Origin of the sequence: Streptomyces sp. A1277, assembly GCF_004795015.1 — a bacterium.
Lineage (GTDB): Bacteria > Actinomycetota > Actinomycetes > Streptomycetales > Streptomycetaceae > Streptomyces.
This window is the reverse complement of record NZ_SSBI01000034.1, coordinates 1-57,671: the sequence shown is the minus strand read 5'-3', so window position 1 is coordinate 57,671 and position 57,671 is coordinate 1. Positions and strand designations below refer to the sequence as shown.

Annotated in this window: 42 protein-coding genes and 6 pseudogenes (1 of these 48 running past the window's edge); 20 read left to right on the top strand and 28 right to left on the bottom strand. The window is 71.2% G+C overall.

Translation table 11 applies throughout. The features are described from left to right. From pheA to E6R18_RS22040, 3 genes are all read left to right on the top strand, one after another. Positions 1-580, top strand: partial view of a prephenate dehydratase gene (gene pheA, locus E6R18_RS22050; protein ID WP_136318627.1) — the 3' portion only. It extends 356 nt beyond the left edge of the window; only the last 580 of its 936 coding nucleotides appear in the window; its start codon lies off the left edge, out of view; the stop codon is at positions 578-580. 592 nt (positions 581-1,172) lie between these two features. After that, positions 1,173-2,462 (top strand): serine--tRNA ligase, encoded by a 1,290-nt coding sequence (gene serS, locus E6R18_RS22045; protein ID WP_136318626.1) that lies wholly within the window; start codon positions 1,173-1,175, stop codon positions 2,460-2,462. Next, positions 2,459-3,265, top strand: a complete 807-nt coding sequence (locus tag E6R18_RS22040) for an HAD family hydrolase (RefSeq protein ID WP_136318625.1) — start codon at positions 2,459-2,461, stop codon at positions 3,263-3,265. Before serS ends, E6R18_RS22040 begins: the two co-directional genes overlap by 4 nt. A 94-nt stretch (positions 3,266-3,359) precedes the next feature. Here E6R18_RS22040 and E6R18_RS22035 read toward each other — a convergent pair whose 3' ends face one another. The 5 genes from E6R18_RS22035 to E6R18_RS22015 form a co-directional block, all read right to left on the bottom strand. Continuing rightward, a complete protein-coding gene (locus tag E6R18_RS22035; protein ID WP_136318624.1) occupies positions 3,360-4,052 on the bottom strand; it encodes a hypothetical protein in 693 nt (230 codons plus the stop codon). Positions 4,053-4,343: 291 nt separating this feature from the next. After that, entirely contained in the window at positions 4,344-5,063 is a 720-nt protein-coding gene (locus E6R18_RS22030) for an ABC transporter permease (protein ID WP_136318623.1), read from the bottom strand. Positions 5,064-5,086: 23 nt separating this feature from the next. After that, positions 5,087-5,998, bottom strand: coding sequence for an ABC transporter ATP-binding protein (locus E6R18_RS22025; RefSeq protein WP_136318622.1), 912 nt, complete (start codon positions 5,996-5,998; stop codon positions 5,087-5,089). Next, on the bottom strand, positions 5,995-6,903 hold the full coding sequence (locus E6R18_RS22020) for an ABC transporter permease subunit (RefSeq protein WP_136318621.1): 909 nt from the start codon (positions 6,901-6,903) through the stop codon (positions 5,995-5,997). Before E6R18_RS22020 ends, E6R18_RS22025 begins: the two co-directional genes overlap by 4 nt. Beyond that, complete coding sequence (locus E6R18_RS22015; RefSeq protein ID WP_240799818.1) at positions 6,893-7,951, bottom strand: ABC transporter ATP-binding protein; 1,059 nt, start codon at positions 7,949-7,951, stop codon at positions 6,893-6,895. Before E6R18_RS22015 ends, E6R18_RS22020 begins: the two co-directional genes overlap by 11 nt. A 329-nt stretch (positions 7,952-8,280) precedes the next feature. Here E6R18_RS22015 and E6R18_RS22010 point away from each other — a divergent pair, with 329 nt between their 5' ends. The 3 genes from E6R18_RS22010 (at position 8,281) to E6R18_RS22000 (ending at position 11,685) form a co-directional block, all read left to right on the top strand. Then, the gene (locus tag E6R18_RS22010) at positions 8,281-10,053 is read left to right on the top strand and encodes an SDR family oxidoreductase (RefSeq protein WP_136318649.1); all 1,773 of its coding nucleotides are present in this window, start codon (positions 8,281-8,283) and stop codon (positions 10,051-10,053) included. Next, positions 10,050-10,994 (top strand): MerR family transcriptional regulator, encoded by a 945-nt coding sequence (locus E6R18_RS22005; RefSeq protein WP_136318620.1) that lies wholly within the window; start codon positions 10,050-10,052, stop codon positions 10,992-10,994. Before E6R18_RS22010 ends, E6R18_RS22005 begins: the two co-directional genes overlap by 4 nt. Positions 10,995-11,142: 148 nt before the next feature. Beyond that, positions 11,143-11,685 (top strand): RNA 2'-phosphotransferase, encoded by a 543-nt coding sequence (locus tag E6R18_RS22000; protein ID WP_136318619.1) that lies wholly within the window; start codon positions 11,143-11,145, stop codon positions 11,683-11,685. A gap of 39 nt (positions 11,686-11,724) precedes the next feature. On the opposite strand, the pseudogene E6R18_RS21995 reads toward E6R18_RS22000, so the two are convergent. Further along, positions 11,725-12,464: pseudogene (locus E6R18_RS21995) on the bottom strand (LLM class flavin-dependent oxidoreductase); the annotation flags it as partial. Between the two features lie 114 nt (positions 12,465-12,578). Between E6R18_RS21995 and E6R18_RS21990 the strand changes: the two are divergent. Continuing rightward, positions 12,579-12,968: a recombinase family protein gene (locus E6R18_RS21990; RefSeq protein ID WP_240799816.1), complete on the top strand. Its 390-nt coding sequence runs from the start codon at positions 12,579-12,581 to the stop codon at positions 12,966-12,968. Between the two features lie 3 nt (positions 12,969-12,971). Here the strand turns inward: E6R18_RS21990 and E6R18_RS21985 are convergent. Further along, a pseudogene (locus E6R18_RS21985) lies at positions 12,972-13,328 on the bottom strand (transposase); the annotation flags it as partial. A 72-nt stretch (positions 13,329-13,400) separates the two neighbouring features. On the opposite strand from E6R18_RS21985, the gene E6R18_RS21980 reads away from it, so the two are divergent. After that, positions 13,401-14,303, top strand: a complete 903-nt coding sequence (locus tag E6R18_RS21980) for an LLM class flavin-dependent oxidoreductase (protein WP_136318617.1) — start codon at positions 13,401-13,403, stop codon at positions 14,301-14,303. A gap of 366 nt (positions 14,304-14,669) precedes the next feature. Here the strand turns inward: E6R18_RS21980 and E6R18_RS21970 are convergent, their stop codons facing one another. The 8 genes from E6R18_RS21970 to E6R18_RS21935 form a co-directional block, all read right to left on the bottom strand. Next, positions 14,670-15,029 carry a nuclear transport factor 2 family protein gene (locus E6R18_RS21970; RefSeq protein WP_136318615.1) on the bottom strand — a complete coding sequence of 120 codons (360 nt, stop codon included), beginning with the start codon at positions 15,027-15,029 and terminating at the stop codon, positions 14,670-14,672. Further along, positions 15,026-16,471 carry an ATP-grasp domain-containing protein gene (locus E6R18_RS21965; RefSeq protein ID WP_136318614.1) on the bottom strand — a complete coding sequence of 482 codons (1,446 nt, stop codon included), beginning with the start codon at positions 16,469-16,471 and terminating at the stop codon, positions 15,026-15,028. The genes E6R18_RS21970 and E6R18_RS21965 overlap by 4 nt, the downstream gene beginning before the upstream one ends. Continuing rightward, positions 16,468-17,958, bottom strand: a complete 1,491-nt coding sequence (locus E6R18_RS21960) for a condensation domain-containing protein (RefSeq protein WP_136318613.1) — start codon at positions 17,956-17,958, stop codon at positions 16,468-16,470. The genes E6R18_RS21965 and E6R18_RS21960 overlap by 4 nt, the downstream gene beginning before the upstream one ends. Before the next feature lie 111 nt (positions 17,959-18,069). Then, positions 18,070-19,311, bottom strand: coding sequence for a cytochrome P450 (locus E6R18_RS21955; protein WP_136318612.1), 1,242 nt, complete (start codon positions 19,309-19,311; stop codon positions 18,070-18,072). Then, positions 19,308-21,209 carry a non-ribosomal peptide synthetase gene (locus E6R18_RS21950; RefSeq protein WP_136318611.1) on the bottom strand — a complete coding sequence of 634 codons (1,902 nt, stop codon included), beginning with the start codon at positions 21,207-21,209 and terminating at the stop codon, positions 19,308-19,310. The genes E6R18_RS21955 and E6R18_RS21950 overlap by 4 nt, the downstream gene beginning before the upstream one ends. A 4-nt stretch (positions 21,210-21,213) precedes the next feature. Beyond that, positions 21,214-21,933, bottom strand: coding sequence for a thioesterase domain-containing protein (locus E6R18_RS21945; protein ID WP_136318610.1), 720 nt, complete (start codon positions 21,931-21,933; stop codon positions 21,214-21,216). Then, entirely contained in the window at positions 21,930-23,168 is a 1,239-nt protein-coding gene (locus E6R18_RS21940; RefSeq protein WP_136318609.1) for an MFS transporter, read from the bottom strand. The genes E6R18_RS21945 and E6R18_RS21940 overlap by 4 nt, the downstream gene beginning before the upstream one ends. Continuing rightward, positions 23,165-28,891, bottom strand: a complete 5,727-nt coding sequence (locus tag E6R18_RS21935) for a non-ribosomal peptide synthetase (protein WP_136318608.1) — start codon at positions 28,889-28,891, stop codon at positions 23,165-23,167. Before E6R18_RS21935 ends, E6R18_RS21940 begins: the two co-directional genes overlap by 4 nt. Before the next feature lie 309 nt (positions 28,892-29,200). Here E6R18_RS21935 and leuC point away from each other — a divergent pair, with 309 nt between their 5' ends. The 5 genes from leuC (at position 29,201) to E6R18_RS21910 (ending at position 34,703) form a co-directional block, all read left to right on the top strand. After that, positions 29,201-30,580 (top strand): 3-isopropylmalate dehydratase large subunit, encoded by a 1,380-nt coding sequence (gene leuC / locus E6R18_RS21930; protein WP_136318607.1) that lies wholly within the window; start codon positions 29,201-29,203, stop codon positions 30,578-30,580. A gap of 16 nt (positions 30,581-30,596) precedes the next feature. Next, a complete protein-coding gene (gene leuD / locus E6R18_RS21925) occupies positions 30,597-31,190 on the top strand; it encodes a 3-isopropylmalate dehydratase small subunit (RefSeq protein WP_136318606.1) in 594 nt (197 codons plus the stop codon). Further along, complete coding sequence (locus E6R18_RS21920) at positions 31,187-32,377, top strand: pyridoxal phosphate-dependent aminotransferase (protein WP_136318605.1); 1,191 nt, start codon at positions 31,187-31,189, stop codon at positions 32,375-32,377. Before leuD ends, E6R18_RS21920 begins: the two co-directional genes overlap by 4 nt. 31 nt (positions 32,378-32,408) lie before the next feature. Then, positions 32,409-33,413, top strand: coding sequence for a TauD/TfdA family dioxygenase (locus E6R18_RS21915; protein WP_136318604.1), 1,005 nt, complete (start codon positions 32,409-32,411; stop codon positions 33,411-33,413). A 90-nt stretch (positions 33,414-33,503) separates the two neighbouring features. After that, positions 33,504-34,703: a LeuA family protein gene (locus E6R18_RS21910; protein WP_136318603.1), complete on the top strand. Its 1,200-nt coding sequence runs from the start codon at positions 33,504-33,506 to the stop codon at positions 34,701-34,703. Between the two features lie 52 nt (positions 34,704-34,755). Here the strand turns inward: E6R18_RS21910 and E6R18_RS21905 are convergent, their stop codons facing one another. Together E6R18_RS21905 and E6R18_RS21900 are read right to left on the bottom strand one after the other, a co-directional pair. After that, a complete protein-coding gene (locus E6R18_RS21905) occupies positions 34,756-35,400 on the bottom strand; it encodes a response regulator transcription factor (RefSeq protein WP_136318602.1) in 645 nt (214 codons plus the stop codon). Further along, positions 35,397-35,603, bottom strand: coding sequence for an MbtH family protein (locus tag E6R18_RS21900; RefSeq protein WP_136318601.1), 207 nt, complete (start codon positions 35,601-35,603; stop codon positions 35,397-35,399). The genes E6R18_RS21905 and E6R18_RS21900 overlap by 4 nt, the downstream gene beginning before the upstream one ends. A gap of 451 nt (positions 35,604-36,054) precedes the next feature. Between E6R18_RS21900 and E6R18_RS21895 the strand changes: the two genes are divergently transcribed. Further along, positions 36,055-36,738 (top strand): alpha/beta hydrolase, encoded by a 684-nt coding sequence (locus E6R18_RS21895; protein ID WP_136318600.1) that lies wholly within the window; start codon positions 36,055-36,057, stop codon positions 36,736-36,738. Between the two features lie 106 nt (positions 36,739-36,844). Beyond that, positions 36,845-37,183, top strand: a pseudogene (locus E6R18_RS21890) (DNA-binding protein); the annotation flags it as partial. On the opposite strand, the pseudogene E6R18_RS21885 reads toward E6R18_RS21890, so the two are convergent. The 4 genes and pseudogenes from E6R18_RS21885 to E6R18_RS21870 all read right to left on the bottom strand — a co-directional run. Continuing rightward, positions 37,184-37,324: pseudogene (locus tag E6R18_RS21885) on the bottom strand (LLM class flavin-dependent oxidoreductase); the annotation flags it as partial. It lies immediately after the preceding pseudogene. Between the two features lie 70 nt (positions 37,325-37,394). Beyond that, positions 37,395-38,627, bottom strand: coding sequence for an SWIM zinc finger family protein (locus tag E6R18_RS21880; protein ID WP_136318599.1), 1,233 nt, complete (start codon positions 38,625-38,627; stop codon positions 37,395-37,397). Then, entirely contained in the window at positions 38,624-41,443 is a 2,820-nt protein-coding gene (locus tag E6R18_RS21875; RefSeq protein ID WP_240799819.1) for a DEAD/DEAH box helicase, read from the bottom strand. Before E6R18_RS21875 ends, E6R18_RS21880 begins: the two co-directional genes overlap by 4 nt. A 332-nt stretch (positions 41,444-41,775) precedes the next feature. Further along, positions 41,776-41,991, bottom strand: a pseudogene (locus tag E6R18_RS21870) (LLM class flavin-dependent oxidoreductase); the annotation flags it as partial. A 110-nt stretch (positions 41,992-42,101) separates the two neighbouring features. Here E6R18_RS21870 and E6R18_RS21865 point away from each other — a divergent pair. Then, a complete protein-coding gene (locus E6R18_RS21865) occupies positions 42,102-42,416 on the top strand; it encodes a hypothetical protein (RefSeq protein WP_240799815.1) in 315 nt (104 codons plus the stop codon). 123 nt (positions 42,417-42,539) lie between these two features. Here the strand turns inward: E6R18_RS21865 and E6R18_RS34970 are convergent. Next, positions 42,540-42,662 (bottom strand): annotated as a pseudogene (locus tag E6R18_RS34970) (LLM class flavin-dependent oxidoreductase); the annotation flags it as partial. A gap of 9 nt (positions 42,663-42,671) precedes the next feature. After that, on the bottom strand, positions 42,672-43,544 hold the full coding sequence (locus E6R18_RS21855) for a DUF72 domain-containing protein (RefSeq protein ID WP_136318597.1): 873 nt from the start codon (positions 43,542-43,544) through the stop codon (positions 42,672-42,674). Between the two features lie 196 nt (positions 43,545-43,740). Between E6R18_RS21855 and E6R18_RS21850 the strand changes: the two genes are divergently transcribed. Beyond that, the gene (locus E6R18_RS21850; protein ID WP_136318596.1) at positions 43,741-44,607 is read left to right on the top strand and encodes a Cof-type HAD-IIB family hydrolase; all 867 of its coding nucleotides are present in this window, start codon (positions 43,741-43,743) and stop codon (positions 44,605-44,607) included. Between the two features lie 62 nt (positions 44,608-44,669). On the opposite strand, the gene E6R18_RS21845 is transcribed toward E6R18_RS21850, so the two are convergent. From E6R18_RS21845 to hisC, 5 genes are all read right to left on the bottom strand, one after another. Next, positions 44,670-46,427: a GAF domain-containing protein gene (locus E6R18_RS21845; RefSeq protein ID WP_136318595.1), complete on the bottom strand. Its 1,758-nt coding sequence runs from the start codon at positions 46,425-46,427 to the stop codon at positions 44,670-44,672. Between the two features lie 60 nt (positions 46,428-46,487). After that, positions 46,488-50,012 (bottom strand): thiol reductant ABC exporter subunit CydD, encoded by a 3,525-nt coding sequence (gene cydD, locus E6R18_RS21840; protein WP_136318594.1) that lies wholly within the window; start codon positions 50,010-50,012, stop codon positions 46,488-46,490. Positions 50,013-50,057: 45 nt separating this feature from the next. Next, complete coding sequence (gene cydB, locus E6R18_RS21835; RefSeq protein WP_136318593.1) at positions 50,058-51,059, bottom strand: cytochrome d ubiquinol oxidase subunit II; 1,002 nt, start codon at positions 51,057-51,059, stop codon at positions 50,058-50,060. 18 nt (positions 51,060-51,077) lie between these two features. Continuing rightward, the gene (locus E6R18_RS21830) at positions 51,078-52,586 is read right to left on the bottom strand and encodes a cytochrome ubiquinol oxidase subunit I (RefSeq protein ID WP_136318592.1); all 1,509 of its coding nucleotides are present in this window, start codon (positions 52,584-52,586) and stop codon (positions 51,078-51,080) included. A 240-nt stretch (positions 52,587-52,826) separates the two neighbouring features. Then, a complete protein-coding gene (gene hisC / locus E6R18_RS21825) occupies positions 52,827-53,906 on the bottom strand; it encodes a histidinol-phosphate transaminase (RefSeq protein ID WP_136318591.1) in 1,080 nt (359 codons plus the stop codon). A 371-nt stretch (positions 53,907-54,277) separates the two neighbouring features. Between hisC and E6R18_RS21820 the strand changes: the two genes are divergently transcribed. The 3 genes from E6R18_RS21820 to E6R18_RS21810 all read left to right on the top strand — a co-directional run bounded on the left by E6R18_RS21820 (position 54,278) and on the right by E6R18_RS21810 (position 57,612). Continuing rightward, positions 54,278-55,390, top strand: a complete 1,113-nt coding sequence (locus tag E6R18_RS21820) for a LacI family DNA-binding transcriptional regulator (RefSeq protein ID WP_136318590.1) — start codon at positions 54,278-54,280, stop codon at positions 55,388-55,390. Between the two features lie 173 nt (positions 55,391-55,563). After that, positions 55,564-56,622 carry a metallophosphoesterase gene (locus E6R18_RS21815; protein WP_136318589.1) on the top strand — a complete coding sequence of 353 codons (1,059 nt, stop codon included), beginning with the start codon at positions 55,564-55,566 and terminating at the stop codon, positions 56,620-56,622. Positions 56,623-56,802: 180 nt separating this feature from the next. After that, positions 56,803-57,612 (top strand): hypothetical protein, encoded by an 810-nt coding sequence (locus tag E6R18_RS21810; RefSeq protein ID WP_136318588.1) that lies wholly within the window; start codon positions 56,803-56,805, stop codon positions 57,610-57,612. Positions 57,613-57,671 lie beyond the last annotated feature (59 nt).

Below are 57,671 nucleotides of genomic sequence, written 5' to 3'. Positions count from 1 at the left end.
GGCCGCCCATCTCCCGCAGGCCGTATGGGAGTCGGCGGCGTCCAACGCGGACGGGGCGCGGCTCGTGCAGGAGGGCCGGTACGATGCCGCGTTCGCGGGGGAGTTCGCGGCGGCGACGTACGGGCTCGAACCGCTGGTCACCGAGATCCATGACGCGGAGAACGCACAGACCCGCTTCGTGCTGGTGGGCCGGCCGGCCCGGCCCGCGGCGCCGACCGGCGCGGACAAGACCTCCGTCGTCATCTGGCTGGGGGACGACCACCCCGGCGCCCTGCTCGAACTGCTCCAGGAGTTCGCGGTGCGCGGGGTGAACCTGATGCTCATCCAGTCCCGCCCGACCGGGGCGGGCATCGGCAACTACTGCTTCGCGGTGGACGCCGAGGGCCACATCTCCGACCGCCGGGTCGGCGAGGCGCTGATGGGGCTGAAGCGGATCTGCCCGAACGTGCGGTTCCTCGGTTCGTACCCGCGGGCCGGTGTGACGCCGGCGGAGGTACGTCCGCTACGCCCGGGGACATCCGACGCCGAGTTCACCGAGGCTTCGGACTGGCTGGCCCGCAATCAGGACGGACGCGCCTGAGGGAGCCCGGCGGGGCGGGCAGCGGCTCGTCGCGCGCCCGCGCGGCCGGTTGGATCAGCTGATTGCCTTACAGCGAAAAGTTATCCACAGGGGCGCACCTCGGCCTGGGGACAAGTCGACACCGCAATGCGACATGGTCGACAAATCCACGCAGTCCGCCCACACCCGCCCATGGAGCTCCAGGACCACTGGTGTCAGCTCAATTCCGTTGATCAACCCTTTAGGGCGAGCAATTCCCACCCGAACGAGCGTGTGAAGCGGGTTTGAACTGTGAATCCATGCGCTTTCACAGGACTGCCGGAATGACCCCCTCCACGTCCACAGACTTCCCCCACAGCCTGTGGATAACTTTGACGGGCCACCCATTCCTGTGGACAAGCCGCAACCAACTGCCGCGCCCGACAAGGCTGATGCGTCAAGAAACCCCGCCCCTTCTGCCCCATTTAGGGGAATAGGGAATCTTTCTCGACGCACGGACCGAATCCCTGCTCTTGATCCATTCCAGAATGCCAAATACCGGCAATTCGGGCAAAGCGCCACGCTCATCCCTATCGGCGCCAGCGAGGGAGGCCGACACCGGTAGCCTGGAGGAGTGATTGACCTTCGCCTGATTCGTGAGGACCCCGACCGTGTTCGCGCCTCCCAGCGCAACCGGGGAGAGGACGTCGCGCTCGTCGACGCCCTGCTCTCCGCCGACGAACGGCGCAGGTCGTCCGGGGTCGCCTTCGACGAGCTCCGCTCCGAGCAGAAAGCGCTCGGCAAACTCATCCCCAAGGCGTCCCCCGAAGAGCGCGCCGCGCTGCTGAAGCGGGCCGAGCAGCTCAAGGCCGACGTCAAGGCGGCCGACGCGGCACAGGACGAGGCCGACGCGGAGACCAGGAACCTGCTGCTCCGGCTCGGCAACATCGTCCACCCGGACGTGCCGGTCGGCGGCGAGGAGGACTTCGTCGTCCTGGAGACGCACGGAACGATCCGCGACTTCGGCGCAGAGGGATTCGAGCCCAAGGACCACCTGGAGCTCGGCGAGGCACTGGGCGCGATCGACATGGAGCGCGGCGCCAAGGTCTCCGGCTCCCGCTTCTACTACCTGACCGGCGTGGGCGCGCTGCTGGAGCTCGCCCTCGTCAACGCGGCGATCGCCCAGGCCACCGAGGCCGGGTTCACCCCGATGCTCACCCCGGCGCTGGTCCGCCCGCGCGCCATGGAGGGCACCGGATTCCTCGGCCAGGCCGCCGAGGACGTCTACCACCTGGAGAAGGACGACCAGTACCTGGTCGGCACCTCCGAGGTGCCGCTCGCCGCCTACCACATGGACGAGATCATCGACGCGGACAAGCTGCCGCTGCGCTACGCCGGCTTCTCGCCCTGCTTCCGTCGCGAGGCGGGTACGTACGGCAAGGACACCCGCGGGATCTTCCGGGTCCACCAGTTCGACAAGGTCGAGATGTTCACGTACGTCGACCCGGCCGACGCGGAGGCCGAGCACCTGCGCCTGCTGGAGTGGGAGAAGCAGTGGCTCACCGGTCTTGAGCTGCCCTTCCAGGTGATCGACGTCGCCAGCGGCGACCTGGGGGCCTCGGCCACCAGGAAGTACGACTGCGAGGCGTGGATTCCGACCCAGGGCAAGTACCGCGAGCTCACGTCCGCCTCCAACTGCGGCGAGTTCCAGGCGCGCAGGCTCTCCGTCCGGATGCGCGACAACCGCGACGGCAAGAAGGTCGTGCAGCCGCCGGCCACGCTGAACGGCACGCTCTGCGCCGTGCCGCGCACCATCGTGGCGATCCTGGAGAACCACCAGCTGGCCGATGGTTCGGTCCGGGTGCCCGAGGTGCTGCGCCCCTATCTGGGCGGGCGCGAGCTGCTGGAACCGGTCGCCAAGTGACCTTTCCCTACAAGCTCGTCGCGACCGACCTCGACGGCACCCTGCTGCGTGACGACGAGACCGTCTCCGCACGGACGCGCGAGGCGCTGGCCGCCGCCGCAGCGGCCGGTGCCGCGCACATCGTCGTCACCGGCCGCGCCGCCCCGTGGACCCGGCACATCCTGGACGACCTCGGCTACGACGGCCTGGCCGTCTGCGCACAGGGCGCGCAGGTCTACCACGCCGGCGAGCACAAGCTGCTGACCTCGCTCACGCTGGACCGGCAGCTCGCCGGGCTCGCCCTGTCCAAGGTCGAGGCCGAGATCGGGCCCCTGGCGCTGGCCGCGAGCCGCGACGGGCTCGACGGCGAGGTGCTGGTCGGGCCCGGCTACCGCGTACAGGAGGGTCCGCGTCCGGCCGTCTTCATCCAGGACCCGGCCGAGCTGTGGGCCGCCCCGCTGAACAAGGTCTACATACAGCACCCCGATCTGGACGACGACGCGCTGGCCAAGGCCGCGCGGGCGGCGGTCGGCAATCTGGTGGACGTGGTCATGGCGGGCCCCGGGGTCGTGGAGATCCTTCCGCTGGGCCTCAGCAAGGCCACCGGGCTCTCGCTGGCCGCGCGCCGGCTGGGCGTGAAGGCCGCGGACACGATCGCCTTCGGCGACATGCCCAACGACATCCCCATGTTCGCCTGGGCCGGCCACGGTGTGGCCATGGCCAACGCGCACGGGGACCTGAAGACCGTCGCCCAGGAGATCACCGCGTCGAACGAGGACGACGGCATCGCGGTCGTGCTGGAGCGGCTGCTCCAGGAGTCCTAGGAGACAATCACCTTGCCGTGCGGCTCGGGGACCAGAGCACCGCCCGGTCCCCGAGCCTTTTCCTACGCCTGCTGCTGGACCTGCGGCGGCCGGATCAGCGCTTGTTGCGGCGGTTCAGCTCCTTCAGATTGCGGGCGAGCGCGTCCATGCGGCCGTCGAGCCGGACGACGTCCTCGGAGACCCCGCCCAGCCGCACACTCATGGCGCCGACGACCTGATGGGTGGCCTCCAGCCTCCGGTCGAGGCTGTCGAGCCGGTGCGACATCCGGCTGAGGACCGGCCCCAATTCCTGGAGCGCGGTGCCCACACCCGCCAGGTGATTCTCGACCCGGGTGACGCGGTGTTCGAGCGACGCGTACCCCGCGCGCAGGTCCTGCTCGGCGTCGAGCAGATACGTACGCACGCACCGGGCTACGTCACTGTCGCGAAGAAGCATCGCGACGTTGAGGACGGTCCGGCGGGTGTAGAGCGTCAGCTGGGCATGGGCCTGTGGATAACTTTTCCCTTGTCCAGCATCCAATAGGGACAACATGTCCCTATTGAAAGCGACCAGTTCAGAGCCTCGGATCAGCCGGAGGCCGTTCTCTCCCAGCTCGGCCCGATGGCGCTGGGTCACCTTTTTGACGGCCTCTGTGGATACTTCGAAGTAACGAGCCACGTCCTCTGTGCGAACGTGAATTCCATCCGGGAGCATGACAAGGCACTTCACCTTGTCCAGGACGTCGACGCGCCCCATCTGTTCGACGCGCAGCGCGCGGGATTCGAGTAGGGCTACTTCCGTTGACATGAACATGCCTTCCGTTCGTGAAAGCTACGGGGGAATGGACAGCCCTCTCCCCGGGCTTCAGGGGCGGAGGACGCTCACGGTTGCCACTCACTCAAAGAACCGACCGGCGGATGATTCCTCGCCGCATCGGCCATCCCATATTTCACGAACGCTACGACGCCACGGATTCCAGTTGCCTCCACGCACCGTGAACAACGCACCGATAACCGTACAGTTACGCGTAAGACTGTCCGACATGCGGCAGCCCCCGGCCGAGGGCCGGGGGCTGCCGCATGTCGGAAGGGTTCGGGCTCACTCCTCGCCGGCGAGCTTCAGGGTGCGCAGCTTCTGCCCGGCGTACCAGGTCGCCACCACGGTGACCACCACGAGCAGGATGGTGGCGAGCGGCAGTCCCACGTCCGAAGTGATCGTGCCGTTGCCGCCGATCTTCTCGGCCAGCGCGAGCGACCACTGCTGCACGCTGAGCGTGCGCGCGCCGGGCACCAGGCTGCCGAAGAATGCCTCCCACACCAGCGCGTAGACGAGACCCAGGACCACCGCGTGCCGGCTCACCGTGCCCAGCAGCAGGAACAGCGCGCTGTAGGCGATGGAGGCGACCAGGGCGGCGACGGTGAACGCCACCGCGATCTGCTGGCCGTTGCCGTTGAGGATCAGGCCGGCGAGCAGGGTGGGCACCGCCGAGAAGACCATGGTCACCGCGATGGCCACGATCAGCTTGGTGAAGATGATCGTCGGGCGGCTCACCGGCTTGGCCAGCAGGTACACGATCGAGCCGTCGTCGATCTCCGGCCCGATGGCGCCCGTACCGGCGATGACGCCGATCAGCGGCACCATGGTGGCGATGGCGAATCCGCTCAGCACGTCCGAGGTCATCTGGTCGTCGGCCCCGGCGAACCCCCGTACCGCCACCGCGATGACGATCAGGAGTGCGGGCAGGACGAAGAGGATGGCGGCCCGGCGCCGGCCGAGCAGCGCCCGGTAGGTGAGCCGGGCGACTGTGGGGTCGTACATGACGTCACAGCTCCTTGTCGGCCTCAGGCCGCTACGAGATAGGAAAAGACCGATTCGAGGGACTCGTCGGAGGGTGAAACGGTCAGCAGGCGGATGCCCTGCTCGCGCGCGACCCTGGGCAACAGTGTGGTGAAGCGGCCAAAATCGATCGCCTGGATACGCAAAGCGTTCTCGCTCAGGTCCACTTCGATCCCGGCCGTCGACGGGTCGGCGATGAGCGCGGCGGCCAGGGCCCGGTCGTCGCTGGACCGTACGAGGTAGCGGTGCGGACGGTCCGTCATCAGCCGGCGGATCCTGCGGAAGTCACCCGACGCCGCGTGCCGTCCGGCGACGATCACCTCGATGTGCGAGGCGAGCTGTTCGACCTCTTCGAGGATGTGCGAGGAGAAGAGGACCGTCCGGCCCTCCGCGCCCATCCGCCGCAGCAGTTCCATCAGCTGCATCCGCTGACGCGGATCCATCCCGTTGAACGGCTCGTCGAGCAGCAGCACGGACGGGTTGTGGACCAGCGCGGACGCCATCTTCACGCGCTGGCGCATGCCCTTGCTGTACGTCGAGATCTTGCGGTCCTGCGCGTACTCCATCTGGACCGTGGCCAGGGCGGCGGCCGCCTCGGCGTCGCCCAGCCCGTGCAGTTCGGCGTTGGCCACCACGAACTCGCGGCCGGTGAGGAAGTCGTACATGCCTTCCCGCTCCGGCACGATGCCGATCTGCCGGTACACCGCCTCGTTGCGCCAGATCGCCTTGCCGTCCAGCGTGACCGCACCCGTCGAGGGGGCGAGGAATCCCGCCATCATGTTGATCAGCGTCGACTTGCCTGCGCCGTTGGGACCGAGCAGACCGGTGACGCCCGGGCCCACGGTCATGCTCACGTCGTTGACGGCGACCACGTTGCCGAACCAGCGGGAGGTGTGGTCGATCTCGATGGTGGTCACAGGCCGACCTTCCGGTAGCGGCGCATCAGTACGGCGTACGAGCCGGCGACGAGCGCGAGGACAACGAGCAGATAGACGACGCCGGCACCGGCACTCGGGCCGTTCCCGCCCGGGAAGGCCGAGGATGCCCCGAGGAACGCGGTCTGCACCCCGTCGATCAGCGTGATCGGGGAGAACAGCCCCAGCCACTTCACCGCGCCTTCGGAGCCGGTCGACCAGGCGATGCCCTGGACGGTGGAGACCGCGCCGTACGTGATGGTCAGCAGCGCGATGACGGCGGCGACGCCGAAGCCGCGGCGCGGGGTGAGCGCGGCCATCACCAGGCCGAGACCGGCGAAGAGCACGGACAGCAGCGCCACCGAGACCATCCCCTGGGCGAACCACTCGGTCTGGTCCGCGAAGTCGAACTTCCCCAGCAGCGCGCCGATGTAGAGGATCACGACCGGCACCCCGGTCAGTACGAAGAGCGCGGAGGCCATGGCGGCGAACTTGGCGAGGACGTAGTCGCCGTGCTCGATCGGCCGCGAGAAGTACAGCGGCACGGTCTTGAACCGGAGGTCCCGGGAGACCGCCTGCGGCGCCTGCGCGGCGATGAAGAGGCCGATGACGGCCTGCAGGTAGATCGCGAACGACGTGTACTTGATGGGCAGCTTCGTCGTGTCGGGGGTGGCGAGGGCGACCGCCACGATGATCGCCGCCACCAGACACATCACGCCGAACAGCAGCGTGGGCAGCACCTTGGACTTGGCCGAGCGGCCGAGTCCGAAGGAGCCGCGCAGGGTCTGCGAGTACAGCGAGCGGCGGGCGTAGGCACGGCCCAGGCGCGCGCCGTCGTAAGTGCGGTAGCCGATGTTGTGGATCCGGGAGGCGTCGCTCCCGGTCGCGGCGCCGGTCTCAGTGCTCATCGCGACCGCTCCCCTTCTGCTGGACGGTTCCGCTGTGCTGTAGGGGGCCGCTCTGCGGCACGACCGAGGCCGGCACCGCCGCGGTCCGCGCCGCGGCTGCCTCGTCGTCGTGGAACACCTCGGCGATGTGGTGGCGGCGCTGTTCCATCCGCACGAGGCCGAGTCCGAGCCCGGCGACGCTGTCGCGGACCAGGTCGTAGGTCTCCTCGCCGGTGGCCTCGATCAGCAGGATGTGGCCGGCGCCGGGCAGCCCCTGCGTGTCCAGCCCGTCCAGGCCGACGAGTTTGACGCCTGCCTCGGTGAGGGTACGGCGCAGGGCGTCGGTGCCGTGGGGATGGGCGTCGCTGTCGGTGACCTCGACCGCGAGGGTCGTGGTGGTCTGCGTGAAGTCGCTGGTGGAGCTGGAGCGCAGCAGCGTTCCGCCGTCGATGACGACGACGTGGTCGCAGGTGCGTTCCAGCTCGCCGAGCAGGTGCGAGGTGACCAGTACCGAGATGCCGAAGTCGGTGTGGATCCGGCGGATCAGGCCGAGCATCTCGTCGCGCCCGACCGGGTCGAGGCCGTTGGTCGGCTCGTCCAGGAGGACCAGCTGAGGGTCGTGCACCAGGGCCTGGGCCAGCTTCACGCGCTGCTTCATGCCGGTCGAGTAGCCGCCGATGGGGCGGTAGCGCTCCTCGTACAGGCCGACGTGGCGCAGTGTGTCGGCGGTGCGCTCGCGGGCGGCGGTCGGCGGCAGCCCGGACATGCGCGCCATGTGGACGACGAACTCGGTGGCCGAGACGTCGGGTGGCAGGCAGTCGTGCTCCGGCATGTAGCCGACCCGTTCCCGGATGGCGGCCCCGCTGGTCGACACGTCGAGCCCGAGCACCGCGGCCCGGCCCTCGGTCGCGGGGGACAGACCCAGCAGGATCTTGATCAACGTGGACTTGCCGGCTCCGTTGGCACCCACCAGACCGGTCACACCCGGTCCGATGTCCAAGGAGAGCCGGTCAAGCGCGGTCACCCGGGGGAACCGCTTACTCAGACCTTCGGCAGCGATGACATTCACAGGATCGACGTTAGTGGCGCGGACCACAGCGGTCGTCAGACCTGACGGTTGGTTCGACGTCAGACTCGAGTTGTAGGGAACCCGTAAGGGGACCTCACGAAGGACTACAGCACGGCCCCGGGCAGTGGCCGGGACTCACGCCCACAGAGGGTTGTCCACAGGGTGTGCACACCCCTTGACGCAGTCGCCGTTCATTGTCACATTCATCAGTGTCACGTTACGGGCACGTACCGCACACGGCAGGGAACGGACGGTGGCATGGCCTCGCGAGTGAAGTACGAACGGCCTGCGGGCACGGGGGAGTCCGGAAAGAGGGTGGCGTCGTGAATCTGCGCGATGTGCCGGGGGCGCGCGAGCGCCGGGTGGCCACGGGCGGTATCGAGCTGTGCGTGGTCGAGCTGGGGGACGCGGCGCGACCGACGGTCCTGCTCGTGCACGGATATCCGGACAGCAAGGAGGTTTGGACGGAGGTCGCCGTCCGGCTCGCCGAGGACTGGCACGTCGTGCTGTACGACGTACGCGGCCACGGCGGATCGACGGCGCCCAAACCGCTGCGCGGCGGTTTCACGCTGGAGAAGCTGACCGACGACTTCCTGGCCGTGGCCGATGCGGTGAGCCCCGACCGGCCGGTGCACCTCGTCGGGCACGACTGGGGTTCGGTGCAGTCCTGGGAGTTCGCGACGGTCAGCCGTACGGAGGGCCGGATCGCCTCCTTCACCTCGGTGTCCGGCCCCTCCCTGGACCACTTCGGCCACTGGATCAAGCAGCGGATGGCCCGGCCCACCCCGCGCCGGGCCGGTCAGCTCCTCGGGCAGGGCGCCAAGTCCTGGTACGTGTATCTGCTGCACACCCCGGTCCTGCCGGAGCTGGCCTGGCGCGGGCCGCTCGGCAAGCGGTGGCCCGGCATTCTGGAGCGGCTGGAGAAGGTGCCGCCGGGCGACTACCCGACGCCCTCGCTGCCCCATGACGCGGCGCACGGGGCCTGGCTCTACCGCGACAACGTCCGCGCCCGGCTGCGCCGGCCGCGCACCGACGCGTACGCGCATGTGCCGGTCCAGCTGATCACGCCGACCGGGGACGCGTTCCTCTCCGAGCAGCTCTACGACGATCTCGACGCCTGGGTGCCGCAGTTGATCCGCCGCTCGCTCCCGGCCAAGCACTGGGTCCCGCGCACCAGGCCGGACCGGATCGCCTCTTGGGTCGGGGAGTTCGTCACGGCGACCGAGTCGGCCCGGGAGGCCGGGGTCCCGGTGGAAGCCGGTGCGAAGGGACCGCACGCGGAGCGGTTCGGCGGCCGGCTCGTGCTGGTGACAGGGGCAGCGGGCGGGATCGGTCGGGCCACAGCACTGGCCTTCGCCGAGGCGGGCGCCCGGGTGGTGGCCGTCGACCGGGACGCGGAGGGCGCCGAGCGGACCGCCGAGTCGGCGCGGCAGGCCGGTGCCCCGGCCGCCTGGGCCGAAGCGGTCGACGTGAGCGACGAGCAGGCCATGGAGAAGCTCGCCGCGCGGGTCGCCGCCGAGTACGGCGTGGTGGACGTCCTGGTCAACAACGCGGGCATAGGGCTCTCCGGGCCGTTCCTGGACACGACCACCGAGGACTGGAAGAACGTCCTCGACGTGAACCTGTGGGGCGTCATCCACGGCTGCCGGCTCTTCGGCCGGCAGATGGCCGAGCGCGGCCAGGGCGGGCACATCGTCAACACCTCGTCTGCGGCGGCGTTCCAGCCGTCCCGCGCACTGCCCGCGTACAACACGTCGAAGGCCGCGGTCCTGATGCTCAGCGAGTGTCTGCGCGCCGAGCTCGCCGAGAAGTCGATCGGCGTCAGCGCGATCTGCCCCGGGATCGTCAACACCGGCATCACGTCCACGGCACGCTTCGTGGGCACGGACGCGGAGGAGGAGCAGCGGCTCCGCCAGAGGGCAGGCAAGCTGTACGGCCGACGGAACTACCCGCCGGAGAAGGTCGCCGCCGCGGTGCTCCGGGCGGTCGTGCGCAACCAGGCCGTGGTTCCGGTGACGCCGGAGTCCCATGCGGCGCGTTTCCTGTCCCGGGTCGGCCCGGGCGCGCTGCGCGGCCTCGCCCGGCTGAAGCCGCCGCTGTGAGCGGGGCCGGCGAGTACCGGATCGAGGACCTGGCGCATGCCAGCGGCGCCACGGTACGCACGATCCGCGCCTACCAGGACCGGGGGCTGCTGCCGACGCCGGAGCGGCGGGGCCGGGCCAATGTGTACCGGGGCACCCATCTCGCCCGGCTCCGGCAGATCGCCGATCTGCTGGACCGTGGCTACACCCTGGCCAGCATCAAGGAGTTGCTCGACGCGTGGGACACGGGTCGGGGCCTCGGAGGGGTGCTCGGGCTCGTCGCCGAGGTGCACGGCCCGTGGACCGACGAGCGGGCCGACCGCATCACCCTTGCCGGACTCGCCGATAAATTCGGCGGTAACGCCGACGAGCAGGCCGTCGCCGAAGCGGTGGAGCTGGGCATCCTCGAACCGGTCCCGGGGCGCGACGACGAATTCCTCGTGCCGAGTCCACAAGAGCTGGCGGTCGCAGTCGAGTTGTACGCGGCCGGCGTGCCGCTCCCGGCAATCTCCGGGCAGCTGAGGGAGCTTCGCGGACAGGTCGAGCAGATAGCCGGCCGGTTCCTGGAGTTCACCACCGAGCACGTCTTCGCCCGGTACCTCGGCCACCGTCCGCCGACCGACGCGGATGCGGCCGATGCGGCTTCGATGGTGCGTCGGCTGCGTCCGCTCGCCCAGCAGACCGTGGACGCCGAACTGGCGCGGGCGATGAGGTTGTTCGCCACCCGGCATCTGGAGTACCACCTCGCGCCGGACGGGCCCGGCGCCGCAGCGCCTGTCGGCGGCGGGCGGGGTCCGGTCTCCCTGCCGGCGGCCACAATCGCTGCGGTGCAGCATCTGGTTGGTCAGGAGCACGTCGATGAGTTCGTTGCGGCGGCCACCGAACGGGAGGTGAACAAGAGAACGTTGGACTCCCTTGCCTCATCCACCGCAACATCAGGACAAATTACCCAAATCCCCTAATACGCAGGTCGCTTGTCCACAGCATCGACAACCATCCTGTGGATAACTCTAGTTAGCTGTGGATCAAACCTCTGCGCGAAGATCGCTTCGCTGAAGCGCCGACGAAATGCGGATGCGCTGCGGAGAGTGTCGGGAGCACGCTGAAGGGATGGATGAAAGACGCACCGTCAAGGTGTCCAAGTACCTCTCCAGACACCTGCGGCACCAGCCCGAGCGGATCGGGCTCACACTCGACGCCCATGGCTGGGTGCCGATCGACGAGCTGCTGCGCGCAGCGGCCCGCCATCGCTTCCCGATCACCCGGCCGGAACTCGACCATGTCGTCGCCTCCAACGACAAGCAGCGCTTCGCGGTCGAGGGCAGCCTCATCCGGGCGAGCCAGGGGCACACCGTTCCCGTGGACCTGGGCCTGCCGCCGGCGGAGCCGCCCGCGTACCTCTACCACGGCACGGTCGGCCGGGCGCTGGACGCGATCCGCTCCGAGGGGCTGCGCCCCATGAACCGCACCCATGTCCATCTCTCGCCCGACCGCGAGACCGCCACCCGCGTCGGGGCCCGGCGCGGCCGCCCCGTCGTCCTGTCGGTGGACGCGGGGGCGATGCACCGAGCAGGCCACACCTTCTACGTCAGCGCCAACGGGGTGTGGCTCACCTCCGCCGTACCCGCCGCATTCCTGCGCCTGCCCGGCTGAGACGGGATGCTCGGCGGCGCATCCCGCTCCGGACGCCTGTCAGTCCGCCAGCTGGGCCGCGCCCCGCGCAGCGCTCTCCTCGAACAGCTTCTCGTCCGCCACCGCCGCGTCGAACCCCACCCCGGCCCGTCGACGGGCACCGGGGCGTGGATGACGAGTTCGGTGAAGCCGAGCTCCGCATGCCGGCCCGCGAAGTCCACGAACGCGCCGACCGAGTCGAACGGCCGTCCTCCGGCCCCGGCGAGGGCCGGATTGAACTCCGGCGTGAACCCCGTGAGCAGGATCTTGTCGAGCTCCGCCACCTCCCGCCCGGCTTCCGCACAGGCCCGGCCCAGGCCGTCCGCCTGCCGCCGGAGGGCGTCGAGCGACCCGGCGGCGCTGCCCGCCTCGTACAGCTTCGGGTCCCCCGTGGTCACCCACGCCTGCCCGTAGCGCGCGGCGAGCGCGAGCCCGCGTGGTCCCGTGGCGGCGTCGGCGAACGGCAGGCGCGGGCGCTGCACGCAGCCGGGTACGTTCCGCGCCTCGGTGGCCGCGTAGAACTGGCCCTCGTACGAGGTGCCGGCCGGCCCGCGCAGCAGGGCGTCCAGCAGCGAAACGAACTCGCCGAAGCGGTCGGCGCGCCGCCGCGGAGTCCACGGCACCTCATCGCTCCGCAGCAGGGTCGTCGCGTCGAAGCCGGTCCCGCCGGCGCCGATCCCCAGCGTGATGCGGCCGTTCGAGATGTCGTCGAGCGCGATCAGTTCCTTGGCCAGGGTGACCGGGTGGCGGAAGTCCGGTGAGCCCAACCCTTGCTCATACCATCGGTGCCATGCCCCGCCCCAAGCACCGAGAGCCGACCATCACCCCAGGTGAACCGGCCGCCCTGTACTGGGTTCGGGTACGAGCCCGACGGCGTGAGCGTCAGGGAGGACGAGGCCGAGATCGTCCGCGAGGTCTTCGACCGCTGCCTCAAGGGCAAGAGCCCGGTCGCCATCGCCCTTGTCCTCCACAAGCGCGGCATCAGGACCGTGTACGGCAAGGAGTGGACCCAGGGCACCGTCCGGGCGCTGCTCGACTCCCGCCACGTCGCCGGAATCCACATGCACCAGGGCGAGGAGGTCGGCCCTGGGAAGTGGCCTGCCGTCATCGACGCCGGCACCTGGGCCGAGGTACGTACCCGTCGCGAGTACCGGTCCGCTATCCACCGGCGGATGGTCATACGTCCGGTGAAGCTGCTGACCGGGCCGACTGGGCCAGGGGCCCGAGCGGGTCTGCCAAACGAGCGGTGCAACCCGGGTTGTTGAGGGTTACTGGCGTGCTGCGGAGGGTCGGCCGTCGAAGGTGGTGTCGAAGGCGTTCAGGGCGGTTTTCCAGCGCATGGTCCAGCGAGCCTGGCCCTTGCCGGTCGGGTCCAGCGACATGATCGCCATGTAGACGCACTTCAGGGCGGCCTGCTCGTTCGGGAAGTGGCCGCGGGCTTTCACCGCCCGTCGGATCCGTGCGTTGACCGACTCGATCGCGTTGGTCGTGCAGGCGATGCGGCGGATCTCGGTGTCGAAGCGGAGGAAGGGAGTGAACTCCTCCCAGGCGTTCTCCCAGAGTCGGACGACGGCCGGATACTTTTTTCCCCACACGTCGGCGAACTCCGCGAACCGATCGAGGGCCGCGCCAGCGTGCGGACGTCACACTCCGGAGTCGCGGGGAAACACCCCTGTGTCCGACGTAGGCTCGGTGGCATGAGCCTGCGCCTGAGCACCGTGATCCTTCCCGTCGACCGCTGGCACGAGGGAGGCCGCGAGAAGTGGCAGCGCGCCGAGGAGCTCGGCTTCCACGCCGCGTACACGTACGACCACCTCTCCTGGCGCAGTTTCCGCGACGGCCCGTGGTTCGGCGCCCTGCCCACCCTCACTGCCGCCGCCACGGCCACGGACCGCCTGCGCCTGGGCACCCTCGTCACGTCGCCTAATTTCAGGCATCCAGTGACGCTGGCCAAGGAGCTGATCTCGCTCGACGACATCTCCGGCGGGCGGATCACGCTCGGCATCGGGGCCGGCGGCAACGGCTTCGACGCCACCGCGCTGGGGCAAGAGGCGTGGACGCCGAAGGAGCGGGCGGACCGGTTCGGCGAGTTCGTGCCACTGCTCGATCGGCTTCTCACCGAGGGTGCGGTCTCGCAGAAGGGCGACTTTTACACGGCGGAGGAGGCGCGGAACATCCCAGGCTGTGTCCAGCGCCCGCGGCTGCCGTTCGCGGTCGCGGCGACCGGGCCACGCGGGCTGAAGCTCGCCGCGCGCCACGGGCGGGCGTGGGTGACGACCGGCGACCCGAAGCTGTACGAGGAGGGAACCCCGGAGCAGTCGGTGGCGGCCCTGCGTGCCCAGGTCGAGAAGCTCGGCAAGGCGTGCGCCGAGTCCGGGCGGGATGTGGCCGAGCTGGACAAGATCCTGCTGCACGGCTTCACCCCCGACCGGAACGCGCCCCTGGCGTCTGTGGACGCCTTCGTCGACTTCGCCGGCCGCCACCGCGAGCTCGGCTTCACCGAGATCGTGGTCCACTGGCCGATCCCCGACTCGGACTTCGCCGCCGACCAGACCGTCTTCGAGGCCATCGCCACCGAAGCGATCGCTCAGCTCCGCTGACCACTGGTCGATTACGCGAGGTTTGCACTCACCATCGATCGGGGTCGGTCTCCGATGAACCACTCACCACGGCGGAGTACCGGGCGACTCCGGAACCTGCCGGACTTGGCCGATGACCGCGCTCTGGAACATGCAAGCCCCGAGCACGGCAAGGCTAACCGTCGGACCCTCTCCGGCCCCGACGACCGCTTCATCCTGCGGATCGAGGTCGGGCACGACTTCGCCGAGGCCATGCACGCGTCTCTGCGTGGAGGGCTCGAGAGCATCATGCAGTTACGGCACACGGTTCACCCATTCCGGACGTAACCGTACGAGCGGCGGTGGCCCTGCCCGGGGCCACCGCCTGCTGGTGTGCCCGAAGGCTTGTCAGTGGCGCGGTGCGTGGACGTAGGTGGTGCGGCGCTGGATGAGGCCGTCCGCCAGGACGAAGGTATCGGCGAAGCGGGCCTCGATCACGGAGCCGTCGGGGGTCTCCCCGCGGAACGTGCCCCAGCAAGCCGCCGCCTCCTTGTCGGCGACCACCCGGTCCACCACGTGCTTCCCGTGCCGTACCTGGCGTTCGTTGCGGTAGAAGTGCTCGATCCGGTCGAGACCCGCCATGGGCTGCGAGCCGGGGCGCTCGATCACGCAGTCCCGGGCGAGGACGGACTTCAGGTCGTCCCAGCGCTGCCCGTCGATGATGTCGATCAGGGCCGTGACGGGAGAGGCGACGGCGGGGGTGCTCATGAGGCTCCTTCGGAAGCGGGTTCGGGAGTGGGTCCGCGAGCGGGCTCGGGAGTGAGTCGGCGCGCGGCCCCACAGGTGGGCTCACAGGTGGGTTCCGGAGCGGGTACGTCCTGCCAGGCGCCGCAGGAGGACGCGGCCACGGTGCGCAGGCCCGTCGATGCTCCGGTGGGATGCGTGCCGCCCTGCGGGTCGGTGAAGTCGAAGGTGTAGTGGAGGGTTTCGAGGGCGTCCCGGACGACCCGCACCATCTCCTCGTGGGTGTCGGCGACGCCCCACAGCACGTCCAGTTCGCGTGTCATGACGCCGCCCGGCAGCCGCTCGTCCGGTCGTACGAAGCTGCGGTAGCCGCTGATTCCCGCCATGGCGCGCACCGCGGCCGCCCCGTCCACGGAAACCAGTCGGCAGGGCCGGACCGGGGCGAGGCCGTTGTGCTGGAAGTGAACGCGGTCGGGGCGCAGGGGTCCCAGGCCGGTGGGGCGGCCCAGCGCTTGGAGTACGGCCGCGTGCACGAGGTCCACGCCGCACGCGGTGCGGGCCAGGCCGTTGACGTGGCCGCCGATACGGCCGTTGACCTCGACCAGCCGGGGGCCTTCGGGGGTCAGTTTCACCTCCGTGTGAGTGAGGCCGTGCCGTACGCCCAATGCTTCCAGCGCACGGGTCACCAGGTCCAGGACCGCCCGCCGTTCGTCGTCGGGGAGCTGAGTCGGCCAGTAGCGGCCGGGTTCTCGGAAGGGGGCGACCAGCGGAAGCTTGCCGGAGACGGCGAGGTGCGTGACGCCTTCGGGCCCGCACAGGCTCTCCACCGACGCGTAGTCCCCCAGCGGCAGCCGGTCGCGTCCGACCAGCATCTCCTCCATGGTCAGCCGCGGTTCGCCGGACGGCGCGGGCGGCAGGTCGGCGAAGACCTCCGTCAGGACGCGCAGAGCCTCTTCCTCGTCGTGCACGGGGTGGGTGTGGCGGCTTCCCGCGCCGCGTACCGGTTTGACGACCGCGGGCAGTCCGACGAGGGCGAGGGCCGCGGGCCAGTCGGCCAGGGAGTCCAGCGGAGCCGTGCGCACGTCGTCCACCCCGGCGGCCCGCAGGGCGGCCCGCTGCCGAGTCTTGTCGGTGAGCAGCAGTGCGGTGTCTGGGCTGTGGTAGGGCAGTTCCGCCGCCCGGGCCAGCTTCGCGGTGGTCCGGATCAGGCGTTCGCTGAACGTCACGAGCGCGTCCGGCGCGAGTTCCCGCACGACTTCGGCGTCGCTTCGCGCGTCGCCCGACAGGTCCCGTACGGCGCCGAGCTGGGCGAGCACCGGGCGCATCGCGGCCACGTGCGCCGTGTCGGGCACCAGGAACACGACGTCGCCCAGCTCGGCGAGAGCGACCCCCACCTCGCCCGGGGACACGGCCCCGTCGTCATAGGCGATCGCCAGGAGGGGGCGGTCGCGGGCGGGCCTCCTCATGCGGCGGCCGCCTCGCCGAGCGCCTGCTCGAAAAGGTCCGCGTAGCGCTTCGCTTGCGCCTCGGGCAGCCGCTCCGGGTCGTACGCGACGACGACGCGGCTGCCCGCCTCCAGACCCTCCAGCTCGAAGTCCACCCGGAACGGGAAGCTCGGCTTCCCTCGTACTCGCCAGCCCCGAACGTCGAGGCCGTCCAGCCCGTCGAGGTCGCGGTAGAGGTGGAAGTGTGTGAAGTTGAAGGTCACCTCGAAGGCCGGGCGGCCCAGTTCGCTCTCGATATGGGCCAGCGGGTACGCGGCGTGCCGTCGCGCGTTGCGTTCCGCGACCAGCGCGGCGACCGCCCGGTCCGGCCAGGAGCCGCGGGCCCGGACGCGGACCGGCACGGTGTTCAGGTAGAGCCCGGCGACGAGGTCGGCGCCCTCGGTCTGCGGCCGGGTGTTGACCACCAGGCCCGTCACGGTCTCGCTCTGGCCGGTGAGCACGGCGAGGGCCTGCGCGTGGGCGGCGAACGCAAGGGACTTGAGCGGGACGCGCAGCTCCTTCGCCGTGTCCTTGAGGGAGGCGACCAGGGGGTCGGACAGGGGGAACCCCATGCTCTCCCGAGCGTCGGCGGCCCCGGTGAAGCGGGCGGACTCGGGAAAGAGCACGGGCTCGCCGGCCTGTCCCCGCCAGTACTCGGCGGCCGCCGGGTCGGCGAGTTGTGCGTGCTCGGCGTCGAGGAACGCCTGCTCGACGCCCTGCGGCAGGCCAGGCAGGGGCGACTCCTGGTAGAGGGCGAGGAGGTCCACGATCAGCCGCCCGTAGCCCCAGCCGTCGACGAGGGCGTGATGGACGCGCAGGGTCACGCGGAACGACCCCGCCGCGGGCTCGACCCCGCACCGAAACAGCGGTGCGCTGCCCCAGTCGAGCGCCGTGTTGCGGTCCGGGGCCGCGCCCACCGTCAGCGGTGCTTCGACGCTCCGGTGGAACAACTGCGCCGGTACGGAGTACGTGCCGAGGTCGAAGAAGGAGCGCAGCGCCGCGTGCCGCTCGCACAGAGCCGCCAGCGCCCTTCGGAAGCGGGGCTCGTCGAAGGGCTCGCCCACCTCCCAGCTGAACTCCGAGTGGTAGAGCCCGGGATCCGTGCTGCTGTCGCACAGGTAGATCATCGCGACCTGGAGGGCGGACGCGGGCAGTGCGTCGGCCAGCCCGGGCGACACCAGTGCCCGGTCCGTGGCGGTGAGGCCGACGGTGGCGGGGCGGTCGTCCGCTGCCTCGTCGTCCCTGGTGGCCAGGTGGGCGGCGAGCGTGCGCGGGGTGGAGTGGTGCAGGACGTCCCGCAGGGTGACGTCGATGCCCTGCTCGTTCGCGTCGGCGACCACTCTGAGGGCGGTCAGGGAGTCGCCTCCCATCGCGTAGAAGTCGTCGTCCGGGCCGATCTCCTGGCCATCGAGGTGCCGGCTCAGGATCGCACGGAACGCTGCCGCGATCTCGTCGGTGTCGGCGCTCATGTTCTGCTCCTTAGGGGCGTGCGCGGCCGGGGGGTTCCGGGGGTCGCAGGGTGACGCGGGCCGGTGAGCGGGAGATCCCGTACGGGTGGGCGCGGCCGGAGGGCTTGGTGCTCAGGACGTACGCGGCCGGGTGTGGACGGGCAGCCGGGCCAGGCCCGCGACGAAGTTCGACACCAGGCGCCGCGACTCCCCGGCGGGCCGGAACTCGGCGACCCGCTCGAAGACCTCCTCGAAGAAGATCCGCAGGGTCTGCCGGGCTACTGCCGCGCCCAGGCAGTAGTGCGGTCCGAAGCCGAAGGCGATGTGCCGGTTGCCGGTGCGGCTCGGGTCGAAGCGGAACGGGTCGGTGAACACCCGCTCGTCCCGGTTGGCCGAGCCCACCCAGACCGCGACGGCGTCCCCTGCGGGCACCACACCGCCGCTCAGCTCGGTGTCCTTGACCGCATGACGCAGGAAGCTGCTGGCGGGCGAGGTCCAGCGCAGTCCCTCCTCCACCAGTCCGGGCACCAGGGAGGGGTCCCGTGCGACCGCACGGAACACCTCCGGATGGTCCATGAGGGCCTGCACCGTGCCCGAGACGGTGTGCGGCGTCGTCGCGTTGGCGCCCAGCACCACGCTGTAACAGTTGACGACGACTTCCTCGTCCGTGAGAGGCCGGTCGCCCACCCGCATGCTCATCAGGAGCCGGATCACGTCCTCGCCCGCGGTTCCCCTGCGCTGGGCCACCTGGTCAGTGAAGTAGGCGAACAGCTGATGGTGCGCGACGGCCAGGGTCGCGGCGGAGCTGCCGCCAACCCGCAGGTCCGGGTCGTCGGGGGCGGCTGCGGACGCCGTCCAGCGGAACAGTTCGGGCCAGTCCTCCTCAGGCAGGTCCAGCACCGCGCCCGCGACCGCCGTCGGCAGCGCCTGCGCCCGCTCGGCCAGGTCCCACTCCCCCGGTGCGGCGGCGGGGGCGAGCACCCACCGGGCGGCGGTGCGCAGCCGCTGCTCCAAGCCCGCCCGCGCGCCGGGGGCGAACAGCCGGTTCAGCGGGCGGCGCAGTTCGGTGTGACGCGGCGGGTCGGTCGCCACGAGCATGCGGCCGCCCGCCGCGTCGCGGCGGCCCAACTGGTGCAGGAGGCTGCCACGTTCGGAGGTGAACTCGCGGTGGTCGGACAGGACACGGCAGGCGTCGTGGTACCGGGTCACCGACCAGAAGGCACGCCCGTCGGGCAGGGTCTGGCGGTGCAGGGGGGCGTGTGCGCGCAGGTGGGTCCAGACGGCGTGCGGGTCGCCCTCGGCGTGCACGTGCGGGTCGAACAGGTCGATGCCGGCCGGGTCGGGGGGGCCGGGCGGGGCCGAGGGAATCCTCACGAGGAGACCTCCGGCGCGGGATGGCGCACGGGGGTCCGCGTGGCCTCCGGGGTCGTTTTGTTCGAGGCTTCCCGCGGCTCGTTCTGCGTGTCTTCTCGCGTTGCTCTCCGGACGGTGCGGGCGAGTCCGGCGGGGGTCGGGTCGAGGTAGAAGTCGAGCGGCGACACTTCAACTCCGTACATCCGCAGGAGTTCGCCGGTGATGGTCAGGGCGAGCAGCGAGTGGCCGCCCAGTTCGAAGAAGTCGTCGTCGGCGCCGATGCCCGCGGTGCCCAGCCGGTCCGACCACAGCTGGACGACGGCCTCCTCCAGGCCCGTCTCCGGCTGCCGGTGCGCGGCGTTGACCGCGGGGCGTTCCAGCGGGCCGAGTTCTTCCAGGGCGGTCCGGTCCACCTTGCCGTTGTCCCGCAGCGGCAGGGCGTCCAGAGTGCGGATCAGGGAGGGCACGGCGTGCAGCGGCAGCAGCCGGGCCAGGTGCGCGCGGACGTCCAGGACGGACGCGCCGGGTGCGGTCACGACGTGGGCGGTCAGGACGCGTTCCCGGGGCTGGGCGTCGCGCCACGGAGCGGTCACGGCCGTCTGCCGGACGTCGGGGTGGGTCAGGAGCGCGGCGGCCACTTCGTCCGTCTCGACGCGGAAGCCCCGTATCTTCACCTGGTCGTCGGCACGGCCCAGGAAGCGCAGGGTCCCATCGACCCGGCGGGCGAGGTCGCCCGTGCGGTACATGCGGGAGCCCGGGGGTCCGTAGGGGTCGGCAACGAAGCGGGACGCGGTCGCGGCCGGGTCGTTGACGTAGCCGTGTGCGAGGCCCAGGCCCGTGGCGTAGATCTCGCCGACCTCCCCGTCGGCTACCGGGCGAAGCCGGGCGTCGAGGAGGTGGACGCCGGTGCCGCGTACGGGGCGGCCGATGGGCACGCTGTCCTCGACCGGCGTCGTCACCGGGTGACAGCAGGTGAACGTCGTGTTCTCGGTGGGCCCGTACCCATTGACGACGGTGGTGTGCGGCAGGTCGCGCACGGCGCGTGCGACGTGACCGGGCGAGAGCACGTCGCCTCCGGCGATGAGCCGTCGCAGGTGCGGCAGCCCGGTGAGTCCCGTGTCCACGGCCCGGTGGAAGAGTCCCGCGGTCAGCCACGCCACGCTGACCTGCTCGTCCCTTACGAAGTCGAGCAGCCTGGTCAGGGACGGCGCGCCGGGCGGCATGACGGCGAGGCGGGCCCCGTTGAGCAGCGCACCCCAGATCTCCAGCGTCGAGGCGTCGAACGCGACCGGCGCGAAGTGTAGAAACACGTCCTGCGGACCGGCGTCGACGACGTCCCCGTCCACCACCAGCCGCAGCACGGCCCGATGCGGTACGGCCACGCCCTTGGGGCGGCCCGTGGAGCCCGAGGTGTACGCGACGTAGGCGAGGTCCGCGGGCCCGACGCCCGCGTCCACCGGCGTGTCCGGCGCCTCGGTGTCGACTTCCGCGAGCACCCGGCAGTCGGGGAAATCGTGGGGTTCCCGCACACCCGGAGCCGGTGCCCCGGCGTCCCGCGCCTGGCCCGTGAGGTCGTACGGCGCAGAGCCTCGCGCCTCGCCCGTGAGGTCGAACAGCACAGTCGCCGACGCGTCGGCCAGCATCTGCCGCTGGCGGTCGAGGGGCTGCCCGGGGTCCAGGGCGAGGTAGGCCGCACCCGCCTTCAGGATGCCGAGGAGCAGCACCACGGTCTCCTCGCCGCGGGGTGCGCGGACGCCGACGACGTCGCCGGTGCGCACACCCACCGCACGGAGTTGGTGGGCGACGCGGTTGGTGCGGGCGTCGAGCCCGGCGTAACTGAGGTCCCCGAGGGCGGGGCGCTCGGGATGGGCGCGGGCGCACTCGGTGAAGACCGAGACGAGGGAGGTAGCGGTATCCACTCTGTCAGCCCTTCCGCAGGAGGGTGAGGAGTTCCGGTGGGGCGGTGAGGAAGGTGTAGTGCTCCCCGGGCAGTTCGTGGAACTGCACGTCGTCGGAGTAGCCGCGCCAGTCGTCGAGCAGTGCGAGGTCGACTTCGGGGTCAGCCGACCAGTTCACGACGCTGACGGGGCCCGGTAGCGGCGTGCGCGGCCGGGTGTAGACGCGGTTGGCCTCCAGGTCCTGGTGCAGGACGGCGAGGGTCAGTTCGATCAGCAGGGGGTGCGCCTCGCCGCCGCGTGCCACCGCGATCGCGCCGAGCTCCGCGCCCAGTTGCACGTCGTCGAGGTCCAGGAACCGGTCGTGCGGGCAGTGGTGCGGCGGGGCCTGCGCGGAGACGACGAGCCGGGCGGGTTCCGGGTGCCCTGACTCGGCCAGGCGCAGCGCCGTCTCATAGGCCGGCAGCGCGCCCGCGCAGTGGCCGAAGAAGGTGTACGGCCGGTCGAGGTGGGGCGCCAGCGCCTCGGCGATGTCCTCCGACAGCGCCTGGTAAGTGCCGAAGTGCGGCTCCCGGATGCGGTTCTCGCGGGCCGGGAACTGGATGGGGCACACCTCCACGTCGCCATCGAGCCAGCGCGGCCACCGGTTGAACATGGACGCGCCGACCCCCGAGTAGGGGAAGCAGAACACGCGAGCCTTCGTCTCGTTGGCGGGGCGGCGCAGCAGCCAGCGGGTGAAACCGGTCATCGCGCTTCCTCCAGTTGCTCGGGCTTGACCGGCGGCACGGCGCGGATGGAGGGCAGCAGGAAGGTTACGACGCCCGCCGCGACGATGAGGGCTCCGGCCCAGGCCAGGGTGGGGCCGACGCCCAGTCCGTGGGAGACAGGGCCGGCGATGGCGCTGCCGAGGGGCACCAGGGCGAAGGTACCCAGGGCTTCATAGGACATGACGCGGGACAGCGCCTCGGGGGGGATGTTCTTCTGGAGTGTCGTGTCGAGCATGACCTCGTAAACGTCGATGAAGATCGCGGAGGCGAAGGCGGCCACGCAGACCGCGGCCAGCGGGGCCTGAGCGGCCAGCAGGAACAGGGAGAGCGGGAAGCCCGCCGTGGCCAGGGCGGCCACCCGGATGGGCCGGGCGGGCCGGATGCGCATAGCGACCAGGGTGCCCGCCACGAAGCCGATCGCCTGGACGGTGAGGACGGTGCTCCAGCCGGTGGCGCCGCCGTACGTCTGCTTGGCTACGACCGGCCCCAGGACGTAGAAGGATCCGGCCAGCAGGACGTTGACGACCGCCATCTGGGTGACCATCACCCACACCCACTGCCGGGCGGTGAACTCCTGCCAGCCTTCGCGCAGCGCCGCCAGCATCGTCTTGGTGGGCCCCTTGGCGACCGGTGCGACGACGCGCACCAGGGTCAGAAGCAGGGCCGACACGAAGAACGTCCCGGCGTCCACGAGGAGCGTGTGTCCGGCGCCCATGATGGCGACGAGGACGCCGCCGAAAGCCGCGCCGAGGATGCTGCCACCGCGCATGGACAGCTTCAGCAGGGCGTTCGCGGACTGGAGGGAGTCGCCGTCGACCAGCGCCGGCATCACGGACCGGGACGCGGGTTCGAACAGGGCGGCCGCCGCGCCGCTCAGCGCGGCGAGACCGGCGAGCGCCACGGGAGACGCCGACCCCCCGGTGATCAGCAGGGCAGCCACCACCTGGACGGCCCCCGCCGCGACGTCCGCGCCGATCATCAGGCGCTGCTTGGGCAGCCGGTCGGCGAAGACCCCGCCGAGCAGGATGAACAGCAGCTGGGTCACCATGCGGGTCGCGAGCACCAGACCGAGTACGGTCGCGGAGCCACCGGGCATCTCCAGGATCGCGAAGGCCAGCGCGATCGGCATGATCGCGTTGCCCAGCAGGGAGACGGACCGGGCGGTGAGCAGGGCCAGGACGGATCGGTCCTTCAGGACCAGCAGATCGGACTTCATCGTTCCTCCAGGTCGCGCGCCACGATGCGGCCGATCTCGGCGAGCGGCTCGGGGTTGGCCATGGTGATGTGCGCCGCCTCGATCGGGTGGGACACGACGACGCCGCCGACGTGTTCCCACCAGACCTCGGCGGTCGGGGCGTCCTCGACGCGGTTTTGCGTGGCGAGGAAGAACAGCACGTCGCCGTCGAACCAGGTCGGCTCGTACGCGCGGACGATCTGCCGGTTGTGCGCCATGGTCTTCAGCAGGGCCACGATCTGCGGCTCGGTCAGGCTGGTGAGCGCGCCGGTGTCCTTCTTGACGATCTCCAGGGCCTTGCCGAGTTCGGCGGAGCCCTCCTCTGGGACGGCGTCGGGGTTCTCGGGGTCCAGGAGGGAGCGGAGCATGGTCGCGTCGTCCACCCGGAAGTGGTCGGGCATTCCCGGGTAGCAGTCGAGGAGGGCGAGCATCCCGATCCGGGCCCCGCGGGCCCGCCACTGGACGGCCATCTCGTAGGCAACCATGCCACCGAGGGACCAACCCAGCAGGTGGTAGGGGCCTTCGGGCTGGACCTCCTCGATCCGCTCGATGTAGTCGGTCGCCATCTCCTCGATCGTCGCGGGCATCTCGTCGGGGCGGCGCAGTCCGTGCGCCTGGACACCGTAAAGAGGGAACTGCGGCGGGAGATGGCGCAGCAGGCCGACGTAGCTCCAACTCAGTCCGCCGCCGGGGTGGATGCAGAACACCGCCTCGCGGTCGCCCTCGGGGCGCAGCGGCAGCATGACCTCCAGTGAGTCGCCGCTGCTCCCGGCGTCGAGGCTACGGGCGAGCGCGGCGGCGGTGGGGGCCGCGAACAGAGCGCTCATAGAGGGCTCGACGCCGAGCGCCGTACGGATGCGGCTGATGAGCCTGGCGGCGAGCAGGGAGTGGCCGCCCAGGTGGAAGAAGTCGTCGTCGACGCCGACTTCGGGCAGGCCCAACACCTCGGCGAAGAGCTGGCACAGGATGTCCTCGCGCGGGTTGCGCGGTGCGCTGGATCCGGTGTCCGGGGCGGCGGGGACGGGCAGCAGATCGCGGTTGACCTTACCGTTGAGTCGCAGCGGGAGCGTGTCCAGGACGGTGAACGTCGGCGGGATCATGTGCGACGGCAGCCGCTGTGCGAGGTGGTCGCGCAGGGCGGCCGGCGCGGGGGCCTCCGCCCCGGCGGGGACCAGGTAGGCGGCGAGGCGTTTGTCGCCGGGCCGGTCCTCCCTGGCGAGGACAGTGGTGGCCGCGACCTGAGGGTGCGCGGCGAGCACGGCCTCGATCTCGCCGAGTTCGATCCGGAATCCGCGGATCTTGACCTGGTCGTCGACGCGGCCAACGAACTCCAGGTTGCCGTCGGCCCGCCACCGGGCAGTGTCGCCGCTGCGGTACATGCGTTCGCCGGGCGCTCCGAAGGGGTTGGCAACGAACCGGGAGGCAGTGAGGTCCGGTTGGTTGAGGTAGCCGCGCCCCAGCCCGAAGCCCGCCAGGTAGACCTCGCCGGGGGTGCCCACAGGCACCGGGCTCAGGGCGTCGTCGAGCACGTACACCCGGGTGTCGGCGAGGGGGCGGCCGACCGGGATGCGCCCGGTGAGGTCCTTGGGCCGCACGGTGTGCAGGCAGGCCATCATCGTCGTCTCGGTGGGGCCGTACTGGTTGACGACCCGGCAGCCCCAGACGTTCATGAGGGTGTCGGCCTCGGCGGGGCGCAGGATCTCGCCGCCGGTGCCCACCAGGCGTAGCGTGGCGAGGTCCGCGGGGTTCGGGTCGTAGGCGAGGAGCGCCTCCAGGAGCGAGTGGACGACGCAGATGGCGACGGTCGCCCCCGTCTCTCGGATGGTCCTGACGACAGCGGCCGGGTCGCGCTCGCCGTCCGGCGGCAGCAGGGCGACGGCGGCTCCGACGGAAAGCGGGCCGAAGAACTCCCGGACGGGGACCTCGAAGCCGAGGGAGATCACCTGGAGGTTGATGTCGTCGGGGGTCAGCTCGAAGCGTTCGGCCACGTCCCGCAGCCGTCCGACGACGCCGCGGTGCTCCAGCAGGACGCACTTGGGCGCGCCGGTGGAGCCGGAGGTGTAGACGGCGTACGCGAGGTGGCGGCCGGTGGTGGTCAGGGGCAGCCGGGTGACGGGAGCGCGCGATAGCCGTGCGTCGGCGTCCAACGCCACCCGGTGGACGCCGGGTGGCAGTTCCATGTCCGCCGCGAGGTCCCCGGAGGTGAGCAGCACCCTGGCCGCGCTGTCGGTCAGCATGTACACGCGGCGTTCGGCGGGGTGGCCGGGCTCCAGGGGGGTGTAGGCGGCCCCCGCCTTCCAGACGCCGAGGACCGCGGCGACGAACTCGGGTCCGCGCGGCAGGCACAGGCCGACCATGTCCTCCACGCCGACGCCCAGGGAGCGCAGCACGTGCGCGATCCGGTTGGCATGCTCGTCGAGTTCCCGGTACGTCCAGCGGGTCGCGCCCTGGACCAGGGCGAGCCGGTCGGGGCCTCGGTCGGCCTGCTTCTCGAAGAGGGCAGCGACGGTGGGGCTCTCGACGGGCGGCGCCGCGGTGTCGTTCCACTCGACGAGGAGGCGGTGTCGTTCCTCGTCGCCCAGGACGTCGATACGGCTGAGCGGGGCGGCGGGGTCGTCGGCGACGGCCTGGAGGAAGTGCGCGAGGCGCTCCACCAGGTTTTCCACTGTGGCGTGGTCGAAGAGGTCGGTGCTGTACACGACGGTGCCGTCGAGGCCGGCGGCCGCGCCGTCCGCGTCCCGGTGCTCCTCGAAGCTCAGCGACAGGTCGAATTTGGCGGTGGGGTCGCCGACCGGCCGCGCGGCCACGTCGAGGCCGGGCATGGTCAGGTCCGCGGCGATGGCGGGCTGCACGCCGACGACGACCTGGGTGAGGGGGTGGCGGGCCGAGGAGCGTTCCGGGTTGAGGATCTCCACCAGGCGCTCGAAGGGCAGGTCCTGGTGGTCGTACGCGGCCAGTCCGGCCTCCCGGACCCGGGCCAGCAGGCGGACGAAGCTGGGGTCCCCCGAGGTGTCGGTGCGGGTGACGAGGGTGTTGACGAAGAAGCCGACGAGGGGGTGCAGCGCTTCGTCGTTGCGGCCCGCGATGGGCACGCCGAGCGGCAGGTCGGTGCCCGCCCCCATGCGGGTGAGCAGTCCGGCCACCGCCGCCTGGAGGACCATCGCGGCCGTGGCGCCCTGTTCGCGGGCGAGTGTGGCGAGACGGGCGTGCAGGGCCGCGTCGACGCGCAGAGTCACCCGGCCGCCCCGGAAGCGGGTGGTGGCGGGGCGGCTGCGGTCAGTGGGCAGGGCGAGTTCGGCGGGCGCACCGTGCAGGGCCTCGGCCCAGAACGCGCTCTGGCCGGCGACGAGTCCGTCCGGGTCCTCGGGGTCGCCGAGCAGCTCCAACTGCCACAGGGTGTAGTCGGCGTACTGCACCGGCAGTGGCTCCCAGGCAGGCGGGCTGCCCGCCGTGCGCGCGGTGTAGGCCGCGGCGAGGTCCTGGAAGAGGGGGGTCATGGACCAGCCGTCGGCGGCGATGTGGTGGACCACCACGAGCAGGACGCTCTCGTTGTCGTCGACGCGCAGGAGGGTGGCGCGCAGAGGGAGATCGGCGGCGAGGTCGAAGGGATGGGCGACCGCCTCGCGCAGGCGTTCCTCCAGGTCCTCGCGGGCCACGCCGACGACGGCGGGTTCGGGCCGGGCGTCCGGCAGGATCCGCTGGAAGGGCACGCCGTCGCGCTCGGGGTAGACGGTGCGCAGGATTTCGTGCCGGGCGACCAGGTCGTCGAGCGCCGCGCGCAGTGCGGCGATGTCGAGGATTCCGGTGAGGTGCAGGGCGTAGGGCACGTGGTAGGCGGCGGAGCCGCCGTGGATGCGATGCAGGAACCACAGGCGGCGCTGGGCGTGCGAGAGGGGGGTCTCCTCGGGCCGCTCGCGCGGGGTGAGCGCGGGCCTGGTGGCGGACTCGGAGAGTCGCCCGGCGAACGCGGCCGGCGTGGCGGCGTCGAACAGGTCCTGGAGTCTGGCCTCCGCGCCGAGCACGGAGCGGACCCGGTTGACGAGCCTGATCGCGGCCAGGGAGTGGCCGCCCAGGGCGAAGAAGTCCTCGTCCGCGCCGACCCGTGGCCTGCCCAGCACCTGCGCGAAAAGTTCGCATAGCAGTTCCTCGCGCAGGGTCGCCGGGCCGCGCCCGCGCGCGGGGGCGGCCTGCGGCTGCGGGAGCGCGGCCCGGTCGAGTTTGCCGTTGGCGGTGCGCGGCAGCGCGTCCAGGGTGACGAACGCGGCGGGCACCATGTAGTCGGGCAGCGCGGCGGCGGCGTGCGCGCGCAGTGCGTCCGCGTCGGCGTCGCCCACGACGTAGCCGACCAGGCCGGGTTCGCCGGTGGGCAGCGGGCGTAGCACGACGGTGGCGGCCCGAACGCCGGGGTGGCGCAGCAGCGCCGCCTCGATGTCGCCGGGTTCGATGCGGAAGCCGCGCAGCTTCACCTGATCGTCGGCGCGTCCGAGATATTCGAGGTCGCCGCTGGGGCGGCGGCGGGCGAGGTCGCCGGAGCGGTAGCCGCGTTCCCCCGAGGGCAGCAGGACGAAGCGTTCGGCGGTGAGTTCGGGCAGCCCCTGGTAACCGAGTGCGACGCCGGGGCCGGTGACGACCATTTCGCCCGCGCTGCCGTCGGCGACCGGGACGAGGTCCTCGCCGACCAGAACAATGTCGGTGCCGGGCAGCGGCGTGCCTATCAGGCTCGCCCGTTCGTCCAGGTCGGCGCGGGTGAGCCGCCGGTGGGTCGCGTGCACGGTGATCTCCGTGATCCCGTACATGTTGACCAACCCGGGCGCGTCGTCACCGTACTTGTTCATCCAGGACGCCAGGTCGGCGAAGCGCAGCGCCTCCCCGCCGAACACCACCCACTTCAGCGGCAGCCGGTCCGGGTGGCGCGTCTCCTCCTCCGCGAGTGCGCCGAACGCGCTGGGCGTCTGGCTCAGCACCGTGACGCCCTCGTCGCGCAGCAGCGTGCGCAGCGCGGCCGGGTCCTTCGTCGCCGCGTCGGGCACGACGACGACACTGCCGCCGGTGAGCAGCGGCCCCCACATCTCCCACACGGAGAAGTCGAAGGCAAAGGAGTGGAACAGCGACCACACGTCGTCGCTGCCGTAGTCGAAGAGCGGCCGGGTAGACTCGATCAGGTCGATCACGTTGCGGTGCGAGACCTCGACTCCCTTGGGGCAGCCGGTGGTTCCCGAGGTGAAGATGGTGTACGCGCAGGGAGAGGGGTCCTCCGGCAGCGCAGGGGCGGCGTCGCCCTCGTAGGCGGCGGCCTCGTCCGCCGGTCCTGCGCCGGAGTCGGTGAGCAGCACCGGCAGCACGCCCCCGAGGTCGCCGGCCAGCTCCCGCGAGGTGACGGCCAGTCGGGCCCCCGCCTCCTTCAGGATCAGCTCGACCCGGGTCCGGGGCGTCGCCGGGTCCACGGGAACGTACGACGCACCCGCCCTCAGCGCGGCGACGGCCGCGACGATCATCTCCGCACCGCGCCCCAGGTACACGACGACAGGGCCCTCACCGCCCGCCATCCGGGCAGCGAGAGCGTGCGCCGCCCGGTCGAGCTCGCGATAGCTGAGGGACCGCCCGGCGGACCGTACAGCGATGTGCTCGGGGAAGCGCCGTACGGAGGCCAGGAAGCCTTCGAGCAGGGAAGTCGGGGCAACGCAATCGGATTCTGTCGGCTCCACCGGTGGCCTTTCGGATCACTTGCGGGGGACGTGACCGCTCTCTCGCGGGGACTGTGACCGCGCCCCAGCGGGGGACGTGACCGCGAGCATGGCAAGGCCGCCGGGCATCGTCTTCGCTCGTTGGAGGGGGGTCGGCTCCGCCAAAGGTGGAAGCACCGGAAAAGGCGGAGGAGTACACCCACCGCGGTCGACTGTGCGTCGCGTGCCGTGCGTGCTCCCATGGGCGCGGCGAAGAAGGGCCCGCCGCTTCCCGGGGCGCGGCGGCTCCCGTACGCCTCACTCTCCCCCTGCGGCGAAGGGCCAATAGGTATGGCGGGAACGACCCTCGCGTCGAAGATCTGGCAGTCCCACCTCGTGCGGCGCGGCACGGGCGGCGAGGATCTCCTCTATATCGACATGCAGCTCCTGCACGAGGTCAACACTCCGCAGGCATTCGACGGGCTGCGCGCCGCGGGACGGACCGTGCGCAGGCCGGACCTGACCGTCGCCACCGAGGACCACAGCACGCCGACGATCGCGGTGGACCGGCCGGACCCGGACGAGGGCAGGCGCGCCCAGCGCAGGCTGATGGGCAGCAACTCCGCGGAGTTCGGCATTCCCTTCCACCGGCTCGGCCAGCCCGGACAGGGCATCTACGCGGTCATCGCCCCCGAACTGGGCCTGGTCCAGCCGGGGATGACGATCGTGTGCTGCGACTCGCACACCACCACGCTTGGCGCTTTCGGCGCCCTGTCCTTCGGCATCGGCACCAGCCAGGTCGAGCACGTCCTCGCCACGCAGACGCTGCCCAAGCAGCGTCCGCGCGACATGCGGGTCACCGTCGAGGGGCGGCTGCCCGCCGGGGTGACCGCCAAGGACCTCGTTCTGTCGCTGATCGCCCGGTATGGCACCCAGTCGGGCCAGGACCACATCGTGGAGTACCGGGGCGAGGCCGTCGCGAACATGTCGATGGAAGCCCGGATGACCCTGTGCAACATGACGGTCGAGATGGGCTCCGCCGCCGGGATCATCGCCGCGGACCGCACCACCCTGGACTACCTGGATCACCCCTCGGCCGAGGAACGCGCGTACTGGCTGTCGCTGCGCTCCGACGACGACGCGGTCTTCGACAAGGAGATCACCGTCGACGCGGGCGAGTTGACCCCCTACGTGTCCTGGGGCACCAACCCGGGGCAGAGCGTCCCGCTGGACGGCCGGGTGCCCGCGCCGGAGGAGTTCGAGGACGCCGTGCTGCGCGCCGCCGCGCACCGCGCCCTCGACTACATGGACCTGCGGCCCGGCACCGCGCTCCGGGACGTCCCCATCGACCTGGTCTTCCTCGGCTCGTGCACCAATGGCCGCATCGAGGACCTGCGGGCGGCCGCCGATGTGCTCGACGGACGGAAGCTGGCCGACGGGGTGCGCATGGTGGTGGTGCCCGGCTCGATGCGAGTCCGGGCGCAGGCCGTCGACGAGGGGCTCGACCAGGTCTTCCTGCGGGCGGGGGCCGAGTTCCGCGCGGCCGCGGGCTGTTCGATGTGCGTGTCGCTGGGCGAGGACCGGCTCAGCGCGGGCACCCGCTCCGCCTCCACCAGCAACCGCAACTTCGAGGGCCGCCAGGGGCCCGGGGCCAGGACCCATCTCGTGTCGCCCCCGGTCGCCGCCGCGACCGCCGTCACCGGGCGGCTCGCCGCCCCGGCCGATCTGTGAGCGAGGAGTCACCCGCATGGAGAAGTTCACCGTCCACACCGGGACCGCCGTGCCGCTGCGACGGCGCGATGTCGACACCGACCAGATCATCCCGGGTCGGTTCTGCGCCACCCACCGGCGCAACGGCTTCGAGGACGGCCTGTTCGGCGACTGGCGCAAGGATCCCGACTTCGTCCTCAACCAGGCCGCCTACCAAGGCGGTTCCATCCTCGTCGCCGGCGAGATGTTCGGCACCGGATCGTCCCGCGAGTATGCCGTGTGGGCGCTCCAGGACTACGGGTTCAAGGTGGTGATCACCCCGAGCTTCGCGGACATCTTCCGGGCCAACTCCCTGATGGCGGGGCTGCTCACGGTGACCCTGCCGCACCCGACGGTCGATGAGCTGTGGCAGCGGATCGAGGCCGAGCCGGACACCGCGATCACCGTCGACCTGCGCGGGAGGACGGTCCGTGCCGAAGGGCTGGAGGCCGGGTTCGCCCTGGACGAGGACACCCGGGCCCGCATGCTCGAAGGACTCGACCAGATCGCGGCGACGCTCCGGCACGAGGACGCCATCGCAGCCTACGAGCGACGCCGCAGGCCCGGCCTGCCGGTGTCCACCCCCGCATGAGCGGCCGGATCGCGGCGCGCTGCGCCACGGTCACCGAGTCGGTGACCGTCCGACTGAACGACCGGGTCAAGGAGTTGCGCGCGCAGGGCGTCGACGTCCTGGACGCGGGCGGCGGCGACCCCGACTTCGACACGCCCGCCCACGTCACCGAGGCCGCCGCCCGCGCGATGGACGACGGTTTCACCCACTACACGGCCAGCCGGGGGCTGCCCGAGCTGCGTACGGCGATCGCCGCGAAGCTGCTGCGGGACAACGGCGTCGCCGTCGACGCGGACACCGGCGTCCTAGTCACCCCGTCCTCCAAGCATGCCCTCTTCGCCGCCTTCATGGCTCTCCTCGACCCGGGCGACGAACTCCTGGTGCCAACGCCCAGCTGGGTGAGCTACCAGGCGATGGCACGGCTGGCGGGCGCGGTCCCGGTGAGCGTGCCCCTGTCCGCCAAAGACGGCTTCGCCCTGGACCGTTCCCGCCTGGAGGAGCACGTCACACCCCGCACCAAGGCCCTGGTGCTCAACACCCCCAACAACCCGACCGGCCGCATGCTCACCCCCCGGGAAGCGGCGGACCTGGAGGGGCTCGCCCTCGACCACGACCTGCTGATCGTCACCGACGAGATCTACGAGAAGCTGGTCCTGGACGACGCCCGGCACCTCAGCATCGCGGCCCGTCCGCGCTGCGCGGACCGCACCGTGACCGTCAACGGCTTCTCCAAGGCGTACGCGATGCCGGGCTGGCGGCTCGGCTGGGCGGCCGGTCCGCCCGACCTCGTCGCCGCGATGCTCGCCGTCCACCAGCACACGGTGGCCTGCGCGGGATCGTTCGTGCAGAGCGGCGGGCTGGCCGCGCTCACCGGCCCGCAGGAGTCGCTGCGGGCCATGGCGGACGCCTATGCCGACCGGGCCCGGCTGCTCGTGGCGGGGCTGAACACCCTGCCCGGGGTGCGCGCCAGGCCGCCGTCCGGCACGTTCTACGTCCTCGCCGACATCCGGGCCACCGGCCTCACCGACACCACCTTCGCCGCACGGCTGCTGTCCGAGGCGGCTGTGGCGGTCACACCGGGCTCGGCATTCGGCCCCGGCGGCGAGGGGCACGTACGCCTGTCGCTCACCCAGCCCCCGGACGCGCTCAAGGAGATCCTGGCGCGCCTCGCCACCTTCCTCCTCACCGTTGTCCCCTCGCCGGCCTGAACGTCGGCCCATCCGTCAGGAACCGATCGGCATGCACCTCACCCACGAACTGACCGAAGCAGAACGGCGCTCCCTGCACTCCGTCCTCACGACGGTCCGGGGCAATCCCTACCAGGACTACCCCGCCTTCGCCCAGGCGGTGGCGGACCTCATCGCCTCCGGCTCCGTGCCGTCCTTCCTCACCGAGGTGTGCGACCGCATCCAGGCCGACCGTCGCGCCGGCGTCGACGTCCACGTCCTGCGCAACTGCCCGCTGGACGACGAGGTTCCGCTGCTGGGCAACGCGGACCCGCTCGCTGACAAGTACGCGCGCAAGACCACCTTCGTCGCCGAAGCCCTGCACACGCTGTTCTCACAGCTCACCGGCGCTCCCCTGCTGGCGTACGCGACCCGCTTCAACGGGGACTTCTTCACCGACGTCATCGCGCACGACCAGTACGCCGGTCAGCAGACCGGCTTCACCGAGGGCGAGCTGGTCTTCCACAACGACCGCACCGCGCACCGGGTGCGGGCGGACTTCATCACCCTGCTCGGCATGCGCTGCCCGGAGGGCGACCTCGTCTACACCGGCTTCGTGTCGGGGCGCGAGCTGCTGACCCGGCTCACGGACGCCGAGCAGAAGGTGCTGCGCGAGCCGTACTTCGTCACCCCCTTCGACGTCGTCTCCAAGGACGCGAACCAGGGCCTGACCCAGTCCGGGCACCACCCGATCCTGGAGAACGCGTACAGCTTCCGGTACCTGGACACCCACACCACGGTCGCCGCCGACAGCCCGGACGAGGCGAAGGACGCGCTGATCGCCCTGAAGAACTCGCTAGCCCGCGCCGAGCGCACCCGGCACCGCATCCGCACCGGCGACCTGTTCACCTTCGCCAACCAGGACGGCCTGCACAACCGGGAGCGCATCGAGGTCCACGACCACGACCGGGCCCGCGAGCGCTGGCTGCTGAAGACGTACGCCTTCCGCGATGAGGCGAGGGCGGAACGATTCGCCGACGAGTGGGTGGGCGCGGTGCCAGGCCGGGTCGGCGACTGAGCGGGCGGCCGGAGCGACCACTGACTCGGAGCGACCACTGACTCGGACCGACCACTGACTCGGACCGACCACTGACTGAGGGAGGGACCCATGACAGCGCCGACACAGAACCGGCGGATCGCCGTAGTCGACACCACGCTGCGGGACGGGGAGCAGGCGCCCGGTAACGCGATGCAGCCGGACGACAAGGTGGAGATGGCCCGACGCATCGAGGAGCTCGGCGTCGACGTGGTGGAGGCCGCATTCCCCGCGTCCTCGCCCCGCGACTTCGAGGCGACTCGGCTGATCGCCCAGGAACTCAAGCGGGCCCGGCTGGCGACGTTCTCCCGGACGATGCGCAGCGACATCGAGACCGCCGTGGAGGCAGCCGGCACCGACAACCACGAGGTGCAGCTCGTGGCCACCGGCAGCGACATCCATCTGACCCACAAACGGGGCATCACCCGCCAGCAGTCCATCGACGAGATCACCGACAGCGTGGCCTTCGCCCGGTCGCTGGGGGTGAGCCACGTGTCGGTGGGCATCGAGGACGCCAGCCGGGGCGCGGACGACCTGGTGCACGCACTGTGCGACAGCGCCGTCCAGGCGGGCGCGGACTGCGTGATCCTGGCCGACACCACGGGCTGTGCCGTGCCCGAGGAGTACGGCGCGCTGATCGCCAAGGTCCGGTCCTGGGTGCCGCCCTCCGTACGGATCTCGACGCACTGCCACAACGACTTCGGCCTGTCGCTGGCGAACGCGCTCGCGGCGCTGCGGGCGGGCGCCGACGAGGTCCAGGTGACGCTGGGCGGCATCGGTGAGCGGGGCGGCAACACCCCGCTGGAGGAACTGGCCGCCGTCCTCGCGTACAAGACCGAGGAGTACGGGATGAGCACCGGCGTCGACCTGTCGCTCATGTACGACGCGTATGAGACGCTGCGCCGGATCATCCACCTCGACGAGCCCCGCAACAAGCCGATCTTCGGCACGTACGTGTTCGGCACTACGGCGGGCATCCACCAGAAGGGGATGCTGAGCAATCCGACCACGTACGAGTTCGTAGAGCCGTCCCGGTTCGGCCGCAGCCGCTCGCTGCTCATCGGGCGGCACTCCGGCCGCGGCATACTGCGCCACATGCTGGAGCAGATAGGGGCCGATGTGGACGAGGAGCGGTTCGACCAGCTCTACCGCACGCACATCAGCGAACGCGAGGGCGTCGACTGCGAGGACCTGTCACTGGTCCAGGAGCGGCTGGCCCGCGAGCTGGCTGGCCACCGCGAACTGCCGGCCGGGCAGCCCGCGACGGTGTGAGATCGGGGTCCGTCGGCGGCCCCGGGGCCGCCGACGGACCAGGTTGCGGAGGCTACTGCCTCTTCAGCATCAGTACGGCTTCCAGCCTGCTGCGCGCCCGCAGTTTGGTGAGGGCGTGCGAGACGTGGCTCTTGATGGTCGCGCCGGACACTCCGCAGGCCGCCGCCACCTCGGACGTGGACAGTCCCTCGCCAAGCAGGCTCAGGATCTCCCGTTCGCGCAGGGTGAGGCGGGATATCACCAGATCGTCGGCGCCGCCGTCGCGGGCGTGGCGCGGTGCGTAGATCTCCAGGAGGCGGGGCGACAGGACGCGGTTGCCCGCCGCCACCGCGCGCACCCCGCTGACGACCCCCTCAAGCCTGGCGTCCTTCACCAGGCAGCCCGAGGCCCCCGCCGCCAGGACGTTGTCGAGGACCCTGCGGTTCCAGTCCAGGCCCACCACGACGGACTTGATCTTGCGGGCGGCGAGATCCCGCAGCGTGCTGAGCAGGACGTCACCGTGGCTGAGGCCGAGCACGACGACCTCGACCCGGCCCAGGGGCCATTCCGAGAGCGGTCGGCGGCTGTCGATGCCCGCCACGAGGTGGAGTCGGTCATCGCTGCGCAGCGCGACCTGCACGACGTCGCGGGAGATGGGGTCGTCGTCTGCCAGCAGAGTTCGGACCCGCTGAACGGGACGGGCAAGCAGCGCGGTCATGCGGTCGTGGTGGCCAGGCCGGCAGGGCGGAGGTCCGTCCCTCTTTCTGTCACGTAATCCAGGCACGCTTGGCGCGAGGACTCCTTAAGAACGAGGCGCCACCCGGCGGGCACCTCCATGGCCGCCGGCCACAGCGAGTGGTATGCCTCCTCATTCTGCAGTACGACAAAACGTCCTTCGTGGAATTCGAAGGGATTACTCATCGCAGATGCTCCGATCGTGAACACGGCGAAATAGACGCCACAACGGGATGGAGTCCTGGCGTCAAGTAGGGGATCGCGTGGGGTGCGCCTGACCGCCCCGGGGGACCACAGAGACGTGGATAAGTGGCCGAAAAGAGCTGTGCTGTGGCGTGTGTTCCGCGCACGCACAGCAGCCCCCTCGAACACTTATACCCACAGGTCTCCTTCACCGTAACGCCAGTTCCTTTTCCGATCCACCGGTTACCGAATTGTCGCGGAAGTGATCGGCTGTGGCTGGCCCCCACCCTTTTGAGCTGCACGGGAGTAGCTCCGGGGCTGCGAGCCGTACGTGCGCGGGAGTGCGGCACCGCCCGCGAGGCGGCGGGCGCGGGCTGTCCGGGGGCTGTTCGCGGGCCGGACACGCGCGGGCTCGGGGGCGGGCGACCGGCGGCACGTCGGTTAGGTTGCGTGCATGGTTGATCATCGCTCGGTCGACGTCTCCGGGGTCCGCCTCGCCTACCAGGTCTCCGGCCCGCGGGACGCCCCGCCGCTCGTCCTGCTCCATGCCATGGGCGAGACCGCCGGGGACTGGGACGAGGTGGCCCCCGCGCTCGCCACGGGTCGCCAGGTCCACGCCCTCGACCTCCGCGGGCACGGTCGCAGCGACTGGCCGGGTACGTACTCGCTGACGCTGATGCGCGACGACGTGCTGGGCTTCCTGGACGCGTTGGGCCTGGACCGGGTGGACCTGGTCGGGCACTCGATGGGCGGTGCCATCGCCTACCTGGTGGCCCAGGCGGACGGCAGCCGGGTGGACCGGCTCGTCCTGGAGGACGTCCCCGCGCCGCTGCCCCGGAAGCCGTCGGCCGCGGTCCGTCCGGACAGGGAGCTGTCCTTCGACTGGGACCTGGTGCCCGCCGTACGACGACAGATCGACACCCCCGAACCGGAATGGCTGGAACGCCTTGGCGCCATCACCGCCCCCACCCTTGCGCTGGCGGGCGGCGGCAGCAGCCCCGTCCCCCAGGCGGGCATCGCCGAACTGGTTCGCCGGGTGCCCCGGGGACGGATGGTCACCATCGAGACCGGGCATCTGATCCACCGCACGGAACCCGAGCGATTCGTGGCGGAGGTGCGGGAGTTCCTGGGGAGCTGACACGACGGCGCACACAACCGCTGTCGGCGTACTGCTTGTTCATGCGCCCGTGGTCCGACCCGGCCTGCGCCGCCCACCGCGGTGCGTCGGCTCGGGCGGACGCCACATGAGCGGCACCCTCGTTCTCGACAGCGAGGCCCTCTCCGAGCTCTCCCGTCGCCACCGTGACATGACCGTATGGCTGGACGTCGCCCGCAGGCTGCACCTGCTCGTCGTGACGAGCGCTGCCGCGCTGGTCGAGGCACGCGACCCGGAGGTGCCGCAGGCGGCGTTCGACCATGCCGTTTCCCTGGCCAAGGTGCGCCCCGTCACGGAGGAGATCGCACGTGCGGCAAGCAGACTGCTCGCCGCAGAAAGCCTGCACGGTCACAAGTACGCCATCGATGCGATGCTCGCGGCCACGGCTCATATGGAGCACGGCGACGTCACCGTGATCACGAGCGACGTCGCGGAAGCTGCGCCAGGACAGGTGGTCGTACGTGTACGCGGCGTGGAGGCCCAGATCCTCGGCCCGCTGCCATTTCGCGCGGCCGCCTTCGTGCCAGCGGTCGACGGGGAGGACCACGGTGCTCAGACGCAGACTCATGTCCACGAGCCTGTGTCCGTCGGACCAGCGGCCCCGCCCGTGTGCGGCCGCTTTCGGGCTGTCCGGCCGGTTACCGGGTCCGGCGCCAGACCGCAGTGAGTGCTGCGGTCGGATCGGCCTCGGCCGGTGCCGCGGGCCACCATTCGCCGTCGTCATCCAGGAGGTAGGGGTACCAGCGGGTGTCGGTGCCCAGGCGGAGCTGGATGCCGTGGCCGGTGAGCGTGAGCCGGTTGCGCCAGCCCCTGAGGGGAGCGTGCGTGGTGGTCATCTCGGCGAGGGCCGCGTTCAGGGCGGTGCGGGCTGCGGTCATCACCACCGGGTCGGGGGTGTGGGGCTGTTCGGCGACGGTCATGCCATGGGAGCCGCCGAACCGCCAGGCACGGGTGAGACGGGCGAACGCGGCCGGCTTGGTACCGGTGTTCCGGATCAGGTGATGGAACCACTCGGGTCCGGGGCTGCTCGCCGCGATCCGTACCGCGTCCTGGTGCTGGGTCAGGTACAGGCTGGCGGTCTCGCCCGTGAGAAGGCGCTCGGCGCGTGCGGCGGCGTCGGCCATGAGGCGCTCCAGGTCCGTGGCGGCCAGGCCGGTCCCGGGCGGCGGGGCGACGGGCAGCGCGGAGGCGTGGGCAGCAGGGGCCGGGGGCCGGGGCAGTTCGGATGCGCGTTCGGTCCAGCGGGCGTATGCGGCGGCCGCCGGAATGCCGGTCGGGGCCGGTGAGGTGGCGGCCTCCTGAGCTGTCGTACGGCGTGCCCGCAACTGAGCGAGGATTTCGTCGCGATCGCGACCCCGCAGCGCGAAGATCACGAAGGGGTCGGCGTCGATGCCGGCGGCTATGGCGTAGCAGAGCGCGGCAGCATGCTTGCAGGGGTGGCCCCAGTCGGGGCAGGAGCACTCGGGATCGAGCTCGGTGGCCTCGGGCAGCAGTGGCACGTCTGACTGGCGGGCATCGTCGACGAGTTCGGCCGGCATTTCGCCGTCGAGGAGCGCGGCGACATGCCCGGCGCGGGCCGCGATCGTGTCCAGCAGGGTGTCCCACTGGGCGTCGGTGAGGACGGGCAGATGGACCGCTGAGCGGTACGGGCGCGGCTCACTGCCCTGGACAGCGGCCTTGATCCGGCCTGGGGCGACGTTGATCGAGCCGACCATTCCCTTGCGGGCGTAGGTGCGTCCGCGCGACAGCCGTCCGGCGTCCAGGGTGGAGTCCTCCAGGGACGTCACCCATGCCTGGCCCCACCAGGTCGCGGCGAAGGCTCGCTTGCCGCGGGCGGGTGCGCGGCGCGGTCCGGGGAGCGAAGGACTCATGGCCGGCTCCCCAGGGCGACGAGTTCGGCGAGGTCGGCATCGGAGAGTTCGGTCAGGGCGGCCTCGCCTGCGCCGATGACGGCATCGGCGAGCGCGCGCTTGGATTCCAGTAGCTTCGCCACCTTGTCCTCCACGGTCCCCTCCGCGAGAAGCTTGTGCACCTGGACGGGTTTGTCTTGGCCGATGCGGTATGCGCGATCGGTTGCCTGGTCCTCGACAGCCGGGTTCCACCACCGGTCGTAGTGCACGACGTGGGTGGCACGGGTGAGGTTGAGTCCGGTGCCCGCAGCCTTCAAAGACAGCAGGAACACCGGCACTTCACCCCGCTGGAAGCGTTCCACCATGTCCTCGCGCCGGGAGACGGGCGTGCCACCGTGCAGGAAGAGGGTGGGGACACCACGTTCGGCGAGGTGCTTCTCCAGGAGGGTCGCCATCTGCTTGTACTGGGTGAAGACCAGCACCGACTCGCCCTCGGCGGTGATGGTGTCGATCAGCTCGTCAAGCAGGTCCAGCTTGCCGGAGCGGCCACGTACCGGCGTGGACTGACGCAAGTACTGGGCGGGGTGGTTGCAGATCTGCTTCAGGGCGGTGAGCAGCTTCAGCACCAGCCCGCGCCGGGCGATCCCATCCGCTTCCGCGATCTTCGCCATGGTTTCGCGGACCGCCGCCTCGTACAGGCCGGCCTGCTCGGCCGTCAGCGGCACGACGCGGTCGGTCTCGGTCTTGGGCGGCAATTCGGGCGCGATGCCCGGGTCGGACTTCTTGCGGCGCAGCAGGAAGGGACGTACGAGACGGGACAGTCGCTCGGCGGCCTCGGGGTCCTCGCCCGTCTCGACCGGGCGGGCGTACCGGTCGCGGAAGGCGGTGAGCGGGCCGAGGAGTCCAGGTGTGGTCCAGTCCAGGAGCGCCCACAGCTCGGAGAGGTTGTTCTCCACGGGCGTGCCCGTGAGAGCGACGCGGGCGCCGGCGGGCAGGGCCCGCAGTGCGCGGGCGGTGACGGCGTAGGGATTCTTGACGTGCTGGGCCTCATCCGCGGTGACCAGCGACCAGGCGGTCTCGGCGAGCACTTCACGGTCGCGCCTCAGCACCCCGTAGGTGACCAGGACGATCTCGTCGTCGGCCAGGTCCGTGAGGTGGCGGTCGCCGCCGTGGTAGCGGCGTACGGGTGTGGCCGGCGCGAACCTTGCCGCCTCCCGCTGCCAGTTGCCGAGCAAGGAGGTGGGGCAGACGACGAGGGTGGGGCCTGCGGTGGCCGGGTCGGTCTGACGGTGCAGGTGGAGGGCGAGGAGGGTAATGGTCTTGCCCAGGCCCATGTCGTCGGCGAGACAGCCGCCGAGGCCGAGCTCGCACATCTCGGCCAGCCAGGCGAGGCCGCGCTTCTGGTAGTCGCGCAACGTGGCCTTGAGTGCGGCGGGCTGCGGAGCGGGAGCGGAGGATTCGGGATTGCGGATACGGGCGACGAGGGCGCCGAGCGCACCGATCGCTGTACAGGGGACCGACTGGCCGCCCTTGTCCACCTCACCGGTCAGTGCGGCGCTCAGCGCCTCCATGGGAGTGAGCGGTTCCATCCGGCGGCGCCTGGCTCGGGCGACCAGCTTCGGGTCGGCGACCACCCACTGGTCGCGCAACCGGATGAGGGGGCGGCGCACCTCGGCGAGGGCGTCCATCTCGGCCTCGGTGAGCGGATCGTCGCCCAGCGCGAGCCTCCAGCGGAAGTCGAGGAGAGCATCCGCCCCCAGGAAACCGCCCGCGCTGGAACCGGGTGCGGTGCGTTGTCCGATCTCCGCGGTGGCGCTAAGCGCCTTGACCAGCTCGCGCGGCCAGTGCACGTCGATACCCGCCGCGCGCAGAGCGTCGGTGGCGTCCCCCAGCAGGTCGACGGCTTCGTCATCGACAAGACGGAGCTGATCGGGAGCGGCTTCCTTGAGGAGCCGCTGCAGCGGGGGCCAGACACGGGCGCCGCGGCGCAGTGCGAGCAGCGTCTCGGTCTCGGCGCGCGGGCCGAGCAGCCGTTCCGATTCGGCCGGTGCGCTCCACACCCGTGCGGCCTCGACGACAAGCGCCGGATCCGCCGCGGTGTGCACCTGCACGACGGCCCGGAACTGCTGACGCCGCCCCTCCGGTACGTCGACGCGCAGCGAGACACGAACCTCTGCGGTGAACGCGGCGGCGGTCTCCTCGGCCCACTCACGCAAGGCGGGCATCGCACGCGCCTCGCGCCAGGCATACGGCAGCGCCCCCATGGCGAGCGAAGCAGCCGGGCTGCGGACCAGATCGTCGGCCACCGAGTCACAGAACCGGCGTACCAGAGCGCCTGGTTCGGTGATGCGCAACGGGGCCGGGCCGGCCTCGGGCAGACAGTGGGCGTGGGGCGGGAAAGCGGCGGCCAGGCCATCGAGCGCCTGCCGCTGAGCGGCGGTGAAGGGGCCCACCTGCCAGGTGTCGTAACCGGCCGGGGTGAGAGCGGGGTGGAGTCGGCCGTCGGCAAGCAGCCGTAGCGCGAAACGGGCGGCGGCCTGCCACGCGGCCCCGGAGGGATGTGCCGGTACGGCTCCGGCCAGAGCGGAAACGGCGACGGCGGGAGGGAGCGCATAAACCTCCACCCTGCGTCGCCGGACCGAGCGGCCGTGCGGCAGGACCAGCTCCACCGCATCGGTCTCGACACCGGTGGGCATCGCGCCGTTCCAGGCAGCCGACCCGGCGGTCTTCCACAACAGCAACCGCCCGAGCCGGGCGGGCTCACCGGGCAGGAACACCGCTGCCCAGCCCCTGTCGAGCAGCTCCCTCGCGAAGGCACCCGCTTCCGGCGTGGCCAGCGGCGACGCCCTCCGTGCGCCCGTACCCGTCTCTCGCACGATGGCCCGTGCCACGCTCGACCCCCTCACTGTTGCCCGAGGGCCCGCTGCGCGGCCCGCCCTCCAACGACCTGGTACACCTGCGCACTTCACCAACTGTTGCCACCGAAGACAAGTTCGGGTCTTGGCTTCACCAGGGAGCGGACCTTGTGGTTCAGGGCCGCTGCCCCTGAACCACAGGACTGCGGCGCGGCCATCAGCGGCTTTCGCCGCCGTAGGCGGGCCCCACGTGGCACCGCCGGACATCGTGAGCCGCCCCTGACTCAGGCCGTGATAGGTGAAAAAGGCTTGCCCGAGGTGACGAGCGTGCCCAAACGAATGGTCGACGTCACGCCCGCGGCCGCCGTCAGCGTGGGGATCGCCCCGAACCACGGCCCGTCCCGGAACGACCGCCACGACAGGTGGTCGTAGGTGTAGGCCGCGTGGAAGCCGAGTTCCTCGGCCCCCTTCCGCACCTCCCGGCCTTCGGCCCAGCGGTGGATCGGCAGAATCACAGTGCTCAGACGCATGGGGACGATTTTACGAGCACCGGACCGCACACCAGCAGCGAAGCACAACCGTGCCAGCGGTCTCGTGAAGACGGACGACCGGGCGCGCACAGGCTCGCCAACCTGGCAGCGTGGAAAAGAGGAGCGGCGCCGAACTGGACGTGCTGATCGAAGAGGCGACCGTCGACACGTACGACGAGGTCGAGGCCGTCAACGGATTCCTGGCGGTCATCGATGAACACCTGGACGTTCCGTTCACCACGACTGTCCTGGGTGCCGAGGTGAACGTGGTCGAGATCCGCCTCACGAACGACTCCCGCATGGTCGCCCGTTGCGTTCGAAATGGGCTCCGGCAGGACATCGGCTCGGCGGAACCGTCCCTGCCGCAACCGCCCCCGGCGGGAGCGCACTGGGTCGATGCGTACCGGCGCTGGTCCGGTTGCTGATGAAGAGGAATCGGACGAGAGCCGAAGCGCGTCGGAGCACGACATGAACCCCGTCACAGATCTCGCACGGGTCCTACGCCGTAGTGCCGAACTGAAGGAAGACCTCGTAGCGTTCGGGGAGGGCCGCCAGGACGGGTGGTCGTAGGTGCAGGCGGCGTGGAAGCCCAGCTCCTCGGCGCGCCGCCAGCGCTCGGGGCCCCCCGCGTGCCAGCGGTGGACCGGCACAATCACAGCGCTCAGTCGCATGAGGCGACCCTACGAGAGGCCGAGCAGGTGCCGCATGGCCTGGGCGGCGCGGACGGCGGCGTCGCCGCAGCAGTTGTTGAACAGCACGTGGACCTCCCGGGCCCGCTCGGCCATCGCGCGGACGCGCGGTACCCACTCGGCGAGCTCCGCGGGTGTGTACGCGTGGCGGAACCTCTCCTCCTTGGTGCCGGTCCCCCAGGCGCTGTTGCGGCCGTGGAGGCGTACCAGGGCGAGCTCCGGGGTGGTGACCCGTACGACGGGCGGTACGGACATCGGCAGCGTCTGCACCATGTCCACGGCCACGGCGGCCGTGTCCAGCTCTGTGAGCAGGGCGGCCGTGGCATCGGCCTGTTCCCCGCGCCACCAGCCGGGATGCCGGAATTCCACGGCCATCGGCCATCCGGTGGCCCGGTCACGGCACCGGCGCAGGAACTCCACCGCCGCCCTCCCCGGAACGAGCCGGGCAGGGAACTGGAAGACCACCGTCCCCAGGCGGCCGGAGGCCCGCAGCGGTTCGAGGGCCGCGCTGTAGCGGTCCCACACCTCGTCGAGCAGTCCCGGATCGACGCCTCCTCGCCCCCGCTGCCCCACGAGGGCCGGGCGCAGGTCGGCCGGCAACGCCTCGGGGCGCGTCGGATGACCGGTGAGCAGGGAGAACGCCTTCACATCGAACCGGAACCCGTCCGGGGTGCGGTCGGCCCACAGAAGGCTGTTGCGGGTGCTGGGCAGCCCGTAGTACGTGGAGTCCACCTCGGCCACCGGGAACTGCTCGGCGTAGTGGCGCAGCCTGCCCTCCGCGTCGCGCCGGCCCTTCGGATACCAGCCGCTGGCGACCAGTGCCTTGTCCGTCCACGAGCAGGTGCCGACCCGGATCCGTCCCATTCCGTCCGACTGCCCCGCACGCGGCGCCGGATTCGTCCGGGGCGTGCGCAGGGCCCGCCTCGGCTCTGCGGTGGCGCACAGGCCGCCGGGGAGATCTTGTCATATGCCAGAGGGATTTTCGCCAGGTCAGGGGCGCGCACACTCAAATGTGCGCCCCTGCGCACGCCCGTGCACCCTCGTACGCGAGAATGGACAGGTGACCTCAGCTATCGAACAGTCCGCTCCTGTCGCTCCCCGGCTGATCGCCACGGATCTGGACGGCACCCTCCTGCGCGACGACAAGACCGTCTCGGACCGTACGGTCCGGGCGCTCGCCGCTGCCGAGGAGGCCGGGGTCGAGGTCTTCTTCGTCACCGGCCGGCCCGCTCGCTGGATGGACGTCGTCAGCGACCACGTCCACGGTCACGGGCTGGCCATCTGCGCCAACGGCGCCGCCGTCGCCGACCTGCACGCGGGCGGCCGCCTGCTGAAGATCCGGGCCCTGGAGCGCGAGGCGGCCCTCGACGTCGTGCACACCCTGCGTGCCGCCGCGCCCGGCACGTCCTTCGCCGTCGAGCTGGCCACCGGCATCCACTACGAGCCCGGCTACCCGCCCTTCCACCTCGACCCCGGTGCCACCGTCGCCGTCGCCGAGAAGCTGCTCCAGGAAGAGACGCCGGGTGGCGGCGCCCCCGTGCTGAAGCTCCTCGCCCAGCACGGCGAGCTCGCCCCGGACGAGTTCCTCACGCTGGCCCGGGCCGCCGCCGGGGAACGGGCGTCCTTCACCCGGTCCAGCCCCACCGCGCTCATCGAGGTCAGCGGTCCCGGCGTCTCCAAGGCCAGCACGCTGGAGCTGTGCTGTGCCGAGCGCGGTATCTCGGCCTCCGAGGTCGTCGCCTTCGGTGACATGCCGAACGACGTGGAGATGCTGAGCTGGGCGGGCTCCTCGTACGCGATGGGCAACGCCCACCCGGCCGCCCTGGCCGCCGCCTCCGGCCGTACCGTCACGAACAACGAGGACGGGGTGGCCGTCGTCATCGAGCGCATCCTCGCCGAACGCGCGCGCAGCCTCGCGGGGCGCTGATACGGCGCGTGCCGCCGGGCCACCGAGACGGCGGCCCACGGCCCGGCCCCGTGGCGCCCCGTTCACAGCGGGGCCTGCCACACCACCGTCGTACCGCCGCCGCCCTCCCCGATGCCGGGTCCGAACCAGCTCGCCCCGCCCAGCGACTCGGCCCGGCGGGCCAGGTTCCGCAGGCCGCTGCGGCGGCCGCCCTCCGGCATGCCCACCCCGTCGTCCGCGACCGAGAGCCGCACCGCGTCCCGCCCGTCGTCCAGGGTGGCCGTCGCGTCGACGACCACCTCGATGCGCGCCGCCCCGGCGTGCCGGAAGGCGTTGGACAGCGCCTCCCTGAGCGCGGCGATCAGGTTCTTGCCCGTCAGCTCACCGACCAGCGAGTCGATCGCCCCCAGGAAGCGGTGGGACGGTTTGAAGCCGAGCGGCACGGCCGCCATGTTGATCTCGCGCAGGACCCGGGTGCGCAGCCCGGACGGCGCCTCGGCCGGCTCCTGCTGGAGCGCGAAGATGGCGGTGCGGATCTCCTGGATGGTCACGTCCAGCTCGTCCACCGCCCGGCCGACGCCGGTCTGCACCTCCGGCACGTCCGAGCGCCGCTGAGCGCTCTCCAGCATCATCCCGGTCGCGAACAGCCGCTGAATGACGAGGTCGTGCAGGTCCCGGGCGATCCGGTCGCGGTCCTCGTACACCGCCAGCCGTTCCCGGTCGCGCTGCGCCTCGGCCATCATCAGGGCCAGCGCGGCCTGCGAGGCGAACTGGGTGGCGAGCGTGCGCTCCGTCTCGGTGAACGGCCGGCCGCCCCTGGCCCGGGGGGTGGCGAGCGCGCCCAGCACCCGGCCCCCGCTGTGCAGGGGGAGCAGCATGTTCGGGCCGAACCGGTCCGACAGCCTGGTGATCATGCGGGCGTCGGCGGCCGAGTCGTCCACAAAGACCGCCTCGCCGCCCAGGAGCATCCCGACCACCGGACTCTGCGCCGGAATGATCACCCCGAGGGAGTCGGTCGGGTCCTCCGCCGAGACGGCGACGATCTCCAGGCCGCCGTCCTCGGCGGGCAGCAGCACGATGCCGGCGGCGGAGCCCGCGAGGCGGCGGGCCTGCTCGGCGACGACCGTGAGCGCGTCGTCGGCGTCCCCGCCGGAGAGCAGGGCGGTCGTCACGGCGACCGAACCGTCGATCCACCGCTCGCGCTGCCGGGCCGCTTCGTAGAGCCGGGCGTTGCCGATGGCGATCCCGGCCTCGGTGGCCAGCACCCGCACCAGGTGCAGGTCGTAGTCGCTGAACTCGCCGCCGCCGTCCTTCTCGGCCAGGTACAGGTTGCCGAAGATCTCGCCCTGGACCCTGATCGGAACGCCGAGGAAGGTGCGCATCAGGGGGTGGCCGGCGGGAAATCCGGCGAACCTCGGATCGGTGGTCAGGTCGGCGAGCCGCAGCGGGCGCGGGTCGTGGATGAGGGCGCCGAGCAGCCCCCGGTGGCCGTCCGGGCGACGGCCGATCTCGTGCGCCACCGGCTCCGGTGCCCCGTAGGTGACGAAGTCGGAGAGTCCCTTGCCCTCCTGGTCCACGACTCCGATCGCGGCGTAGCGGGCGTGGGCCAGCTCGGCCGCCGTCTCGCAGATCCGGTCGAGCGTGGAGTGCAGTTCGAGGCCGGTGCCCACGGAACGCATGGCTTCCAGCAGGCGCGGCACTCGGGCGGTGAGTTCAGTGGACAGGCCCCGCAGGCCGCGGGTCACCTCCGTCGTTTCCGCCGCCTCCGCCGCAGCCGCTTCCGTCACGTCGTCGGGTGAGTCCTTCGGGGGCTCTGCGTGGTTCCGGTCCTGCTCTGACATACCCAGAGCGTAATTAGTCCTATTTGTAGGGGAAAGTCGGAATCTTGGTTCGCGGCTCGCTCAGAACCGCGCGCCCACGACTGCGCCCTGCTCCCGCACGCTTTCCCGTTCCCGCGTCAGCATCCGGCGCAGCGGCCCGTCCACCGACGCGAGTACGTCGTACGGTCCGCGCTGCACGATCGCGCCCGCGTCCAGGACCACCACCTCGTCCACGGCTTCGAGACCGGCGAGCCGGTGCGTGATCAGGACGGTCGTACGCCCCTCGGTCGCCGCCAGCAGATCGGCGGTCAGGGCGTCGGCGGTGGGCAGGTCGAGGTGCTCGGCGGGCTCGTCCAGCACCAGGACGGGGAAGTCGGCGAGCAGGGCACGGGCCAGGGCGAGCCGCTGGCGCTGGCCGCCGGAGAGGCGGGCGCCGTGTTCGCCGACGAGGGTGTCCAGCCCGTCCGGCAGCGCCTCGGCCCAGTCGAGCAGACGGGCCCGTGCGAGGGCGTCGCGCAGTTCCGGCTCGCTCGCGGCGGGGCGGGCGAGCCGCAGGTTCTCCCGGAGCGAGCTGTCGAAGATGTGGGCGTCCTGGGCGCACAGTCCGACGAACCGCCGGACGGTGTCCCCCTCCAGCGCGGACGCCTCCACCCCCCCGATCCGGTAGGTCCCGGCCCGCGCGTCCAGGAAGCGGAGCAGGACCTGGGCGAGCGTGGTCTTGCCGGACCCCGAGGGGCCCACGACGGCGATGCGGCGGCCCGCCTCCAGCGTGAGGTCCACGGGGCCGAGCGCGTCGTGCCCGGCTCCCGCGTACCGGGCGGAGAGCCCGCGCACTTCCAGCGGGAAGGGGGTCTTCGGCGTCGCGGCCGGGGCATCGGGCTCCCGCACGGGCACCGGGGCGTCCAGCACCTCGTACACGCGCTCCGCGCTCCGCTTGACGCGTTGCCGGTACTGGGCGGCGAGCGGCAGCCCGGTCACGGCCTCGAAGGCGGCCAGCGGGGTGAGGACGACGACGGCGAGTTCCACACCGGCGAGCCGTCCGTCCGCCACGGCGGGCAGGGAGACGAGCGCCGCGGCCACGACGGTGAGGCCGGCGATCAGGGCGGTGAGGCCGCCGCCGAGCGCGGTCGCGGTCGCGGCACGGGACGCGATCCGGGTGAGGACGGCGTCGGCCGCGCGGGTCCTGGCCGAGCGTCCCGGGAGGGCGCCCGCGACGGTCAGCTCGGCCGTCCCGCCCAGCAGATCGGTGATCCGGGTGGCCAGGTCGGCGCGCGCGGGGGCCAGGCGCCGTTCCGCGCGGCGGGCGCAGGCACCGCTGACGAGCGGCACCCCGATCCCGGCCAGCAGCAGGCCCGCGGCCAGCACCAGGCCCGCCTGGGGGAGCAGCCGGCCGGTGAACCCGACGGTCGCGGCGCCCACGAGGGCGGCGGTCCCGGCGGGCAGCAGCCATCGCAGCCAGTAGTCCTGGAGCGCGTCCACGTCCGCGACCAGCCGCGAGAGCAGGTCCCCGCGCCGGGTCCTGCGCAGGCCGCCCGGCGCGATGCGCTCCAGGCTGCGGTACACGGCGACGCGCAGATCGGCGAGCATCCTCAGCACCGCGTCGTGCGAGACGAGGCGTTCGGCGTAGCGGAAGACCGCCCGCCCGATGCCGAAGGCGCGGGTCGCCGTCACCGCGACCATCAGATAGAGGACCGGCGGCTGCTCGGAGGCCCGGGAGATCAGCCAGCCGGAGACCGCCATGAGCCCGACGGCCGAGCCGAGGGCCAGGCTTCCCAGGAGCAGGGCGAGCATCAGGCGGCCGCGCTGTGCACCCGCTGCCTCCCGGACCCGGGTGAGCACGTGCCCGCGCCGGTCGGTGGTCGCGCGCAGTGTCTCGGGCTCGTGCACCGGTTCGGCGGGCGGCCGGGTGTCGTCGGGCGCGTTCGCCGGGCGGGGTACGGCGACGGATGCCTCCGGGGCCGGCGCCCCGGGTGCCGGGGCCGTCAGGGTCACCACCCGGTCCGCGACCGCCAGCAGGGCCGGCCGGTGCACCACCAGCAGGACGGTGCGGCCGGCGGCGAGCCTCCGTACCGCCTCGACGATGCCCGCCTCCGTCTCGCCGTCCAGGCTCGCGGTCGGCTCGTCCAGCAGCAGCACCGGGCGGTCGGCGAGGAAGGCGCGGGCGAGCGCGAGGCGCTGACGCTGCCCGGCCGAGAGCCCGGCCCCGTCCTCACCGAGAAGGGTGCGGTCGCCGTCCGGAAGCTTCTGCACGAAGTCGTACGCCCCCGCGTCGCGCAGAGCGGACGTCACCGCGCTGTCGTCGGCGGCGGGCCGGGCGAGCCGCACGTTCTCCGCGATGGTGCCCGCGAAGAGGTGCGGGCGCTGCGGCACCCAGGCGATGTGCTCGCGCCAGTGGGTGAGGGAGATGTCCGCCAGATCGGTGCCTCCGACCCGCACCCGGCCCTCGTCGGGGGCCGTGAATCCGAGCACCGCGTTCAGCAGGGTGGACTTGCCGATCCCGCTCGGGCCGACCAGGGCGACCGTCTCCCCCTCCTCCACCACCAGCGAGGTCGTGGCGAGCGAGGGCTCAGCGCGCCCCTCGTGCCGGACGGTCACCCCTTCCAGCTCCAGCCGCAGCGAACCGGGGACCTCCTGCGTACCACTCGCGCGGGGCTCGGTCTCCAGGACGGCGAAGATCTCCTCGGCTGCCGAGAGCCCCTCGGCGGCGGCGTGGAACTGCGCCCCGACCTGGCGGATCGGCAGATATGCCTCGGGCGCGAGGATGAGGACCAGCAGACCGGTGTAGAGGTCGAGCTCGCCGTGCACCAGCCGCATGCCGATGGTGACGGCGACGAGGGCCACCGAGAGCGTCGCGAGGAGTTCCAGGGCGAAGGACGACAGGAAGGCGATGCGCAGGGTGCGCAGGGTGGCCTGTCGGTACTGCGAGGTGATCCTGCGGATGGACTCCGCCTGCGCCTTGGCCCGGCCGAACACCTTCAGCGTCGGCAGCCCGGCCACCACGTCGAGGAAGTGCCCGGAGAGCCCGGAGAGCAGCCGCCACTGGCGGTCCATCCGCGACTGGGTCGCCCAGCCGATGAGGATCATGAAGAGCGGAATGAGCGGCAGGGTGACGACGATGATCGCCGCCGAGACCCAGTCCTCGGTGACGACCCTGGCGAGCACGGCCGTCGGCACCACCACCGCGAGCCCGAGCTGCGGAAGATAGCGCGCGAAGTAGTCGTCGAGCGCGTCGATCCCCCGGGTGGCCAGGGTCACCAGCGAGCCGGTGCGCTGCCCGCTCAGCCACTCCGGGCCCAGCTCCGCCGCCCGGTCGAGCAGCCGCCCGCGCAGCTCGGACTTGACGGCCGCGCCGGCCCGGTGGGCGGCCAGCTCGGTGAGCCAGGAGACCAGGGCCCGGCCGAGCGCGACCGCGCCGAGCAGGAGGAGCGGGGTCCGCAGCCCACCGGCCGTGAGCCCGTCCTGGAAGCCGCCCACCACGATCTCGGCGACGAGCATGGCCTGCGCGATGACCAGCGCCGCCCCGGCCGCGCCGAGAAACACCACGGCCACCATGAACAGGCGGGTGGCACGGGCGTGGCGGAGCAGACGCGGGTCGATCGGTTTCACGTGAAACACCCCATGCGGCTCGGCTCGGTCAGGACACTCACTGCGTCAGTGCGCATCGGCGATGTGCTGTGTGCCGATCCGCTTGCGGAACACCCAGTACGTCCACCCCTGGTAGAGCAGCACCACCGGCGTGGCGATCCCGGCGCACCAGGTCATGATCTTCAGCGTGTACGGGCTGGACGAGGCGTTGCTGACCGTGAGGCTCCAGGCGTCGTCCAGCGAGGACGGCATGACGTTCGGGAAGAGCGTCAGGAACAACATGGCGACGGCGGCGGCGATGGTCACACCGGAGAGCGCGAAGGACCAGCCCTCGCGCCCCGCCGCGATCATCGCGACCGCACCGACCAGCGCCACCGCGGCGACGATCATCGCGATCAGGCTGCTGCCGTCACCGTTGTCGAGCTGGGTCCGGATCAGGAAGGCGAGCGCGAGCACCGCGGCGACGCCACCGAGCTTCAGGGCCAGCTTGCGCGCCCTGGTCCGGATGTCTCCGGCCGTCTTCAGCCCGGCGAACACCGCGCCGTGGAAGGTGAAGAGGGAGAGCGTGACCAGGCCGCCGAGGAGCGCGTACGGGTTGAGCAGGTCCCAGACGTTGCCCACGTACTCCATGTCCGCGTCGATCTTCACGCCGCGCACGATGTTGCCGAAGGCCACGCCCCACAGCACTGCGGGGATCAGCGAGGCCCAGAAGATCGCGTGCTCCCAGTTGGTCTGCCACTTCTCCTCCGGCCGCTTCGCCCGGTACTCGAAGGCGACGCCGCGCACGATCAGGCAGAGCAGGATGATCAGCAGCGGTAGGTAGAAACCGGAGAACAGTGTGGCGTACCACTCGGGGAACGCGGCGAAGGTCGCTCCGCCGGCGCTGAGCAGCCAGACCTCGTTGCCGTCCCAGACGGGCCCGATCGTGTTGATCAGCACCCGCCGTTCCTTGCGGTCCCGGGCCAGCAGCTTGGTGAGGACCCCGATCCCGAAGTCGAATCCCTCCAGGAAGAAGTAGCCGGTCCAGAGGACGGCGATGAGCACGAACCAGACGTCGTGGAGTTCCATCTCTCGGCTCCTGCGCTCTCAGTAGGAGAAGGCCATGGGCCGGTCGGCGTCCTGGTGGTCGCCGCCGATCCGGGTGGGCGGGTTCAGGTCGTCGTCCGTGAGCTCCGGAGGCCCGGCCTTGATGTACTTCAGGAGGAGCCTCACCTCGATCACGGCGAGCACCGCGTAGAGCACGGTGAAGACGATCAGCGAGGTGAGCACCTCACCCTGGGAGACACCGGGGGAGACCGCGTCGCGGGTTTGGAGCACGCCGTAGACCACCCAGGGCTGGCGGCCCATCTCGGTGAAGATCCAGCCCCAGGAGTTGGCGATCAGCGGGAAGAGCAGGGTCCACAGGGCGACGATCCAGTAGCACCGGGCCAGCCGTGGGCTGAGGGCCTTGTTCTTGAAGAGGACCAGGTTCGGAACCTCGTCCTCGCCCGTGCGCATCGCCTCGGGCAGCATGAACTTCTTCCGGGTCAGCCACAGTCCGAGGATGCCGAGGCCGAAGGAGGCCATGCCGAAGCCGATCATCCACCGGAAGCTCCAGAAGGCGACCGGGATGTTGGGCCGGTAGTCGCCGGGCCCGAAGCGCTCCTGCTCCGCCTTGTTGATGTCGTTGATGCCGGGGACGTGCGAGTGGAAGTCGTCGTCGGCGAGGAAGGACAGGACCCCGGGGATCGAGATCTCGACGGAGTTGTGCCCCTTGCTGACGTCTCCGTAGGCGAAGATCGAGAAGGGCGCGCCGTCCTCCCCGTCCCACAGGGCCTCGGCCGCCGCCATCTTCATCGGCTGCTGCTTGAACATCACCTTGCCGAGCTGGTCACCGCTGACGGCGGTGAGGAGGCCGGAGATCACCACGGTGATCAGCCCCAGCCGCAGCGAGGTCCGCATCACGGGGATGTGCTTCTTGCGGGCCAGGTGGAAGGCGGCGATGCCGACCATGAACGCCCCGCCGACCAGGAAGGCGGCGGTGATGGTGTGGAAGAACTGGGCGAGCGCGGTGTTCTGGGTGAGCACGTGCCAGAAGTCGGTGAGCTCGGCGCGTCCGCGTTCCTTGTTGATGCGGTAGCCGACCGGGTGCTGCATCCAGGAGTTGGCCGCCAGGATGAAGTAGGCGGAGAGGACGGTGCCGATGGACACCAGCCATATGCAGGCGAGGTGGATCTTCTTCGGGAGCTTGTCCCAGCCGAAGATCCACAGGCCGATGAAGGTGGACTCGAAGAAGAAGGCGATCAGCGCCTCGAAGGCGAGCGGCGCCCCGAAGATGTCACCGACGAACCGCGAGTAGTCGGACCAGTTCATCCCGAACTGGAACTCCTGGACGATGCCGGTGACGACACCCATGGCGATGTTGATCAGGAAGAGCTTTCCCCAGAACTTGGTCGCCCTGAGGTACTTCTCCTTGTTCGTCCGCACCCAGGCGGTCTGCAGGCCGGCCGTGAGCGCCGCGAGAGAGATCGTCAGAGGAACGAAGAGGAAGTGGTAGACGGTCGTCGTACCGAACTGCCATCGCGCCAGGGTCTCCGGCGCCAGAGCTAGCTCCACGTCGTCTTCTCCTTACGTCATCGCCGTCGCACCGGCGATTTGTCCGTGAAATCCAACGGATCACGGGAGGAAGCAGGACACGCTTGTGAACGCGTTCACATTCACAAGCAATTATGGCGCACACACTTTCGGGCCCTTCGCCCGGGGGGTGCCCCTGTCCGCGCCCGCCCCCTCCCGGCACGCAGAAGGGCCCCGCACCTCGCGAACGAGATACGGGGCCCGGCCTCCGGCAGGCGCCGGCTACAGCTCCTTGCGGTACGACTCCGTCACCTTCAGGAACAGGTCATTCGCCTCGTCCTCGCCGATCGTGACGCGCACGCCCTCGCCCGCGAACGGCCTGACCACCACACCGGCCTTCTCGCAGGCCGCCGCGAAGTCGAGGGTGCGCTCCCCCAGCCGCAGCCAGACGAAGTTCGCCTGGGACTCGGGCACCGTCCAGCCCTGCCCCACGAGCGCCTCATGCACCCGGTCCCGCTCGCACACCAGCGATCCGACCCGGCCGAGCAGCTCGTCCTCGGCGCGCAGCGAGGCCACCGCCGCGTCCTGGGCGAGCTGGCTGACCCCGAACGGCACCGCCGTCTTGCGCAGCGCGGCCGCCACCGGCTCGTGCGCCACGGCGAAGCCGACCCGCAGCCCCGCCAGGCCGTACGCCTTGGAGAACGTGCGGAGCACCGCCACATTGGGCCGGTCCCGGTAGATCTCGATGCCGTCGGGCACCTCGGCGTCGCGGATGAACTCCTTGTACGCCTCGTCCAGCACCACGAGGACGTCGCTCGGCACCCGGTCGAGGAATCGTTCCAGCTCGGCCCGGCGCACCACGGTGCCGGTGGGGTTGTTCGGGTTGCAGACGAAGATCAGGCGCGTGCGGTCGGTGATCGCGTCCGCCATCGCGTCCAGGTCGTGCACCTCACGGTCGGTCAGCGGCACCTTCACCGAGGTCGCGCCGCTGACCTGCGTGATGATCGGGTACGCCTCGAAGGAGCGCCAGGCGTAGATCACCTCGTCGCCCGGGCCCGAGGTCGCCTGGAGCAGCTGCTGCGCCACACCGACCGAACCGGTGCCGGTCGCCAGGTGCGAGAGCGGCACGCCGAAACGGTCGGACAGCTCGTTCATCAGCCCGGTGCAGGCCATGTCCGGATACCGGTTGAAGTGAGCCGCGGCGGCCAGTGCCGTCTCCATCACGCCCGGCAGCGGGGGATACGGGTTCTCGTTGGAGGACAGCTTGAACGCGGCCGGTCCGTCCGCCGACGCCGGTTTGCCCGGCACATAGGCGGGAACGCCGTCCAGTTCGGCGCGCAGCTTGGGGCTCGTCTCGCTCACCGCAGGTCCTCCTCGACCGTCCGTTCACATCAATACTGCTCACCTTATGAGGATTGGGCGCTGCTGCGAACGGGTGGACAGTGGATTCGTCCGGTGGACCCCGGAATGAGGGGGAGCGCGACCGGCCATGGCGTGCGCCGGTGGCTCACTCCGTGGCGCGCGTCCCTCGAAGAGGTGAGTTGAGACCTCTTCGAGACATCGCTCCGCCGCCAGGCCGATCCGGCCGGACGCATGACACATGATGGTATGACCCAGCAACGCCCTTGCTTCACAAGGTATTTGACGTCTAATGACCTTGCAGAAACGTGCCTGTCAATGGGTGCATATGCGACCGGCCCAAGTGTCCTTCCGAGCCCTACTATCGGCTCGCCATGACAGCAGCAGGGAAGCACCAGGTGAGCCGGACGGAGACCCCCCGGCGCGGCGGCAGGCAGGGACGTGCGGGAATCCGCGATGTGGCCGCCGCCGCCGGCGTCTCCATCACGACCGTGTCCGACGCCCTCAACGGCAAGGGCAGGCTCCCGGACGCCACCCGCCGCCATGTCCGCGAGGTGGCCGAGCGCCTGGGCTATCGCCCTTCCGCGGCGGCCCGCACCCTCCGTACCGGCAAGTCGGGTCTGATCGGCCTGACCGTGACCACGTACGGGGATGAACCTTTCACCTTCACCGAATTCGCGTACTTCGCGGAGATGGCGAGAGCGGCCACATCGGCGGCCCTCGCCCGCGGCTACGCCCTCGTCATCCTCCCGGCCACCTCGCGCCACGACGTCTGGTCGAACGTCGCGCTCGACGGCACCGTCGTCATCGACCCCTCCGACCAGGACCCGGTCGTCACCGAGCTGGTCCGCCAGGGACTGCCCGTCGTCTCCGACGGCCGCCCCGCCGGGTCGCTCCCGGTCACCGCCTGGGTGGACAACGACCACCGGGCCGCCGTGCTCGACCTCCTCGACCACCTCGCCGCCGCCGGGGCCCGCCGTATCGGCCTGCTCACCGGCACCACGACCGACACGTACACCCGGCTGTCCACCAGCGCCTACCTCCACTGGTGCGAGCGCGTGGGGCAGGACCCGGTGTACGAGTCCTACCCGGCACACGATCCGTGCGCGGGGGCCGTGGCAGCCGACCGGCTGCTGGCCCGCCCGGACCGCCCCGACGCCGTCTACGGGCTCTTCGACCCCAACGGCACGGACCTGCTGGCGGCCGCCCGCCGCTACGGGCTGCGCGTCCCCGAGGACCTGCTGCTCGTCTGCTGCAGCGAATCCACGGTCTACGCCACGACCGAGCCGCCCATCACGACGCTCTCGCTGAAGCCGCGCAGAATCGGCACGGCGGTCGTCCAGCTGCTCATCGACGCCATCGAGGGCGTCGACCAGGACGGTCCGGTGGAGCGGGTGATACCGACTGAGCTCATCGTCCGGACGTCCTCGCAACGCCGCCCGCCCCGCACCACGGTCAGTGCGCCGCGCGCCCCGGCAGGGGATTGATCAGCCCAATTGGGACCAATCGACCGATGAACCTGGCATGCGGAAGGATTCACCACCCCTGGTGCGTCACAGAGCACGATCCGCATTCCTATGATGGGCGCACGACACCGCGGACCAACCCGACCAGCAGGGCCCGTCAGGTGTACGGCGGCGCGACGGTGGTGGAGGGGTCGATGACACAGGGGGCCGGTCAGGAACCCGTGGTGCGGACGGCGACGTTGCGCGACTTCCGCGTACCGCCCTATGCGCAGTCGCCTGCGCCGCCGGCCTCACCGCACCCGGGGAACGCATTCCCGGAAGGCGAGACGCCGGAGGGGTACACGCCGACGGAACGCGACCTTCCCGTCATCAGCCTCGACGAACCCCCCCAGGTGCAGGCCGTGCCCGAACCGCGCCCCGTCAAGGAGCCGGGCCTCGGCCCGCTGTACGTGGTGGGCGACGTCCACGGCTATCTGGACGAGCTCCTCGCCGCCCTCGCCGAGCAGGGCCTGATCGACGCCGAGGGCCACTGGTCCGCGGGCAACGCGCGGCTCTGGTTCCTCGGTGACTTCACCGACCGGGGCCCCGACGGCATCGGCGTCATCGACCTCGTCATGCGGCTCTCCGCCGAGGCGGCGGCCGCGGGCGGCTACTGCAAGGCCCTCATGGGCAACCACGAGCTGCTGCTCATCGGCGCCAAGCGGTTCGCCGACACCCCGGTGAACTCCGGCGCGGGCACCGCCACCTTCCAGGCCGCCTGGCTGCTCAACGGCGGCCAGAAGACGGACATGGAGCGCCTCCAGGACGTCCACCTCCAGTGGATGTCCCGGCTCGACGCGGTCGTCGAGGAGGACGGCCACCTGCTGATGCACTCCGACACGACGGCATACCTCGACTACGGCTCCACCATCGAGGACGTCAACGACACGGTGCACGCCATTCTCACGCGCAACGACGCCGACGAGTGCTGGGACCTGTTCCGCAAGCTGACCAAGCGTTTCGCCTTCCGCGACGAGTCGGGCCCGCAGGCCGTCCAGGAGCTGATGGCGGCCTACGGCGGCCGGCGCGTCGTCCATGGCCACAGCCCCATTCCGTATCTGACCGGCGAGGTCGGCTCGGAGGACGGCGAGGGTGGGGCGGGCCCGCAGGTCGACGGCCCCCATGTGTACGCGGACGGGCTCGCCATCGCCATGGACGGCGGGGTGACCATGGCCGGAAAGCTACTGGTCGTCCAACTGCCCCTGCATGACTGACGCTCCCCGGGGAAGACGACTCCCGACCTGACCACGCCGAGCACCGGGCCATTTTCGAAAACCCTCTGTCACCCCGTGCCGTGAGCGCTCTACCATCGGCGTACCAGTAGCAGGCTCTCCTCCGTTTCCGCCCAACTGCCCGGCCAGAGCGGGCACACAGGCCCGACGGAGCATCGGGGGATGCACATGAACAGCGCTCCGCACCTGCTGACCGAGGACCGGCCCGAGTACGAACGGCTCCTCGACGACGCACTGCGTCACGCTCATGAACGACCGGAGCTGGCCGCCATCGGCGAACGCCTCAACGCGGGCCAGCTGCGCACCATGGCGCTGGCGGCCGTCGCCCTGATCACCGCCACGGCCGCCACCGAGTACGAGCACTACGTGAAGACCCGCGACGAGGCCCGTGCCGACCGGGACGCGGCCCCCGGCACCGCGCCGGACGACCTCGGCGGGGCGAGCGCCGGCATAGGTGCCGTCGTCACCGTCCTCGCGCCCATGCTGGCGGGCACCGCGGCGCTCATCTTCCTGCTGGTCGGCTACCTCCTGAAGATGCTGGAACCACCACCGGCGTTCGCCACCACCATGGTCGGCGCCGGCTGGTTCTTCGCAGCCGTCACCGCGGCCGCCATCTTCGTCGCGGCCGTCGGCCTCCTCCTCACCGCGCTGCGCAACGGCTCGACCTCCCTGACGGCCGAGGAGCCCGGCGATGGCCTGCCCGATGAGGTGGCCCGGGCCAAGGAAGCCTGGCGGCAGGCCCTGCTGGAGCGGGGCATCCTGCCCTTCCTGCGCGACGCGCTCGCCGAGCCGGCGGCCGGCCCCGCCGCCCCGGCCCCGTACCGTCCGGCCGGCCGTCTACCGAAGATCGGCTACAGCAGGCCGGACTTCGCGGGCCCGGACGGCGGCCCGGCCGCGGCGCCCCGCCCGACGTTCAGCAGCCCGGACTTCACGAGCCCCGATTTCGGCGGCCCGGAGCACGAGCTGGACTGACCGGGAGCGGGGGCCGGAGCCGTACGGGACCCCCGCGCCGGGTCAGTCGGCCAGCGGCA

Coding starts and splice junctions, on each gene's coding strand:
- E6R18_RS22035 (WP_136318624.1), bottom strand. CDS start 4,052: ATGTCAACGGAAGTAGCCCTACTCGAATCCCGCGCGCTGCGCGTCGAA.
- E6R18_RS22030 (WP_136318623.1), bottom strand. CDS start 5,063: ATGTACGACCCCACAGTCGCCCGGCTCACCTACCGGGCGCTGCTCGGC.
- E6R18_RS22020 (WP_136318621.1), bottom strand. CDS start 6,903: ATGAGCACTGAGACCGGCGCCGCGACCGGGAGCGACGCCTCCCGGATC.
- E6R18_RS22000 (WP_136318619.1), top strand. CDS start 11,143: ATGGATGAAAGACGCACCGTCAAGGTGTCCAAGTACCTCTCCAGACAC.
- E6R18_RS21980 (WP_136318617.1), top strand. CDS start 13,401: ATGAGCCTGCGCCTGAGCACCGTGATCCTTCCCGTCGACCGCTGGCAC.
- E6R18_RS21970 (WP_136318615.1), bottom strand. CDS start 15,029: ATGAGCACCCCCGCCGTCGCCTCTCCCGTCACGGCCCTGATCGACATC.
- E6R18_RS21965 (WP_136318614.1), bottom strand. CDS start 16,471: ATGAGGAGGCCCGCCCGCGACCGCCCCCTCCTGGCGATCGCCTATGAC.
- E6R18_RS21960 (WP_136318613.1), bottom strand. CDS start 17,958: ATGAGCGCCGACACCGACGAGATCGCGGCAGCGTTCCGTGCGATCCTG.
- E6R18_RS21945 (WP_136318610.1), bottom strand. CDS start 21,933: ATGACCGGTTTCACCCGCTGGCTGCTGCGCCGCCCCGCCAACGAGACG.
- E6R18_RS21940 (WP_136318609.1), bottom strand. CDS start 23,168: ATGAAGTCCGATCTGCTGGTCCTGAAGGACCGATCCGTCCTGGCCCTG.
- leuC (WP_136318607.1), top strand. CDS start 29,201: ATGGCGGGAACGACCCTCGCGTCGAAGATCTGGCAGTCCCACCTCGTG.
- leuD (WP_136318606.1), top strand. CDS start 30,597: ATGGAGAAGTTCACCGTCCACACCGGGACCGCCGTGCCGCTGCGACGG.
- E6R18_RS21920 (WP_136318605.1), top strand. CDS start 31,187: ATGAGCGGCCGGATCGCGGCGCGCTGCGCCACGGTCACCGAGTCGGTG.
- E6R18_RS21915 (WP_136318604.1), top strand. CDS start 32,409: ATGCACCTCACCCACGAACTGACCGAAGCAGAACGGCGCTCCCTGCAC.
- E6R18_RS21910 (WP_136318603.1), top strand. CDS start 33,504: ATGACAGCGCCGACACAGAACCGGCGGATCGCCGTAGTCGACACCACG.
- E6R18_RS21905 (WP_136318602.1), bottom strand. CDS start 35,400: ATGACCGCGCTGCTTGCCCGTCCCGTTCAGCGGGTCCGAACTCTGCTG.
- E6R18_RS21900 (WP_136318601.1), bottom strand. CDS start 35,603: ATGAGTAATCCCTTCGAATTCCACGAAGGACGTTTTGTCGTACTGCAG.
- E6R18_RS21895 (WP_136318600.1), top strand. CDS start 36,055: ATGGTTGATCATCGCTCGGTCGACGTCTCCGGGGTCCGCCTCGCCTAC.
- E6R18_RS21880 (WP_136318599.1), bottom strand. CDS start 38,627: ATGAGTCCTTCGCTCCCCGGACCGCGCCGCGCACCCGCCCGCGGCAAG.
- E6R18_RS21855 (WP_136318597.1), bottom strand. CDS start 43,544: ATGGGACGGATCCGGGTCGGCACCTGCTCGTGGACGGACAAGGCACTG.
- E6R18_RS21845 (WP_136318595.1), bottom strand. CDS start 46,427: ATGTCAGAGCAGGACCGGAACCACGCAGAGCCCCCGAAGGACTCACCC.
- cydB (WP_136318593.1), bottom strand. CDS start 51,059: ATGGAACTCCACGACGTCTGGTTCGTGCTCATCGCCGTCCTCTGGACC.
- E6R18_RS21820 (WP_136318590.1), top strand. CDS start 54,278: ATGACAGCAGCAGGGAAGCACCAGGTGAGCCGGACGGAGACCCCCCGG.
- E6R18_RS21815 (WP_136318589.1), top strand. CDS start 55,564: ATGACACAGGGGGCCGGTCAGGAACCCGTGGTGCGGACGGCGACGTTG.
- E6R18_RS21810 (WP_136318588.1), top strand. CDS start 56,803: ATGCACATGAACAGCGCTCCGCACCTGCTGACCGAGGACCGGCCCGAG.